The organism is Micromonospora sp. NPDC049081 (genome assembly GCF_040648835.1).
In the GTDB taxonomy this organism is placed as follows: domain Bacteria; phylum Actinomycetota; class Actinomycetes; order Mycobacteriales; family Micromonosporaceae; genus Micromonospora; species Micromonospora antibiotica.
The window spans coordinates 1-57,671 of record NZ_JBEZEK010000022.1 but is presented as its reverse complement, the minus strand read 5'-3'; the positions used below and the strand labels follow the sequence as shown (position 1 = coordinate 57,671).

General features: G+C 71.8%; 46 protein-coding genes and 2 tRNA genes (1 of these 48 running past the window's edge). 16 read left to right on the top strand and 32 right to left on the bottom strand.

Translation table 11 applies throughout. From position 1 onward, the window contains the following. Positions 1-333 carry the 5' portion of a PaaX family transcriptional regulator C-terminal domain-containing protein gene (locus tag AB0B63_RS25555; protein ID WP_208568862.1) on the bottom strand. It extends 690 nt beyond the left edge of the window, so the window shows 333 of its 1,023 coding nt (coding positions 1-333); its start codon is at positions 331-333; its stop codon lies off the left edge, out of view. Between the two features lie 291 nt (positions 334-624). On the opposite strand from AB0B63_RS25555, the gene AB0B63_RS25550 reads away from it, so the two are divergent. From AB0B63_RS25550 to AB0B63_RS25540, 3 genes are all read left to right on the top strand, one after another. Continuing rightward, a complete protein-coding gene (locus AB0B63_RS25550) occupies positions 625-2,028 on the top strand; it encodes a PHB depolymerase family esterase (RefSeq protein ID WP_357023032.1) in 1,404 nt (467 codons plus the stop codon). A 267-nt stretch (positions 2,029-2,295) separates the two neighbouring features. Next, entirely contained in the window at positions 2,296-3,198 is a 903-nt protein-coding gene (locus AB0B63_RS25545; RefSeq protein ID WP_208568860.1) for a hypothetical protein, read from the top strand. 37 nt (positions 3,199-3,235) lie between these two features. Beyond that, positions 3,236-3,430: a hypothetical protein gene (locus tag AB0B63_RS25540; protein ID WP_357023029.1), complete on the top strand. Its 195-nt coding sequence runs from the start codon at positions 3,236-3,238 to the stop codon at positions 3,428-3,430. 137 nt (positions 3,431-3,567) lie between these two features. Here the strand turns inward: AB0B63_RS25540 and AB0B63_RS25535 are convergent, their stop codons facing one another. After that, positions 3,568-5,124, bottom strand: coding sequence for an AMP-binding protein (locus AB0B63_RS25535; protein WP_357023026.1), 1,557 nt, complete (start codon positions 5,122-5,124; stop codon positions 3,568-3,570). A 342-nt stretch (positions 5,125-5,466) separates the two neighbouring features. Here AB0B63_RS25535 and AB0B63_RS25530 point away from each other — a divergent pair, with 342 nt between their 5' ends. From AB0B63_RS25530 to solA, 3 genes are read left to right on the top strand one after another with little or no spacing between them, the layout of a single operon-like run. After that, on the top strand, positions 5,467-6,360 hold the full coding sequence (locus AB0B63_RS25530) for a TauD/TfdA family dioxygenase (protein WP_357023023.1): 894 nt from the start codon (positions 5,467-5,469) through the stop codon (positions 6,358-6,360). Next, entirely contained in the window at positions 6,357-7,184 is an 828-nt protein-coding gene (gene proC / locus AB0B63_RS25525; RefSeq protein WP_357023020.1) for a pyrroline-5-carboxylate reductase, read from the top strand. The genes AB0B63_RS25530 and proC overlap by 4 nt, the downstream gene beginning before the upstream one ends. A gap of 1 nt (position 7,185) precedes the next feature. After that, a complete protein-coding gene (solA, locus tag AB0B63_RS25520; RefSeq protein ID WP_357023017.1) occupies positions 7,186-8,331 on the top strand; it encodes an N-methyl-L-tryptophan oxidase in 1,146 nt (381 codons plus the stop codon). Positions 8,332-8,404: 73 nt separating this feature from the next. On the opposite strand, the gene AB0B63_RS25515 is transcribed toward solA, so the two are convergent. Beyond that, entirely contained in the window at positions 8,405-9,580 is a 1,176-nt protein-coding gene (locus tag AB0B63_RS25515) for a pyridoxal phosphate-dependent aminotransferase (protein WP_208568855.1), read from the bottom strand. Positions 9,581-9,652: 72 nt separating this feature from the next. After that, positions 9,653-11,251, bottom strand: a complete 1,599-nt coding sequence (locus AB0B63_RS25510; RefSeq protein WP_357023013.1) for a thiamine pyrophosphate-dependent enzyme — start codon at positions 11,249-11,251, stop codon at positions 9,653-9,655. Between the two features lie 445 nt (positions 11,252-11,696). On the opposite strand from AB0B63_RS25510, the gene AB0B63_RS25505 reads away from it, so the two are divergent. After that, positions 11,697-12,521: a PIG-L deacetylase family protein gene (locus AB0B63_RS25505; RefSeq protein ID WP_357023010.1), complete on the top strand. Its 825-nt coding sequence runs from the start codon at positions 11,697-11,699 to the stop codon at positions 12,519-12,521. Positions 12,522-12,626: 105 nt separating this feature from the next. Here AB0B63_RS25505 and AB0B63_RS25500 read toward each other — a convergent pair whose 3' ends face one another. The 4 genes from AB0B63_RS25500 to AB0B63_RS25485 all read right to left on the bottom strand — a co-directional run bounded on the left by AB0B63_RS25500 (position 12,627) and on the right by AB0B63_RS25485 (position 17,322). After that, entirely contained in the window at positions 12,627-13,286 is a 660-nt protein-coding gene (locus AB0B63_RS25500) for a hypothetical protein (RefSeq protein WP_208568852.1), read from the bottom strand. Between the two features lie 95 nt (positions 13,287-13,381). Then, positions 13,382-14,146 carry a hypothetical protein gene (locus AB0B63_RS25495; RefSeq protein ID WP_357023006.1) on the bottom strand — a complete coding sequence of 255 codons (765 nt, stop codon included), beginning with the start codon at positions 14,144-14,146 and terminating at the stop codon, positions 13,382-13,384. 149 nt (positions 14,147-14,295) lie between these two features. Beyond that, positions 14,296-15,477, bottom strand: a complete 1,182-nt coding sequence (locus AB0B63_RS25490; RefSeq protein WP_219464207.1) for a M20/M25/M40 family metallo-hydrolase — start codon at positions 15,475-15,477, stop codon at positions 14,296-14,298. A gap of 60 nt (positions 15,478-15,537) precedes the next feature. Next, a complete protein-coding gene (locus AB0B63_RS25485) occupies positions 15,538-17,322 on the bottom strand; it encodes an AMP-binding protein (RefSeq protein WP_357023002.1) in 1,785 nt (594 codons plus the stop codon). 431 nt (positions 17,323-17,753) lie between these two features. Here AB0B63_RS25485 and AB0B63_RS25480 point away from each other — a divergent pair, with 431 nt between their 5' ends. The 4 genes from AB0B63_RS25480 (at position 17,754) to AB0B63_RS25465 (ending at position 23,541) form a co-directional block, all read left to right on the top strand. Further along, positions 17,754-19,085, top strand: coding sequence for a hypothetical protein (locus AB0B63_RS25480; protein WP_357022999.1), 1,332 nt, complete (start codon positions 17,754-17,756; stop codon positions 19,083-19,085). A 1-nt stretch (position 19,086) separates the two neighbouring features. Next, the gene (locus tag AB0B63_RS25475) at positions 19,087-20,139 is read left to right on the top strand and encodes an SDR family oxidoreductase (RefSeq protein WP_357022997.1); all 1,053 of its coding nucleotides are present in this window, start codon (positions 19,087-19,089) and stop codon (positions 20,137-20,139) included. Positions 20,140-20,646: 507 nt separating this feature from the next. Next, positions 20,647-21,660 carry a class I SAM-dependent methyltransferase gene (locus AB0B63_RS25470; RefSeq protein WP_208568846.1) on the top strand — a complete coding sequence of 338 codons (1,014 nt, stop codon included), beginning with the start codon at positions 20,647-20,649 and terminating at the stop codon, positions 21,658-21,660. Positions 21,661-21,930: 270 nt separating this feature from the next. Further along, a complete protein-coding gene (locus AB0B63_RS25465; protein WP_357022993.1) occupies positions 21,931-23,541 on the top strand; it encodes a DHA2 family efflux MFS transporter permease subunit in 1,611 nt (536 codons plus the stop codon). Here AB0B63_RS25465 and rox read toward each other — a convergent pair. Further along, a complete protein-coding gene (gene rox, locus AB0B63_RS25460; protein ID WP_357022990.1) occupies positions 23,529-24,971 on the bottom strand; it encodes a rifampin monooxygenase in 1,443 nt (480 codons plus the stop codon). The two genes, AB0B63_RS25465 and rox, sit on opposite strands and share 13 nt — an antisense overlap. Before the next feature lie 538 nt (positions 24,972-25,509). On the opposite strand from rox, the gene AB0B63_RS25455 reads away from it, so the two are divergent. Next, positions 25,510-26,379 carry a metalloregulator ArsR/SmtB family transcription factor gene (locus tag AB0B63_RS25455; RefSeq protein ID WP_357022986.1) on the top strand — a complete coding sequence of 290 codons (870 nt, stop codon included), beginning with the start codon at positions 25,510-25,512 and terminating at the stop codon, positions 26,377-26,379. Positions 26,380-26,437: 58 nt separating this feature from the next. Here AB0B63_RS25455 and AB0B63_RS25450 read toward each other — a convergent pair. The 4 genes from AB0B63_RS25450 to AB0B63_RS25435 form a co-directional block, all read right to left on the bottom strand. Beyond that, positions 26,438-26,514, bottom strand: a tRNA-Ile gene (locus AB0B63_RS25450). A 155-nt stretch (positions 26,515-26,669) separates the two neighbouring features. Continuing rightward, positions 26,670-27,911, bottom strand: coding sequence for an NAD(P)/FAD-dependent oxidoreductase (locus AB0B63_RS25445; protein WP_357022983.1), 1,242 nt, complete (start codon positions 27,909-27,911; stop codon positions 26,670-26,672). Beyond that, positions 27,901-30,027: an MMPL family transporter gene (locus AB0B63_RS25440; RefSeq protein ID WP_357022979.1), complete on the bottom strand. Its 2,127-nt coding sequence runs from the start codon at positions 30,025-30,027 to the stop codon at positions 27,901-27,903. Before AB0B63_RS25440 ends, AB0B63_RS25445 begins: the two co-directional genes overlap by 11 nt. Before the next feature lie 689 nt (positions 30,028-30,716). Beyond that, positions 30,717-30,789: transfer RNA gene (locus AB0B63_RS25435), tRNA-Asn, on the bottom strand. Positions 30,790-31,081: 292 nt separating this feature from the next. Between AB0B63_RS25435 and AB0B63_RS25430 the strand changes: the two genes are divergently transcribed. Next, a complete protein-coding gene (locus AB0B63_RS25430; protein WP_208568841.1) occupies positions 31,082-31,465 on the top strand; it encodes a hypothetical protein in 384 nt (127 codons plus the stop codon). A gap of 55 nt (positions 31,466-31,520) precedes the next feature. Here the strand turns inward: AB0B63_RS25430 and AB0B63_RS25425 are convergent, their stop codons facing one another. From AB0B63_RS25425 to AB0B63_RS25345, 17 genes are all read right to left on the bottom strand, one after another. After that, positions 31,521-32,531: a sugar phosphate isomerase/epimerase family protein gene (locus AB0B63_RS25425; RefSeq protein WP_208568840.1), complete on the bottom strand. Its 1,011-nt coding sequence runs from the start codon at positions 32,529-32,531 to the stop codon at positions 31,521-31,523. A gap of 387 nt (positions 32,532-32,918) precedes the next feature. After that, entirely contained in the window at positions 32,919-34,631 is a 1,713-nt protein-coding gene (locus AB0B63_RS25420; protein ID WP_357022975.1) for a ThuA domain-containing protein, read from the bottom strand. Positions 34,632-34,691: 60 nt separating this feature from the next. Then, positions 34,692-37,556, bottom strand: a complete 2,865-nt coding sequence (locus AB0B63_RS25415; RefSeq protein ID WP_357022972.1) for a carbohydrate-binding protein — start codon at positions 37,554-37,556, stop codon at positions 34,692-34,694. Positions 37,557-38,119: 563 nt separating this feature from the next. Next, positions 38,120-39,187 (bottom strand): polyprenyl synthetase family protein, encoded by a 1,068-nt coding sequence (locus AB0B63_RS25410; protein ID WP_357022969.1) that lies wholly within the window; start codon positions 39,185-39,187, stop codon positions 38,120-38,122. After that, positions 39,184-40,626 (bottom strand): nucleotide pyrophosphatase/phosphodiesterase family protein, encoded by a 1,443-nt coding sequence (locus AB0B63_RS25405; protein ID WP_357022966.1) that lies wholly within the window; start codon positions 40,624-40,626, stop codon positions 39,184-39,186. Before AB0B63_RS25405 ends, AB0B63_RS25410 begins: the two co-directional genes overlap by 4 nt. Before the next feature lie 64 nt (positions 40,627-40,690). Continuing rightward, complete coding sequence (gene eboE / locus AB0B63_RS25400) at positions 40,691-41,899, bottom strand: metabolite traffic protein EboE (RefSeq protein ID WP_357022963.1); 1,209 nt, start codon at positions 41,897-41,899, stop codon at positions 40,691-40,693. Then, on the bottom strand, positions 41,899-42,753 hold the full coding sequence (locus AB0B63_RS25395; protein ID WP_204926338.1) for a TatD family hydrolase: 855 nt from the start codon (positions 42,751-42,753) through the stop codon (positions 41,899-41,901). The genes eboE and AB0B63_RS25395 overlap by 1 nt, the downstream gene beginning before the upstream one ends. Then, the gene (locus AB0B63_RS25390; protein ID WP_194821097.1) at positions 42,754-43,356 is read right to left on the bottom strand and encodes an EboA domain-containing protein; all 603 of its coding nucleotides are present in this window, start codon (positions 43,354-43,356) and stop codon (positions 42,754-42,756) included. 37 nt (positions 43,357-43,393) lie between these two features. Next, positions 43,394-44,422, bottom strand: a complete 1,029-nt coding sequence (locus tag AB0B63_RS25385) for a sugar phosphate isomerase/epimerase family protein (RefSeq protein ID WP_357022958.1) — start codon at positions 44,420-44,422, stop codon at positions 43,394-43,396. Next, positions 44,419-45,396 (bottom strand): SCO3242 family prenyltransferase, encoded by a 978-nt coding sequence (locus AB0B63_RS25380; RefSeq protein WP_357022955.1) that lies wholly within the window; start codon positions 45,394-45,396, stop codon positions 44,419-44,421. Before AB0B63_RS25380 ends, AB0B63_RS25385 begins: the two co-directional genes overlap by 4 nt. Next, the gene (locus AB0B63_RS25375) at positions 45,393-46,541 is read right to left on the bottom strand and encodes an inositol-3-phosphate synthase (RefSeq protein ID WP_208568830.1); all 1,149 of its coding nucleotides are present in this window, start codon (positions 46,539-46,541) and stop codon (positions 45,393-45,395) included. Before AB0B63_RS25375 ends, AB0B63_RS25380 begins: the two co-directional genes overlap by 4 nt. A 468-nt stretch (positions 46,542-47,009) precedes the next feature. Then, positions 47,010-48,218 (bottom strand): Gfo/Idh/MocA family oxidoreductase, encoded by a 1,209-nt coding sequence (locus AB0B63_RS25370; RefSeq protein ID WP_244252906.1) that lies wholly within the window; start codon positions 48,216-48,218, stop codon positions 47,010-47,012. Positions 48,219-48,238: 20 nt separating this feature from the next. Beyond that, positions 48,239-49,294, bottom strand: a complete 1,056-nt coding sequence (locus tag AB0B63_RS25365) for a substrate-binding domain-containing protein (RefSeq protein WP_357022951.1) — start codon at positions 49,292-49,294, stop codon at positions 48,239-48,241. Between the two features lie 111 nt (positions 49,295-49,405). Further along, complete coding sequence (locus tag AB0B63_RS25360) at positions 49,406-50,527, bottom strand: ABC transporter permease (protein ID WP_208568828.1); 1,122 nt, start codon at positions 50,525-50,527, stop codon at positions 49,406-49,408. A gap of 31 nt (positions 50,528-50,558) precedes the next feature. Continuing rightward, the gene (locus tag AB0B63_RS25355) at positions 50,559-52,145 is read right to left on the bottom strand and encodes a sugar ABC transporter ATP-binding protein (RefSeq protein ID WP_357022948.1); all 1,587 of its coding nucleotides are present in this window, start codon (positions 52,143-52,145) and stop codon (positions 50,559-50,561) included. Positions 52,146-52,260: 115 nt separating this feature from the next. Continuing rightward, the gene (locus AB0B63_RS25350) at positions 52,261-53,439 is read right to left on the bottom strand and encodes an ROK family transcriptional regulator (protein ID WP_208568827.1); all 1,179 of its coding nucleotides are present in this window, start codon (positions 53,437-53,439) and stop codon (positions 52,261-52,263) included. Positions 53,440-53,849: 410 nt separating this feature from the next. Continuing rightward, a complete protein-coding gene (locus AB0B63_RS25345) occupies positions 53,850-55,004 on the bottom strand; it encodes a YihY/virulence factor BrkB family protein (protein WP_357022945.1) in 1,155 nt (384 codons plus the stop codon). A gap of 228 nt (positions 55,005-55,232) precedes the next feature. On the opposite strand from AB0B63_RS25345, the gene AB0B63_RS25340 reads away from it, so the two are divergent. Both AB0B63_RS25340 and AB0B63_RS25335 read left to right on the top strand, forming a co-directional pair. Continuing rightward, positions 55,233-55,565 (top strand): type II toxin-antitoxin system RelE/ParE family toxin, encoded by a 333-nt coding sequence (locus AB0B63_RS25340; protein ID WP_357022942.1) that lies wholly within the window; start codon positions 55,233-55,235, stop codon positions 55,563-55,565. Next, positions 55,565-55,879 carry a helix-turn-helix transcriptional regulator gene (locus AB0B63_RS25335; protein ID WP_357022939.1) on the top strand — a complete coding sequence of 105 codons (315 nt, stop codon included), beginning with the start codon at positions 55,565-55,567 and terminating at the stop codon, positions 55,877-55,879. The genes AB0B63_RS25340 and AB0B63_RS25335 overlap by 1 nt, the downstream gene beginning before the upstream one ends. A gap of 119 nt (positions 55,880-55,998) precedes the next feature. On the opposite strand, the gene AB0B63_RS25330 is transcribed toward AB0B63_RS25335, so the two are convergent. After that, positions 55,999-56,190, bottom strand: coding sequence for a DUF397 domain-containing protein (locus AB0B63_RS25330; protein ID WP_357022936.1), 192 nt, complete (start codon positions 56,188-56,190; stop codon positions 55,999-56,001). Then, a complete protein-coding gene (locus AB0B63_RS25325) occupies positions 56,181-56,969 on the bottom strand; it encodes a helix-turn-helix transcriptional regulator (protein WP_357022934.1) in 789 nt (262 codons plus the stop codon). Before AB0B63_RS25325 ends, AB0B63_RS25330 begins: the two co-directional genes overlap by 10 nt. A 304-nt stretch (positions 56,970-57,273) precedes the next feature. Here AB0B63_RS25325 and AB0B63_RS25320 point away from each other — a divergent pair, with 304 nt between their 5' ends. After that, the gene (locus tag AB0B63_RS25320; protein WP_357022931.1) at positions 57,274-57,519 is read left to right on the top strand and encodes a flavin reductase; all 246 of its coding nucleotides are present in this window, start codon (positions 57,274-57,276) and stop codon (positions 57,517-57,519) included. Positions 57,520-57,671 lie beyond the last annotated feature (152 nt).

Genomic DNA, 57,671 nt, shown 5'->3' with positions numbered 1-57,671 from the left:
GGCCATCACCCAGCTGCCGCCGACGGAGAGGCTGACGGCGGCGGACCGGCTGAGCCGGTACGAGCTGCGCCGCCCCTGCCGGCTGCCCTCCAGGACGCCCCGGCGGGCCAGTCGGCTGATCACGGTCCGCGCGCCGGCGAGGCTGACGTGCGACTCGGCCAGCAGCGCGACGATGGCGGCGGACGGCAACCAGGCACGGGTACGCAGGGTGTAGTCGGCCAGCAGGGTCACCGCGACGCCCTGGGGCGAGTTGCCGGCCTGCCGCCGGGGCAGCCGTACCGGGTGGTCCCCGTCGTCGGGGAATATCTCCTCGATGTCGAACGGGTGTGGCACGGGACGCTCCGGGCTCGGCTCGGCGACGGTGGCACCGACTGTAGACGGCGTACCCGGGCCCGCCTACCGGGCGTGGTTCCACGGTGGACCGGGCGTACGTCGGTGATCGACCAGTGTATCGAGGCCATTCGATTGACACTTGTCGGACCGAAGAGAACACTAAGTGCCATGCAATGCCACCTCGGGCCGGGGCAGGGCATGCCGGACGCCAAGGGCCGGCGCGGACGACACGGGCATCCGGGCGCACCCGTGCCGCGCGGCCGATCTCAACCTGTGAGGGAGTCACGCCCCATGAGAATCAGACGGAAACTGTTACTCGCCCTGGCGGCGCCACTGGTGGCCACTCTGACGGCCGCCGCCCTGGTGGTACCGACGCTCCAACCGGCGTACGCCGCGTCGTTGGTCGAGGTGACCAACTTCGGCGACAACCCCGGCCGGATGCGGATGCACATCTACGTACCGAACACCCGCCCGACCAACCCGGCGGTCGTGGTCGCCATGCACGGTTGCGGCGGCACCGGCCCCGGTTTCTACTCCAGCAGCGAGTTCGCCTCGCTGGCCGACCGGTACGGCTACATCGTGATCTACCCGTCCGCGACCCAGCAGGCCGGCTTCGGCAACTGCTTCGACACCTGGTCGGACGCCGCGAAGCGCCGGGGCGGTGGCAGTGACCCGGTGTCGATCGTCTCGATGATCAACTATGCCCAGCGGCAGTACGGCGGCGACCCCCGCCGGGTGTTCGCCACCGGCAGTTCCTCCGGCGGCATGATGACCAACCACATGCTGGCGCTCTACCCCGACGTGTTCGCCGCCGGGGCCGCCTTCATGGGGGTGCCCTACAACTGCTTCGCCAACGCCGCCGACTACCCGCCCGGCGCCAGCCAGTGCACCGGCGGGAACATGAACCGCACCCCGCAGCAGTGGGGTGACGCGGTCCGCCAGCAGGCGTACCCCGGTTACTCCGGTCCCCGGCCGAAGGTGCAGCTGTGGCACGGCACCGCCGACACCCTGGTGCCGTACTCGCTGCTCCAGGAGACCATCGAGCAGTGGACCAACGTGTTCGGGCTCAGCCAGACACCCACCTCCACCGACACCCCCCAGGCCAACTGGAACCGCCGCCGCTACGCCGACGCCAGCGGCAACGTCCTCGTCGAGGCGTACAGCGTCCAGGGTGCCGGGCACAGCCTGCCCTCCGGTGGGATGGCCGCCGTCGCCCTCGGGTTCTTCGGCCTGACCAACCCGACCCCGACCACCCCGCCGCCGACCACCCCGCCGCCGACGACCCCGCCGCCGACCACCCCGCCTCCTACCACGCCGCCGCCGACCACGCCGCCGCCGACGACCCCGCCGCCGACGACCACCCCGCCGCCCAGCTCCGGGGCCTGCCGGGTCACCGCCAGCGTCAACGCCTGGAACAGCGGCCTGACCGAGAACCTGACCATCACCAACACCGGTTCCAGCGCTGTCAACGGCTGGTCGCTGGTCTTCACGCTGCCCGGCGGTCAGAGCATCACCTCCGGGTGGAACGCCTCCTACTCCCCCTCGTCCGGCCAGGTGACGGCCCGTAACGCCAGCTACAACGCCGCCATCCCGGCCGGCGGGTCGGTCGACATCGGATTCCAGGCCAACCACACCGGCAACACCGCCAAGCCCACCTCGTTCACCCTCAACGGCGCGGCCTGCACGGTCGCCTGACCCCGCCCACGGGTGCGGGGACGGTCCCCGCCCGACCACACCGCCACCACGACTCTCCCCCGCCCGCCGTCGGGCGGGGGAGAGCGCGACGACGGTGTCGCAAGCACGGCAGCGGGTGGGAAGCGCCGAGCGCGGTGGCGGCGGGTCCGGCGGCGACAAGCGCTCCGACATCGACCCCGGCCATTTCGGAAAACGTACGTGGCCGGTGCGACACCCCCGTCGTAGTACCCTGTCGGCCAGCGTTCCGGCAAGGCGGAAGGACCTCCCGTGGCGGCGTTCTACCTCTCCTCCATCGCCCATCTGCACGGGACGAAACACCTCGTCCGGGAGCTGGACGAGGTGGGTGCCGACAATCCACGGCTGCTCGACGACGGGCTGGAGTCGTATGGAGTGACGACAATGTCCTCGATCGAGATGGCCGGCGAGGTCGGTGCGCGTGCGCTCGCCGGCGGGCTGGTGCCGGACGCGATCGTCTACGCGACGGAGACCGCTGACGGGGACGGCGTACGCAGGAACAACGTGCGCCTCGCCCGGGCCGTGGACGCACCCGGCGCCGCGACCCAGACCGTCGCCGGTCACGGGTGCGCCAACCTCGGCCTGCTGCTGGGCACGGTCCAGGGGCTGTTCGCGACGACCGACGTCGACACCGTCCTCGTCGTCACCGCGGACCGTGTCGTCGGTCGCGGCCGGATGATGGACGCGGAGCTGTCGGTCCTCAGTGACGGTGCCGCCGCAGCCCTGGTGACCCGGCACCGGCCGGCGGGTGACGGGCTCGTCCTGCTCGTCAACGGCATGGCGCTGCGCAGCGACTGGCGCGGTGACCTCACCGACAACAGCCCCGCCGCGCAGCGCCGCAACGTGCTGCTCGGCCGGTCGGCCGTCAAGGCCGCCCGGGAGGCCACCGGTCGCGGTCCGCGCGACTTCACCCACGCCCTGTTCAACAACTACCGGCTGCCCGCCCAGCGGTTCCTCACCGGCGCGGCCGGCTACTCCTTCGACCAGCTGCTGCCCGGTCGCCTGGCCGCGCACGCCCACGAGTTCGCCGCGGACCTGCTCGTCAACGCCGACCTGCTGGCCGCCGACGGCGTGCTCACCGCCGGCGACCGGCTGGCGCTCGTGGCCACCGGACCACACTCCTGGGCCGTGATCGACGCCGAGGTCGTCGGCTAGGCCCGGTATCGCAGCAGGTGGTGACTAGACTCGCCGCATGCGGCAGGCGATGAAGGAGCTGACCTTCTCCGAGTGGTACGGCTTGGGCCCGCCGGCGCTTGCCGTCCTGGCGGGCATCCGCGCCGTGGTGGCCGACGAGCCCTTCGCCCGCTGGGCATGGACCAGCATCGTCGTCCTCATGCTGATCCTCTGCGCCGGCTACGTCATCTGGACGAGGAAGCAGCGCTCCTGAGACCTGCGCCACGGCCGTTCGTCGACAGCGGCGACGGTGACGCCGGCTGCGCAGCGCACGGCAAGCCGGTCGGACCGGGTCGCGACGGCGCGGTGGCGTCCGAGCCGGTTGATGCCGCATTCGGCGGTTCCCGCGCCTCAGCGGGACCCGTCGGCGGCGACCGAGGCCAACCGCAGGTAGTCCACCTTGCCGTTCTGGTTGAGGGGCATCGCCTCGAGCCACTCGACCCGGGTGGGCGTCATGTACGGCGGCAGCACCCCGCGCAGCTCCGTGGCCACCCGCGCCGGCTCGGTGTCGCCGGTGCAGAACGCCACCAGCGACTCGGCCGGGGCCTGCCCGAGCAGCACGACGGCAGCGTCGATGACGCCGTCCAGCCCGCGCAGCGCCGCCTCGATCTCGCCGAGTTCGACGCGGTAGCCGCGGATCTTGACCTGCCGGTCGAGGCGGCCCAGATGGACCAGGTGGCCGTTCTCGACCCGGACCCGGTCACCGGTGCGGTACCAGTGCGCCGGGGTGAGCGGTCCGGTCCCGTCGTAGACCCGCGCACGGTCGTCGCCCCCGTCGAAGCTGAGGAAGCGCGCGGTGTTCTCCTCGGGATCGAGGTAGCCCGCGAACCGCTGGACGCCCCGCACGCACAGCTCGCCGTCGCGCCCGGCCCGGCCGTCGCGGTCGACCAGGATCCAGTCGTGCTCGGGCAGCACCAGCCCGATGGGCACCGTCGCGTTGCTCGTCGTCGGCCAGTCGGCCGGTGACCGGGGTAGCCGGTACTCGGCACAGCTCACGGTGAGTTCGGTCGGGCCGTACACGTTCTCGATCACGCTGCGCGGCGCCGCCGCGTGCCACACGGCCGCCTGCTCACGGGTGAACGGCTCCCCGATGAAGATGCTCCAGCCGAGGTCGGGCATGGCGTCGGGGGCGAGCAGCCGCAGCCGGCGCGCGTAGGAGACCTGCGACGGCACCGAGAACCAGTGGGTGATCCGTCGCTCGTTGACGAACGTCGCCGGACGCAGGAGTTCCCTGGCGGTGGCGACCACCAGCGTCGCGCCGCTGCTCCAGGCCGCGAACAGGTCGAACACGGACGGGTCGAAGGTCAGGTCGAAGTTCTGCGTGAGCCGGGAGCCGACGCCGATGTCGTAGCGGCGCACCACGTGCTGCACGTAGGCGGCGGCACTGCGGTGGGCGATCGGCACCCCCTTGGGCACTCCGGTGGAGCCGGAGGTGAACAGGAGGTAGGCGACGTCGTCGCCGGTGACCGTCCGTCCGCCGTCGTCGGGTCCGCCGCCGGCCACCGGCCGGTCGTCGTCCGGGTGGACCAGCCGGACGCCCACGTCGGCCAACGCACCGAGGAGGGCCGGATCGACCTCGTCGACGACGACGGCGGCCAGGCCGGCCCGGCGCGCGATGCCGGCGTTGCGCGTCACGGGAGCGCCGGGGTGCAGGGGCACCACGGTCGCGCCGAGCCGGAGCACCGCCAGATAGGCGAGGTACGAGGTCACGGAGCGGGTCGAGAACAGCCCGACGCGGGTGGCGCCAGGGGCCGTGGCGGCGATCCGCGCCGCGAGGAGGCCCGCGCGTCGCCAGAGTGCCGGGTAGCTCAGGAACTGGTCGCCGACTTCCAGCGCGACCGCCTCCGGATGGTCGGCAACCGATCGCCGCACCAACCCGGCGAGGTCGACGGCGGTCCCCACGCCCATGAACCGACACCCCCATATATCGACCTACATCTACCGGTGCGTCAGGGAAGGTACCCCACGATCCACCCGTCGCCGACCCCTCCCGGCTGGGCGGACGGCCATCCGACAGTCGTCCACACTATCGACGTTCTTACATATAGATTTAGGTCACGATCCGGTAACGCTGCCCCGACTTGGGAGATTTCATCCACTTGAGAGGGTTGCCGGGGCATGGAAAATGGTGTCCAGGAAACCGCCTATTCACATTCGGCGTCGAATGCGTGCCAATGTCGGCCTTCGATGCCTGTGTCCTCCCTGTGATCTGTGCCGACGTCTTCCCTGACCGCTGATAAGGAGACATCCGTGGCGATAACCCTCAAGCCACTCCATCCGCTCTTCGTCGCAGAGGTGACCGGCGTCGACCTGACCACGCCCGTACCGGAGGACGTCTTCGCCGAGATCCACGCGGCCTTTGAGCGCTACGCGGTCCTCGTCTTTCCCGACCAACCGGTCACCGACGAGCAGCAGACCAGCTTCAGCAGGCTGTTCGGGCCGCTGGAGACCGCCCCGAACTTCGCCGGCAAGGCGCTGCGGCTGAGCAACGAGTTCACCGACATCTCCAACCTCGACCACGAGGGCAAGCTCCTCGACCCCGAGGACCGCCTCACCCGCTACAACCTGGGCAACCAGATGTGGCACACCGACAGCTCCTTCAAGGCCGTCCGGGCGAAGTGTTCGCTGCTGTCCGCCCGGGAGATCCCCCCCACCGGAGGCGAGACCCAGTACGCGGACATGCGCGCCGCCTACGACGCACTGCCGCCGGAGCGCAAACGCCAGGTCGAGAACCTCGTCGCCGAACACAGCATCGCCCACTCCCGGGCGAAGTCCGGGTTCGACAGCTTCAACTCCGACATCGCCACCGCGCTGCCGCCGGTGCCGCAGCGGGTCGTCGACCACTACCCGGGTTCCGGCCGCAGCAGCCTCTTCCTCGCCTCACACGCCTCACACATCGTCGGCTGGCCGGTCGAACAGGGGCGGGCCCTGCTCGAAGAGCTGATCGAGTTCGCCACCCAGGACCAGTTCGTCTACACCCACCACTGGCGCGTCGGCGACCTCACGGTATGGGACAACCGCTGCACCATGCACCGCGGCCGCCCGTACGACCTGCGGCAACGGCGGGTCCTGCACCGTACGACGGTGTCCGACGTCGTCACCAACTACCAGGTGACGATGGCGCACGCGGAGTCGCGCGGATGACCGCCACCCGGCGGCTGGTCATCGTCGGCGGTGGTCACATGGGGTTGGCGATCATCCGGGGGCTGCTCGGCGGACCGGCCGGTCCGGAAATCGTCGTGGTCGAGCGCAGTGCCGCCCGACGCGAACTCCTCGCCGAACTCGACGGGCTCACGGTCGTCGCCCACCTGGATCTGGCCGACGGCGACTTCGTCGTGCTGGCCGTCCCGCCGCAGGTCTTCGCCGAGTTCGCCGACGCCGAACGCCACCGGTTCACCCCGGGGACGCCGGTGCTGTCGGTGATGGCCGGCCTCACCGCCGAGACGATCGCCACGACGCTGGGCACCACGCAGGTCGTCCGGTCCATCCCCAACACACCGTCCGAGGTGTTCCAGGGGATGTCGGTCTACCACGCCGGCCCGCAGGTGTCGGCGGAGACCACTGCCCAGGCGGAGGCCCTGCTCGGGGTGATCGGCCGGGTACTGCGGGTCGACCGCGAGGAACTGGTCGACGACGCCACCGCGATCTGCGGCGGCGGACCGGCGTTCGTGAGCTACATCGTCGACGCCTTCTGCCAGTTCGCCGCCGCCCGGGGCTTCAGCGAGGCGGCCGGCCGGGAGATGGCGGTGCAGGTGTTCGGCGGGACCGCGACCCTCATCGCGGAGAGCGGGAAACCGCCGATGCAGCTCTGCCACGAGGTGATGACGCCCAACGGCACCACCGAGCGCGGCATCGCCGCGTTCGACGCCGCCGGGCTGAAGGGCTCCATCCTGACCGCGCTCACCGCCGCCGCGCAGCGCTCACGGGAACTGGCCCGCCCCCACGGGCCCGGATGCGCGGTGGGGTGAGGTGTCCCCCACGTACGACGTGGTGGTCGTCGGGCTCGGGATCATGGGTGCGTCGGCGCTCCACCAGCTCAGCCGGCGGGGAGCGCGGGTGTTGGGCGTCGAGGCCCACGGACCGTTGCACGACCTGGGTTCCTCGCACGGCCAGACCCGCATCTTCCGGCGGGCGTACTGGGAGGGCGAGCAGTACGTCCCGCTGCTGGACAGCTCGTACGAGGGGTGGCGGGAACTCGACGCCGCGACCGACGAGACGATCGCGCTGCGCACCGGCGGCCTGTTCGTCGGCTCCCCCGACTCCAAGCTGGTGCAGGGCTCCCGGGACACCGCGCTCCGGTGCGGGATCAACCACGAGTACCTCGACGCGGGCGAGATCACCAGCCGGTTTCCCGCCTTCCACGTCCAGCCCGACGCGGTCGCCGTCCACGAGCCGGACGCGCTGATGCTCTTCGCCGACAACGCCCGGCTCACCTACCTGACGCGGGCGACCGCCGCCGGCGCCCACCTGGTCCACGGACGTGCCGTGCGTACGCTCTCCCCCGGCTCCGGGGGCACCGTAACGGTCGTCGGCGACGGGTGGGAGGTGAGCTGCGGCGCGGTGGTGCTGACGGTCGGCGGCTGGGTGGGTCGCTTCCTGCCCGGTGAGATCGCCCCCGCCGTCACCCCGATGCGCATTCCCGTCTTCGAGTTCGACGTGGCCGAGGCGCGGGAACGCGACCACCTGCCCGGACGTTTCCCGGTCTTCCTCTACGAGGACGCCGGGGGAGCCCTGGTCTACGGGCTCCCCCGCTGGCGGTCGGTCGACGGCGGGCTGAAGATCGGCTTCCACAACCGGCAACTGTCACCGCAGGACGTCGACGGTGACCGGCGTCCACCCAGCGACGCGGAGCAGCATGAGCTGTGGCGGACGATCAGCCCGGTGCTGCCGGCCGTCCAGCCCACGGGCCGGGGTCGCTCCTGCATCTACACGATGTCGACCGACGAGAGTTTCCTCATCGGCCGCTCCCGGGAATTCGACGGCGTCTGCTACGCCAGCGCCTGCTCCGGCCACGGCTTCAAGTTCGCCCCGGGCATCGGGGAGGTCCTGGCGCAGCTCGCGCTCGACGGACGGTCGACGGTGGACATCGCCGCGTTCAGCCCCGACCGGCTCTGACGCCCCGCCGGGTCGAGCCGCGCCGTGCGCGCCCCGACCCGACCACCCGCAGTGGTGGCCCGTGCGGGACCGGTCAGACCGCGGCGATGAGGCGTTCGAGGGCGAGTTGCAGGCGCTTCGGGTCCTGGGCGAAGCAGATCCGGAAGTAGCCGTCGAATCCGTCGCCGAACGCGGAGCCGGGCGCGATGCCGACCCCGGCACGGGCGACGAGCTCCTTGGCGTACGCCAGGGAGTTGTCGACGCCCTCGATCCGGAAGAACGAGTAGAAGGAGGCCGGGACGTCCGGCGCGAGGATGCGCGGGTGGCCCTGGAAGGCGTCCGCCACGGTCTCCCGGCCCCGCGCGCTGCGCTCCACCATCTCGGCCACGAACGGCTCACCCTCGCGGATCGCCGCGACCCCCGCGTGCTGCACGAAGGTGGCCGACCCGGTGCTGTTGATCGCGCTGAGGTTGCCCACCTGGTGGGCCAGGCCGGCGGGGTGCACCAGCCAACCGAGCCGCCAGCCGGTCATCGACCAGGTCTTGGAGAAGCTCTGCACGACGAAGAGCGCGTCGTTGTCGTCGGCGACCTCCAGCATCGACGGCGTCGCGACGGACCCGTCGAAGACCAGCCGGTTGTAGACCTCGTCGGAGATGATCCAGATGCCCTTGCGCCGGGTCAGCTCCAACAGTTCCCGCTGCTGGGCCGAGGTCATCGTCCAGCCGGTCGGGTTGCCGGGTGAGGCCAGGAACACCGCGCGCGTCCGGTCGTCGCAGTTCGCCTCGACCTGGTCGAGATCCAGCGACCAGCCGTCCGGGTCGGCTTCGAGGTTGACGAACCGTACGGTCGCGCCCATCGACTCGACGGCGATGACGATGTTCGGCCACACCGGCGCCACGACGACGACGTTGTCCCCCGGTTCCACCAGGCACTGCAACGAGATCATGATGGAGGTCATCCCCGACGAGGTCGCCGACAACCGCTCCAGCTCGACCTCCACGCCGTTGGTACGCCGGTGGTACTCCTGGATCGCCTGCCGCAGCGGTGCGATGCCCCGGCGGTCCGCGTAGCGGGTCTTGCCCTGGGCCATGGCGAGTTCGGCGGCCTGCCGTACGACCAGCGGGGTGGGGAGATCCGACTCACCGAAGCAGAGACTGACGGCGTCGGGATAGTCCTGGCACAGGCGCGCGACGGCCACGATCTCCTGCGTCCGCATGTGCGCCAGGGCGGCGCGGAACGGGGGGACGTCGTTGCGCGGGGCGGTCGGCATGGGTGGGTCTCCTTGACGGCTGGGGCGCACGTCCGGCGCGGGGAATGGGCGACGCATCGAAGTCTGGCGTTGTCAGCGCACCCGCGGCAATCGGATCCACGGCCACGGATTGGCCATCTCCCCGACCGGAACCTCGATCACCGTCGGCACCCGCTCCCGGGCGAGGCCCTTCTCGATCTCGGCCCGCAACTCCTGCGGGTCGTGGGCGCGGACACCGACCGCGCCGAACGCCTCCGCGAGCTTGACGAAGTCGGGGTTGTGCAGTTCGGTGCCGATCGTCTGGGTCAGGAACTTGCGCTGGGCGCGCTTCACGTTGGCGTAGGACCCGTCGTCGAAGACGACGGCGACGACCCCGATCCCGTGCTGGACCGCCGTCGCCAGCTCCGTCGCGGTGAACAGGAAACCGCCGTCACCCGAGATGGACAGCACCGCGCGGTCCGGGTAGGCGACCTTGACACCGAGCGCCGCCGCGAACCCGAAACCGAGCGCCCCGACGTACGTCGGCAGCACGTAGGTCGACGGGCGCAGCACCGGGAACATCAGCCGGGCGACGTAACCCACCTGGGTCATCTCGTCGACGAAGAACCCGTCCTCGGGCAACGCGGCCCGCATCGCCCGGACGAGGTCGACCTGGGGGGCGAGCTTGTCGAGCTCGGCGTCCACCGCGTGCCGGGCGTCCTCGACCGCGGCCCGCCACTGCGACCGCCGCCCCACCGGCGGCAGCCCGTCGAGCAGCGCGCGGAGCACCTCGGTGGCGTCCCCCACCAGGGACACCGCCGGCGGGGACACCCGGTGGATCTCCTCCTCGTCGAGGTCGACGCGGATGATCCGCAGACCCTCGGTGCCCCACTCGACCTGGGGCCGCAGCAGCCGGGTCCCGACGGCCAGGACGACGTCGGCGTGCGGCCACAACCGGTGTGCGACGGGCAACGACACCGACAGCTCATGGTCGTCACGCAGCACCCCGCGCCCGCCCAGCTCCGTCGTGACGGGTGCCTGGAGCAGCTCGGCGAGCCGGGCGACCTCCGCCGTCGCGCCGCGCGCCCCGCTGCCGACGAAGATGACGGGCGCGCGGGCGGCGGCCAGCTCCGCGCGGGCCGCCTCGACGGCGCGCGGGTCCGGCGGCGCGGGGGGCGGCGACCCCGGCCACGGTGGGGCGGCGGTGACCTCCGCGGCCAGCACGTCGGTCGGGATCTCGATCGCGACGGGCCGGGGGCGGTGGTGGCCCAACCGGTGGAACGCCTCACCGAGCACGTGGGTGATCGCGGCGGGCTCCTCGACCCGGGCCGCCCACCCCGTCAGCGACCGGAGCACGCCCAACTGGTCGGGGATCTCGTGCGGGACACCCAGGTTCCGCCCGAGCACCGGGGTGGGGATCTGGGTGGCGACGCACAGCACCCGGGCGTCGCCCGCGTAGGCGGTGGCCAGCCCGGTCAACGAGTTGAGCACGCCCGGCCCGGAGATGACGAGGTACACGCCGACCCGGCGGCTGGCCCGGGCGTACCCGTAGGCCATCAGCGCGGCGGCCTGCTCGTGCCGGGTGTGCACCACCCGGATCGTCGTGTCGGCGAGCGCCGCGAAGATGGCGTCGTGCTGCTCACCCGGCACGGTGAAGACGACCTCCACCCCTTCCTCGACGAGTTTCGCGACGAGGTGCTCTCCGACGTTCATGCGGCCTCACCAATCGCTCTCGGCACCGACGGATCTCGGACTTCCCGGCCGGTTGCCGGCGGCGACGGTGTCCACCGCCCGGCCGCGACACCCGGCCGCACCGGCCCGGCCGCCGCCCGGCGCACACCTGTGGACCCGGCACGCCGACGCGTCCCGCACCACGGACTGCCACAATTCGCCGGAATGGACGTGATCGGTACGAAGGGTGGCGACAGTTCCAGCGGGTCGGCCTTCCAGGAGGATTCGTCGCGCAGAAGTGGCACTCAGGGTGGTGTTCGGTGAGGCGAAGTCGGTGCCGTGGTGCGTCATGTCCGATGCTGCGCTGCGCATTGCGGTGTCGTCCGACAGATCAGAGAACACCGCCGTCAAATGCTAAACGTCAATAACCTGGGCCGCAACCAGCACGGCGTCGATCAATGTCGCCCGTAGCGTGTATGTTGCCGCCATGACGCCCGCCTCCCCGGCTGATTCCGGTCGACTCCTGCCGCTGCCCCGCAGCTTCCACCGGGTGCTGGTGATCGCCGCCCACCCGGACGACGCCGAATTCGCCTTCGGCGCCACCGTCGCCCGCCTCACCGGCGAGGGCGCGCAGGTGACCTATCTGGTCGTCACCGACGGCGCGCAGGGTGGCGAGGATCCGACCGTGCCGGCCCCCGAGCTGACCGCCACCCGGTACGCCGAGCAGCGCGACGCGGCCCGGATGCTCGGGGTCACCGACGTGGTCTTCCTGGGGCTGCCCGACGGCCTGCTCGCGGACACCCCCGCGCTCAGACTCGCCCTGACCCGCCAGATCCGGCGACACCGGCCGGAACTCGTCCTCACCCACCAACCGCTGCGGTCGCTGCAGTTCCCGATCGGTGCGTCCCACCCCGACCACCTCGCCGTCGGGCAGGCCGCGCTGAACGCCGTCTACCCCGACGCCCGCAACCCCCGGGCCTTCCCCGAGCTGCTGGCCGAGGATCTGCCCGCGCACCGGGTGGCCGAGGTCTGGGTGCCCGGGCACGAGCACACCGACCTGCTCGTCGACGTCGGGGAGACCGCCGAGCTGAAGGTGTCGGCCATCCTCGCCCACCGCAGCCAGTTCCGCAGCTCACCGGATCCCCGCGCCGACGTCCAGTGGGTGGTGGACCGGATGCGCGGCAACGGCACGGCCATCGGCTGCGAGTACGCCGAGGCGTACAAACGCATCGTCACGGACGCGGCCGGTGCGGCCGGTCCGACCCCGACGGCCCGACGGCCCACCACCGAGGTCCCGACCCGCACGCCGTGAACCGACCTCCCGGCCGCGCCGCCCGACGAACCCGCCCGGGGCCGGTGGGTGGACGGTGGGGACCCACCGTCCACCCGATGCCGCCCCGGCGGCGGGCCCGGACGGTCAGGCCGGGTTGCTCAGCTCGTACAGCCGGGCGGCGAGGTCGAACTGGGCCTGGGTGTCGATGTCGATCGTCAGGTTCGTCGCCTGGTGCCAGATCGGGCGGGCGCCGACCAACCCGATGGTCGTCGCCACGTGCCGGGTCATGATCGAGCAGGAGAACCCGAGCTGGTAATAGGTCGGCAGCTCCTGCGAGGGGCGGTGCCAGGGGCCGAACCCGAACCCCATCGGGTTGAAGTTCGGGTCGAGGAGGTACTCCTTCATCGGGTACACCACCACGATCGAGTCCGCAGCGGCGGTGTCGCGGGCCCGCCAGGTACGCACCACCTCCCCGTGCTCGTCGAAGAACGGGTCGGTGGCGTGGCACCACATCACGTCGTCGTCGCCGGGCACCTGCTTGCAGACCTCGTTGACCACGGACTGGAACGGGTACGAGTTCTCCGTGAGGTGCCGGGGCCGGGGCAGATAGGTGGCGCCGTACCGGTCGGCCAACTCCCGGGTCGACGCGTCCTCGGAGGACAGGCAGACGTCGCCCGGATCGTCGGCCAGCCGGGCGAGTTTCTCGACGAGAATGTCGAGCAACGACTTCCCCCCGGCGAACGGACGGTAGTTCTTGTCGGGCACCCTCGTCGATGAACGCTTGGCGGGGATGACGAACTTCATGACGGTCTCCTGTCTCCAGCCGGATGGGTCGTCGCCGGCCGACGGGTCACGGGGACTCGGCGGGCCGGCGACGCGGCCGACCCCCACCCGGTCACCTAGACGGCCAGGTGGCCGACGGTCTCGACGAGTTCACCGAACCGGGCGAGTTCCGCCGCGTCGAGCGTGGAGAAGTACGGGACCATGATCGCCGCGGTCAACCGTTCGGCTTCCAGCCGCTGCTCGCGTACCTCGGCCGGGTCCCGGAACGGCCCCCGGTAGCCCATCCGCTCGGCGTAGGCGGGCCCGGTGCGGGGCGGCGGATGGGGGGCGGCGAGGATCGCGTCGAGCGGCGTGAGGCCACAGGCCAGGATCGCGGCGATGTGGGCGGCGCCGCGCAGTTCGCGGATCAGGTGGATCGTCAACGCGGCCCGGCCGGGCAACGCCACCGGGGGCGGGAGTCCCCGCCAGCCGGTGAAGAGGGCACCCACCGCGGCAGGTGCCGCATCGACGACGCGGCGGCCCAGGGTGTCGATGACGCCGAGCGTGTCGGGGTCGACGTCCGCGAAGACCCGCTCGCCCCAGCCGGTGATCCGGTCCCGGTAGTGCAGCGCCACGTCGTGGTGGGTCAGGCCCGCCGGCACCGCGAGCCACGCCCGGCGTACCTCCTCGACCGGCTCGAACGCGATCGCCGCCGCCGCCACCTCGACCGGGCAACTGCCGAGCACGCCGGCCCGACCGACGATCCAGAACTGAACCCCGGTCGCGAATCCCAGCTCCACCCCGTGCGCGTTGGTGGACTTCGCCATGATCCAGCTGCGACTCAACTGCTGCACCGGCTCACACACCCGGTCGATGGTCTCCGCAGCCGTGGCTGTCGCCATCTGTCCTCCCTCCCTGGCCACCCGCCTGGCAGGGCCGGGGATGGCGTACCGCGTCGGCTCTGCCGCGTGGCCGGACGACCGCCGACGCGCCCGGAATGCGGCAGCGCGGGTCGCGACGCCGGGCAGGCCCGCCGATCCCGCCGGCCCGGTCAGCCGGGCGAGAGCCACGACGTCAGGACGTCGGCGAGCCGTCGCAGGTCCGGGATGTCGATCCGCTCGGTGGCCTGATGAGCGTCCTCGATGGATCCAGGGCCGAAGACTACCAATTCCTCGGCCAGACCGGAGTACCGCAACGCGTTGGCACCGAAGGGTGCGACCGTGGGTCGGGTGCCGCAGGTCCGCGCCAGGAACTGCACGAGTCCGCTGTCGGGCCGCTGGTAGAACGCGGGCGAGGCGGGCCTGCCGTCGGGCGTACGCGGCAGCAGCGACACCACGTCGCAGGGCACGGGGCAGGCGGCCCGGGCGATGGCGGTCAGCTCGGCCAGCACCTCGACCGGGTCCTCGCCGGGGACGATGCGCCGACCCACGGTGATCGAGCAGCGGTCGGGGATCACGTTGCTGCCGGAGCCGCCCGTGATCTGGGTGACCGACAGCGTGCCGCCGCCCAGCTCGGTGCGCCCCGGGGTCGCGCTCAGCCGCTCGTGGGCGGCGGCGAAGGCGGCGAGCACCGGCACCATCGCGTCGATGGCGTTCACCCCGAGGTCGGGTCGCGCCGAGTGCGCCGCCACCCCGTGCGTCGTCACCTCGATCAGGACGAGCCCCTTCAGCCCGTGCACGGGCCGGAACTCGGTCGGCTCGGCCACCAGGAGCTGGTCGATCCGCAGGCCCTGCTGTCTCGCCCAGGGGGCGAACCGGGTCGCCCCGAGCAGGCCGCCGGCCTCCTCGCCGATCGAGCCGACCAGCAGCAGGGTGGGGTCGGGGCGGCGGCCGTCGCGGTGCATCGCGGCGAGCAGCGCGAGGACCACCCCCATGGTCGCCTTGGTGTCCAGGGCGCCCCGGCCCCAGACGGCGTCGTGCTCGATGCGTCCGTCGAAGGGCGGGTCGGTCATGTGCTCGACGGCGACGGTGTCGGTGTGCACGTCCAGCACCACGAGCCGGTCGGACCGGCCCGGAAAGCGGCCGTAGACGTTGGGTCGGTCCGGCCGGACCTCGTCCAGCACGACCTCGGCGGCACCGCAGCGGTCGAAGCGGTCCGCGAGGTGCCGGGCGATCGCCCCCTCACCGACCGGACCGTGCTCCTCGGCTCTCGGCCCGGTGTGCAGCGGGTTGACGCTGGGGATGCGGACGAGCTCGGCGACCGCCTCCGCCAGCACCCGGCCGTCGAGATCCATTGCAGGATTATCGATGCGTGACCCCGGGATGACAATCTCCGCCATCGATGCCTGGCGCGGTCACCCGCCCGGCACCGGATCGGCGTCCGCGCTGTCGAGCAGCTGCCGCAGGCTGCCGTCGACGAAGAACTCCCCCAGGTCGACCGGGACACCGAGGGCGTTCATCCGGGTCACGATCTCCACCGCCAGCTGGGAGGTGCCGCCCGACTCCAGGAACGGCACGTCGGGGTCGACGGTGTCGAGGTCCAGGACCGACTTCCAGGTCTCGACGATCCGGGCGCGGACGTCGTCGCCGTCCGCCCGTTGGCGGGTGACCGTGCCGCCGCCCTCCAGCGCGGACCGGACGGTACGCCGGTCGGCCTTGCCCGGCCCGAGCGTCGCGATCGCGGGCACGAGCTCGATCCGGTGCGGCACGCAGTGCACCGGGGCGTGCCGGCGCACGTGGTCCACGAGGTCGACCGCGCTCGCCGTCGCCCCCGGCCGCAGGACGACGTGCGCGCCGGCGACCGCGCCCAGGGCCGGGTCGGGCAGGCCGACGACGCACGCGTCGAGGACGTCCGGATGGGCGACGAGGATCTGCTCGACCTGCAACGGGAAGACGTTCTCGCCGCCGCAGACGAACATGTCGTCGATGCGGCCGACGAAGAAGTACCAGCCGTCGACCACCCGGAAGATGTCCTTGGTCCGCAGCCAGCCGTCGAGGTAACGCTCGCGCGTCGTCACCGGGTCGAGGATGGTGCCCTCGGAGATGAGGTCGCTGCGCAGCCACAGCTCCCCCTCGGCGCTGTCGCGGCCGGCGTCGTCCAGGACCCGGGCGGTGACCCCGACCCAGGGCCGCCCGCAGCTCTCCAACGGCTGCTGCTCCCCCGGCGGTTGCCCGAGGCACGGCGCGCACTCGGTGAGCGCGTAGACGTTGAGGATCTCGGTGCTGCCGAAGGCCGACCGCAGGCGCTGGAGCAGCTCGGGGGTGGACGGGCCGCTGGCCACCCGGACCGAGCGCAGGTGGCGCAGGTCGAGGTCGCGTAGCAGGGCCACCTCCCGCAGCAGCACGGCCGCCTGCGAGGGGGTGAACAACACGGTCGAGCAGCGGTGGCGGGCCAGCTGACGCAGCACGTGCGCCGGGTGGAAGGCACCGGCGAGCACCCCCGTCCAGCCCCGCAGCAGACCGAGCATGACGCCCGCGTTCATGCCTCCCGTGTGGTAGAGCGACGTGGCCACCAGGTAGCGCGTCGGCGTGCCGGGCTCCCCCGGCGACGAGGCGGTGTAGGCGCCGCTGCGGTAGCGGGACAGCAGGTGGAAGTGCTCGTGGGTCTTGATGATCATCTTTGGTCGTCCGGTGCTGCCCGACGTCGAGAAGGCGACCGCCGGATGCCGGGGCGGCACCTGCTCCGGCAGCGCCACCGGTTCGGCACGCAGGAGTTCCGCGAACGGTCGCCCCCAACGCCCGCTGACCGTGAACCGGTGCGGCACGGCGGAGTCGGCGACCGCGTCGTCCACCCCCGATCCGACGCCCTCGACGATCGCCGCCACGCACCCCACGTCCGCGAGGTACGCCTCAGCCGTCGGCCTCGGCAGCGCCGGGTCGCACAACACGGCGGTCAGGCCGGCCCGGATGGTGCCGTAGACCGCCTGGAGCAGCCCCGGTCCCGGCCGGGTCGAGATCAGCACCCGGTCGGCCGGGGCGAGTCCGAGCGCGGACAGCCCGGCCGCGACCCGGTGCACGGCCTCGTCGAACTCGGCGTAGGTCACCCGGGTCTCGGTGCCGTCGGACTCGGCGATGAAGGCGATCCGATCCGGAGTCGCCACCACGTGCTCACGAAACAGCAGTGCCCCGTTTGTCTGCATCGGACCTCCACAACCATGGACGTCAATGTTCGGACAGAAAGTTACACGACCATTCGGCGGCGGTGGGCCGGCCACCCGGCGCGGCGGGCGCCCCAGCACCGTCCATGTCGGATTCCAGATACTTGTGATCTTGGATGGAGCGTGAAACCTTCTGTGCCATTACCTGGGACGCGACCTGTCGCAGCCGGTCCGTCCCGGGCGGATCGACCCGGCCGTGCCGAGGCGCGACGCAGCACCGAATTGTGGAAACGACCAGGCTCCTGCGACGCCTCGACACCGACGGGACGCCGGACCCGGCGGGCGACCAGCCGAACCCGGGTGCAGCCAGCTCCGTACCGCCCGTCCCCATCCGAAACCCTTCACAGAGAGAGTCCCGACACGTGGATACCGCCCCGTGGGTTGACTTCATGGAACGATGGAACGAGGGACGCGTGAGCGCGGCGGAGCTCACCGACTGGCAGACGACGGCGCTGCGGACGGTGCTCGGCCACGTTCACGACAGATCGCCCTTCTACCGACGGCACCTGGCGGGCGCGAACCTCGACATCGAGGAGCTCGCGGACCTGGCGCACCTGCCCTACACGACCAAGGACGACCTGCGCGAAGCCATGCACGACATGCTCAGCGGGCCGGTCGGCGACGCGCAGTTCTACTTCGAGACCACGGGGACGACCGGCCGACCCACCCCGTGCCCCCGGGCGGCGATCGACTTCGACCTCAACGTGCTGCCGCTGGCGCACGCGCTCGACCGCATCGTGCGCAAGCACTTCCCGGACGGCGGCGAGCGCCCCATCCTGGCCGTGGTGGCCCCCAACGACGTCCACGCGGCCTGCCTGAGCCTGTCCTTCGCCGCGAAGCAGATCGGCATCGCCAAGCTGGACCTGTTTCCGATCACCCCGACCCTCGGGTTCGCCCGGTTCTTCGAGGTGCTCGTCGAGCTGCGGGTCAACATGATCCTCTGCTCGCCGGGGCTGCTGATGGCGCTGGCCGAGATGAGTTCCTCCTACGGTGTGGAGGTGCCGGACGACCTGGCGGTCAAGGTGCTGCTCACCACCGGCGAGATGTGCTCGGACGGCATGGGCCGGTTGCTCGCCCAGACGTGGAACGCCGAGACCTACAACTTCATGTACGGCTCCCAGGAGGCGGGGTGTCCGGCGGTGACCCGCCCGGACGGCACGGTGGTGGCGATCGAGCCCACCTACCTGCTGGAGGTGCTGGACCTGGAGACCGAGCAGACGCTGGGGCTGGAGGGCTACGGCGAACTCTGCCTCACCACCCTGGTGCCCGGCCTCAAGCCCCTCATCCGCTACCGGACCGGCGACCTGGTCTCGATCGTGCCGGACGACTCCGGCCGGCGGACCGTCAAGGTGCTCGGCCGGGTCAAGGACATGACCGAACTCGGTGGCCGCAGGCGTAGCGCCGCCGAGATCGACGACACCATCCTGGCCGATCCGGAGCTCAAGTACGGGTACGAGCTGGAGGTCGACTCGGTCGACGGCCAGGACCGGGTGCAGGTCCGGATCAAGGCCAAGGAGGGCGCCGACCACGACCACCTCAAGACGCTCGTCGCGGACCGGGTCACCGCCGCGTTCGGCGTCCCCACCGAGGTCACCATCCATCCGTTGCTGGATCTGAAGAGCGCCACCGGTGGCTGGGTGAGCTGGAAGACCGCCCGGATCAAGGACCGTCGGGTGCCGCAGTCCGACGACATCGAGTCCCGCTCCGCAGCCGATCTGGCGCGGGCCGTCGAGCGGGCGATCTGAGATGACCGACCATGTGCTGACCGGTGCGACCGGGTTCGTCGGCAGCCACCTGCTGACCGACCTTCTCCTGGACGACACCGCCCTTAACGTGTCCGCGCTGGCCCGGGGGAACTCGCGGCAACCGGCGAGCGACCGGGTCCACGCGGCGTTGGACGAGGCGGGGGGTGACCTGCCACCGGCCCGCCGCCGGATGGTCGTGGTGGAGTCGGAACTGACCGAACCGCGCTGCGGGGTCGCCCCCGACGCCGTCCGGCGCGGTGCCGGGCCGCTGGTCTTCTGGCACCTCGCGGCGTCGTTGCAGTGGCGGCGGGGACAGCGCGAACAGGTGTTCCGCACCAACGTCGAGGGCACCCGGCACGCGTTGGAGCTGGCGACGGAGCTCGGTGCCGACCTGTTCGTCTACGTGTCGACGGCGTTCACCTGCGGCACGCTGCACGGCGAGGTGCCCGAGGCGCTGCACCGGCCGCCCCGGTTCAGCAACGTCTACGAGGAGAGCAAGTGCGCGGCCGAGCACCTGGTGGCCGGCTTCGACGGGCCACGGCGGCTGGTCCTGCGTCCCTCGATCATCACCGGCACCTCGCACGACTACCGGCCCAGCGGCAGCTACACGGGCCTCTACGGCTTCCTCAGTGAACTGCGCAAGTTCCGGGAGATGCTCGGCGACTCCGACGAGTCGGTCCGCTTCACCGCCGACCGCAGCACCCGGCTGTCCTTCATTCCGGTGGATCACGTCGTGGCGGACCTGCGGGCGATCGTGGCGGCCGAGATGGCGTCGCCGCGGCAGGACATCTACCACGTCAGCGGGCGTTCCGAGGCCGCGACCGGCGACATCCTCGACTACATGCTGAAACTGCTCGGGCTGGAGGACCGCCTGTTCGTCATCAACGAGAGCTTCGACGACCCCTCCACCCTGGAGCGCTTCTTCGCCAAGCGGATCGACTTCTTCTCCGAGTACCTGCGCAGAGAAAAGCGGTTCGTCCGTACCGCCGCGCCGGAGCGCGCCGTTCCGCTCGCGGAACTCGTGAGGTTCATCGATGCCGAGAATGCGCTCTGACCGAACGGGTACCGCCACTCGCGGCGGGCCCGGTCCGGACGGTGTGCCGTCGCCCCGGGGGGCGGGTGCCGGTTCCCCGGCCACGGTGGACCCGGTCGGGAATCCGTCGGTCGCCGTCCGTACGGACGGCGACCCCACACCTGCCCGCCCGACATCACGTCATTGGGGGCAATAATTGCAGACATTCATCTGCTTGTGATCATGAATGTCTATGTGACACCGTTCGTTGCCGTGACCGGGGGGTACGGCTCGTCGCAAATACCATTGCCCACCGGTCGAGTCACCATCGGTCCACGGGCGCGATCCGCTGAACCACAGACCGCGCACCTCGGCCCGGCAGTCGCACCAGGATCGCCACACACATCGGGGAAATGGCCATGACCAATGCCGGGTGTCTGTTCATCGTCAGTGCTGGCCCCACGGGACGGATGACCGTCCGAGGATCCCTCGGCGTGACCGCGTCCACCGACGGAGTCCCGCAGGGCGGCGCACGCCCCGGTGGGTCCGATGGCTGAGGCACCGCCCACCGGCACCGACGTCCCCCCGGTGGGCGGCACCGACGGTGACACCTACGAGGCCGAGTTCGGGTGCGGGCACCACTTCCGCCTGTTCGACCGGCCGGGGACCTTCCACGTCAGCCGCGCCGGTATCGCCCTCGGCGACTACCTGGTCCGCAGCCTGCGCGGACGGGACATCACCGGCCGCATCCTGGAGATCGGCACCGGAAGTGGCGCGATCGCGCTGCTGCTGCGCCACCTGGGCGCCACCTCGGTAACCGCCACCGACATCTCCGCCTCGGCCGTCGCCACCGCCCGACAGAACGAACTCGCCAATTTCGGTGTCCCGACCATCGACTTCTGGCACAGCGACCTCTTTCCGCCCGCCGTGGACGGGGAGCCGGCCCTGTTCGACCTCATCGTGTTCAACCCGCCCGGCTGGCGTACCCCGTCGGACAATCTCATCGCGGAACTCGACGAGAAGCACCATTCGCTCGGCCTGGAGGCGATGTTCTACGGCGACAGCGTCCTGCTGCGCTTTCTGCAACAACTGCCGAACCACCTGACCGCGAACGGACGCGCCATCATCGGGCTGAACTCGCTGATCGGCATCGCCGACATCTTCACCCGTTCCCGGTCGACGCATCCGCCCCAGGACGGCAGCGTCATCCGGTCCCGGCTGCTCGAACGCATCGAGATCCCGCTGCTGTTCTACACCGACGAGTGGTTGCAGGTGAAGAACTCGCTGCTGGCCCAGTTCGAGAAAGGGCGGCAGGAGTACGCCGCCAGCTACGTGACGAAGGGCGACACCATCCACTGGTTCTACGAGATCACCGAGGTCACCGTGCAGGGGCAGCCGACAGCCCCGGTCCTGCCGGGGCGGGAGAACACCCGGCAGCCCGCCGGCCGGGCAGTCCGCGACCTGCCCGGTGGCAACGCGTGCCTGCTCCCGTACGCGGGTGGTCCGGCGCAGTTGGCCCCGGTCGCGCGGCACTCGGGTGAGCCCGAGCCACTGGTCAGCTAGCCATGACCGACCGCACCGGCCCGCACCGACACACGGCGTCGTGGTCGTGGTCGCGGGGCCACCGGCTGTGGGAGCCTGCGGTGGCGGACGTGCCGTGCGGCGGGGGCGACCGGCCGGGCCGGCCCCCAACGTGCTGCGGAAACGGCCGGCCCGGGCGGCTCCGGCCGACCGTCGGTCGGCGGCACCCGGCGGCCCGCCGGTTGCCGTCATCGGGCCCGGCCGCGGCAGCCGACCTCCCGGCAGCGATGACAGTCACCACTGGAGGCCCACATGGACCACGATCAGGTAGCCGGACGGCAGGCGCGGCCGGACGTCGCCGGCGGGGCACCGGTCGGCCGGCAACCCGACCGGGCAGCCGACCCCGGGCCGACCACCGGGCCGACGCCCACGCCGGACGACACGTCGGGGCTGCCCCCCGGCTACCGCCCCTGGCCGGCGCTGTGGGCGATGCTGGCGGGCATCTTCATGATCCTGCTGGACTCCACCATCGTCTCGGTGGCCGCCGACGCCATCTGGGTGGACCTCGAGACCGACCTCAACGCGGTCGTCTGGGTCACCAGCGGCTACCTGCTGGCCTACGTGGTGCCGCTGCTGCTGGCCGGCCAACTCGGTGACATGTTCGGCCCCAAGCGCCCGTACCTGCTCGGTCTGCTGCTGTTCACCGCCGCCTCGGTGTGGTGCGGGCTGTCACCCACCGCGGAGGTGCTGATCGCCGCGCGGGTGGTCCAGGGCCTCGGCGCGGCGCTGATGGCGCCGCAGACGATGGCCGTGATCACCCGCACCTTCCCCCGGCAGCAGCGCGGCACCGCCATGGCGGTGTGGGGTTCGGTGGCGGGGGTGGCGATCCTGGTCGGGCCGTTGGCGGGTGGCCTCCTCGTCGACGGGCTCGGCTGGCAGTGGGTGTTCTTCATCAACCTTCCGCTGGGCGTGGCCGCCTTCGTCGCCGCGACGGTGCTGGTGCCGACGCTGCCGACCCACCGGCAGCGGGTCGACTACCCGGGCATCGCGCTGAGCGGGGTCGGGCTGTTCCTGGTGGCGTTCGGGCTCCAGCAGGGGCAACGGTACGACTGGGGGCTCGTTCGTGAGGTGGGTCCGGTGCCGATCACGGTGTGGAGCCTGATCGGCACCGGCGTCGCCACCCTGCTGCTGTTCGTGTGGTGGCAGACCCGGGCGGCCCACCCGCTGATGACGCTGGCGCTGTTCCGGGACCGCAACTTCGCCCTGTCCAACGTGGCCGTCGCCTGCATGGGTTTCTCGATCACCGGCATGGCCGTCCCGCTGATGCTGTTCGCGCAGAAGTCGATGGGCCTGAGCCCCACCGGGTCGGCGGCGCTCCTGATCCCCCTGGCCGTCCTCGCCGGGGCGCTGGCGCTGCCGGCGGGCAAGCTGGCCGACCGGGTGCACCCCCGCTACCTGACCGGGTTCGGTTTCGCCACCAACGCCGGCGCCCTCTTCTGGCTGGGTCTGGTGACCGGGGACGACACCCGGGTGGGCACCGTCCTGGCACCGCTCGCCCTGGTCGGTGTCGGCAACGCGTTCATCTGGGGGCCGTTGACGGCGACGGCGAACCGCAACATTCCGCTGCGGCTGGCCGGCGCCGGTTCCGGTGTCTACAACACCACCCGTCAGGTCGGTGCCGTGTTGGGCAGCGCCGCCGTCGGCGTACTCATGCAGCACCAGGTCGAGAGCAGGTTCGGGCAGTCCGGCGGCACGGTGTCGGCGGGGGCCGCCGCCCAGTCCACCGGGCCGCTGCCCGAGGTGCTGCGCGGGTCATTCGCCGAGGCGATGGGCACGAGCATCTTCCTGCCGGCCGCCGCGTTGGTGCTCGGCTTCGTGGTGGTGCAGTTCTTCACCCACACCGAGCCGACTCACGATGTGTGAGCGGTGGCGGACCCGAACCACCGGGCCAGTTCGGCACGCAGTTCCTGCTGGTCGTCGCCGACCCACGCCACGTGTCCGTCCGGGCGCAGCAGCAGCGCGGGCACATCCAGTTCCTCGCTGACGTCGACGACCCGGTCGACCCGGTCCGCCCAGCCCGCCACCGAGAGCCCGCCGGTCTGATCCAGCAGCAGCCCCCGCCCCTGGTGCATCAGCCCGTAGAGGCGTCCCCGCTTCAGGCCCACGTCGCGCAGCCGCCGGCCGAGCAGGTCGTGGCCCGCACCGAGGTCGTACCGGACCGAGATCGCGGTGATCTTCTCGATCAGGTACCGGTTGACCTCCTCGAAGTCCATCAGCTCCGCCACCAGCTTCCGCACCGCCTGCGGGCCCGCCTCCAGCGCCATCAGCTCGGTCTGCGCGCGGGTGTTGTCCAGCACGTCCGCCGCCACCGGCCGGCGCTCGGCCTGGTACGTGTCCAGCAGCGCGTCCGGTGCCCAGCCGGCGACCTGTGCGGCCAGCTTCCAGCCCAGGTTGAACGCGTCCTGGATACCGAGGTTGAGCCCCTGTCCGCCCAGCGGCGGGTGCACGTGCGCCGCGTCGCCGGCCAGCAGCACCCGGTCGACCCGGTACCGGTCGGCCAGCCGGGTGGCGTCGCCGAAGCGGGACAGCCAGCGGGGCGAGTGCACCCCGAAGTCGGTGCCGGCGGTCGCCTGCAACTGCTGCCGGAAGTCCTCGATGGTCGGGGGGACCGCCCGGTCCTCGCTCACCCCCGCGGCGGGTACGACGACGCGGTACAGCCCCTCGCCGTCCCCGACCGGGCCGACCCCGAACCGCAGCTGCGTCCTGCGTACCCGGGTCATCACCGCGACGACCTCGTCGTGCGGCGCGGTCAGCTCCATCACGCCCAGCAGCGTCTCGTTCCGGGTGGGCTCACCGGGAAAGCCGACACCCAGCAGCTTGCGAACGGTGCTGCGACCGCCGTCGCAGCCGACGAGATAGCGGGTACGCAGGCGGGTGCCGTCGGCCAGCTCGGCGGTCACCGCGTCGGCGTCCTGGCTCAGCCCGACCAGTTCGGTGCCCCGCCGGATCTCGACGCCGACCCCGGTGGCGTGCTCGGTCAGCAGCCGCTCGGTGACCGGCTGCGGGATGCCGAGGATGTAGCCGTGCGCGGTGTCCATCCGCGACGGCCACTCCTTGGCGATGCCGGCGAAGTAGCCGCCGAACTGGAACTGTTTGCCGTGGGCGAGGAACCGCTCCAGCAGGCCCCGCTGGTCGAGGACCTCGATGCTGCGTACGTGCATGCCGAGCGAGCGCACCACGCTTGTCGGTTCGGCGTCGCGCTCCAGCACCACCACCCATACGTCGTGCAGCCGCAGCTCCGTGGCCAGCATCAGGCCGGTCGGTCCGCCGCCCACGACGATGACGTCGATCATGGAATCCCCGTTCGGTTGTTCGCGCCGCCCGCTGCGTCGATACCGACACATGCTTCGCGAATCACAGATTTCGCCAGGTTCTGGCGTCGAGTGGAGATTCTGCACCAGCACCGGGGTCTTGCCACAAGCCCCGGGGTGCGATATACGTTAGAAGTGGCAGGGAGGCGTGTACTCCCTGCCTTTGCTTTTGCCCGCTCCCGGCCTTCGCCGACCCCCCGGCCTTCGCCGACCCCCCGGCCTTCGCCGACCCCCCGGCCTTCGCCGACCCCCCGGCCTTCGCCGACCCCCCGGCCTTCGCCGACCCCCCGCCTTCGCCGACCCCCCGCCTTCGCCGACCCCCCGCCTTCGCCGGCCTCAGTGCCTCCACAGCGCGCGCGGCGGCCCTCCGGAAGCCATTTCGGAGGGCCGCTGTGGCTGCTGGCCAAGGCCCGGCCGGGCAGGGTGCGAAATCGCAGCCGAACGATCACGATCATCCGCCAGTACACCCCCGGGCAGAGCGCTTGACATTAGGCAGGCAGATGCCTGCATAATCCTGGTCATGGCCGGTGACATGGACAAGGTGTTCAAGGCGCTCGCCGACCCGACCCGCCGCCGCCTGCTCGACAGCCTTCGCCGGGAAGACGGTCAGACCCTGGGCCAACTCTGCGCCCAGCTGGCCATGACCCGGCAGTCGGTGACGCAGCACCTCGGCGTGTTGCAGGAGGCCAACCTGGTCAACGCCGTCCGGCGAGGCCGGGAGAAGTGGCACTATCTCAACCCCGTCCCCATCCACGAATTGCCGCAACGCTGGATCGCCGCCTTCGAGGAACCTCGACTGCGGGTGCTCGACGGGATCCGCCGACAGGCAGAGGAGCCGCAGATGAACGTCACCAGACCCACCTTCGTTTACGTGACCTACATCCACGCCACCCCGGAACGGGTCTGGGAGGCGTTGACCGATGCCGACCTGACCGGCACCTACTGGGGCCACCGCAACGTCTCCGACTGGCGGCCCGGCTCCCGGTGGGAACACCAACGCACCGACGGCTCGGGCATCGCCGACGGCGGCGGCATGATCCTCGAAGCGACCCCGCCGACCCGGCTGGTGATGACCTTCGGCGACGTCGACGCCGAAGCCGGGCCGGACGCCTCCACGGTCACCTTCCTCATCGAACCGCACCGGGACATCGTCCGGCTGACTGTCACGCACGTGAACCTGCCGTCCGACGACGACTTCGAGGCCGTCTCCGCCGGCTGGCCCGCGGTCATGGCCAACCTGAAGTCACTGCTCGAAACCGGCCGCGTGCTGCCCCAGGCGCCCTGGGAGATGCACGCCGCACAGCGTGCCGCCCAGCAGAACGGCCACGACGGCACAGAACGGACCGACCCGACGCGCCCCGACGCCGGCCCTGCCGCCCGTAACGGATGAACCTGGACAACCCCGGGTACGCGGGCACCGGCAGAGCACCGACTGACCATGTCTGCGCTGGTGGGGCGGGCGGGGCTCGAACCCGCGACCGAGGGATTATGAGTCCCCTGCTCTAACCCGCTGAGCTACCGCCCCGATACCGCGCCGGATCGTAACCTGCCCGCCAGACCACCTGCCAGCACCCGAACCGGTAGGACGAGAAGTCACCGCCCGGCACGATGGGCAACGCGAGAATAACAGTCAGCAGTCGATCCGGACGCACCCGAACCGGTGTTGCGCGAGCCTGCGGATCAGCCCGCCGCGCGCAGTTCCGTGAGCACCGCCCCGGCCGTACGCCAGCCGCTGGCCAGGGCACCCTGGATGGACGGACTGTCCCGGTGGTCACCGGCCACGAAGATCCCCCCGCCGAGCGCCACCGGCTTACGCAGCCGTCCCTGCGGCGGTGGTGCGGCGGGCAGGGCGTGCGGCACCGACACGGTGGTCAGGTGGTCCCAGTCCGCTGTGGAGCATCCGTAGAGCCGGTCCAGTTCGGCCCGGACCGTCGGCTCGGGCGGGGCGTCGGGGCCGACCACGGAGGTCGCCACCAGGTGCCGCCCGGCCGGGGCGTACGACGGGACGGCCCGGCTGACCACCACCGTGTTGGCGACGAGTTCCCGCCGGTCGCCGTCGACGAGCAGGATCGGTTCGTCGAGCGGCGCCTCGGGGGCGCTGTGGTAGTAGGTGGTGTAGCTGTGGGTGCGTACCCGGGGCAGGGTGGGTAGCAGCGTGGTCGCGGCCGTCGGGTCGGCGGCGACCACGACGGCGCGGCAGGCGATCTCACCGTCCGGGGTGCGGACCCGGCCGGGGGCGACCGAGGTGACCGGGGTGTCGCAGGTGATCAGGTCGGCGGGCAGCGGGGCGGCGACGGCCTGTGGCAGCGCGGCCATCCCCCGGGCGGGGAGGCCGATGCGGCCCCGGACGAAGGACCGCAGGATCATCGCCAGCACGCGGCTGGAGGTTTCCAGTTCCCGGTCGATGAGCACGCCGGACAGGAACGGCCGGATCAGCTCCTCGATGATGGTGTCGGACAGGCCGGCCCGGCGCAGCGCCGCCTCGCTGGTGGTCTCCGGCGCGGTCAGCAGCCGGTGCGCCGGCAGGGTGGCGCAACCGGTGGCGAGGGCGGCGAAGCGCAGCCGGTCGGCCAGCGAACCGATGCCGGCGAGCGCGGTGGCGGGTGCGCCGCCGGGTTCGCGCAGCGGGTGGACCAGCCGGTCGAGCCGGTCGCCGCGGCGGACCAGCACCCCGGAGGTGAACCACCCGAGGTCGAGGGCGCCCAGGTCGAGCAGGGTGCCGAGCCTCGGGTACGCGGTGTTGAGCACCTGGAAGCCCCGGTCGAGCAGGTAGCCGTCGACGGTGTCGGTGGCGACCCGGCCGCCGATCCGGTCGCCGGCCTCCAGCAGCCGCCAGGGCACCCCGGCCCGGTGCAGCCGGCGGGCGACCGCCAGCCCGGCGAGTCCACCGCCGACGATCACCACGTCCGTCTCAGCGGGCACGTTGCACCTCCGTGTCGTTGCGCGCCGACCGGGACAGCCGGCTCGGCCACCACACCTTCGGCCCGATGTCGTACGACAGTGCGGGCACCAGCAGCGAGCGGACCACGATGGTGTCCAGCAGTACCCCGACGGCCACCGCCACACCCAATTCGACCAGTACCACCAACGGGAGTACGGCCAGCGCGGAGAAGGTGGCGGCGAGCACGATGCCGGCGGAGGTGATCACCCCGCCGGTGACGGTCAGCCCGGCCAGCACCCCCGCCCGGGTGCCCCGGCGGACCGACTCCTCGCGGACCCGGCTCATCAGGAAGATGTTGTAGTCGATGCCCAGGGCGACCAGGAAGACGAAGGCGAACAGCGGGAACGACGCGTCGACGCCGGGAAAGTCCAGCAGGTAGCGGAAGATCACCGCGCAGAGGCCGAGGGTGGCCAGGAACGACAGCACCACCGTCGCGATCAGCAGCACCGGCGCGACCAGGGCCCGCAGCAGCAGCGCCAGGATGACCGCGATCACCGCCAGGACGACCGGGATGATGACGTTGCGGTCCCGGGTGGACGCGTCGGAGGTGTCCACGTCGATCGCGGTGAACCCGCCGACGACGGCGTCGGCGGCCGGCACCCGGTGCACCGCCTCACGCAGGTCGCGGATGGTCCGCTCGGCCGCGTCGCTGTCCGGCGGGTCGGTGAGGGTCGCCTCCAGCTGCACCCGCCCGTCGACCACCAGGGGCGGGGCGTTCGGGTCCGGCGGACCGGTCTGGTCACGCCGGGTCACCGGGCGGACGGCGGCCACCCCGGGCACGCCCTGCGCGACCTGGGCGACCTGCCCGGCGCTCTGCTGGCGGGTGAAGATGGTCGCCGGGCTGCCGGTGCCGGCCGGGTAGTGCCGGGCGATCACCTCCTGCCCGGCGACCGAGTCGGTGCGGTCGGTGAACAGCTCCGACTGGCCGAGGGTGGTCGCACCGAGCTGGGTGAGACCGAGGGTGAGCAGGGCCAGCACCACGGCGGTGGTCAGCCAGACCACCCGGGCCCGCCGGGCGACGAAGCCGGCGATCCGGGCCCACAGCCCGTGTTCGGCCTGTGGGTCCGCCCGGTCCACCCTGGGGGTACGCGGCCAGAACGCCCGCCGGCCGCCGAGCACCAGCAGGGCGGGCAGGAACGTCAGCATCACCAGCAGGGTGGCGGCGATACCGATGGCGGCGACCGGGCCGAGCGCCCGGTTGGAGTTCAGGCTGGACAACAGCAGGCAGAGCAGGCTGACGATGACGGTCGCGCCGGAGGCGGCGATGGCCGGGGCGGCACCCCGCCAGGCGGCGCGCATGGCGTCCCAGGGGCGCTCGTGCCGGTGCAGCTCCTCCCGGTAACGGGCGATCAGCAGCAATGCGTAGTCGGTGCCGGCGCCGAAGACGAGCACGGTGAGGATGCCCTGGGCCTGCCCGTTCAGCTTGATCACGTCGTTCTTGGCCAGGGAGTAGACGAAGACCGACGCCAACGCGTACGACATCCCCGCCGCCAGCAGCGGAAAGACCCAGAGCACCGGGCTGCGGTAGACGATCAGCAGGATGATCAGCACCACCACCAGGGTGACCAGCAGCAGTGGCCCGTCGATGGCGGAGAAGACCTCGATCAGGTCGGCGAGCAGACCGGCCGGGCCGGCGACGTCCACGGTGAGCCCGTCGCGGTCGCCCCCCGCGATGCTCCGCAGTTCGTCGACCACCTGGCCGATCCGCTCCCCCTCGGAGTCGTCGATCGGCACCACCACCTGCAGGGCCTGCCCGTCCTGGCTGGCGATCGGTGGGGGCAGCGGCCCGACGACCCCGTCGACCTGGGCGAACCGGGCGCTGTCGGCGACCGCCCGCCGGGTGTCGGCGGGGGTGATGCCGGTGCTGCGGGCATAGACCACCAGGGCGGGGGTGGTCGGCTCCGCGACGAAGCCGGCGGCCAGGTCCTGCGCCTGGGTCGCCTCGGCGTCGGCAGGCAGGAAGGAGGCGTTGTCGTTGGTCGCGACGTCGCCCAACTTTCCCGCGTACGGCCCGGCGATCCCACCGACGACCAGCCAGGCCAGCACGACCGCCACGGCGATCAGCGTGGCCGCGCCCCGGCTCCGCCCACCGGCCATTCCCGGTCCACCCCTCAATCGACGCAGCAATCGACGCAACGGGAGTCTAGGTCGACAGTTGTCATCCTGCCGTCCGAATACGCCGCCCGGGGCCGAAACCGCCCATCCGCACCACTCAGCCGTGCACGATCGGCTGGATCGACCGGGAGCAGCCGACGCCGCAGCGCGACGCACTGCCCCGTCGCCCGACTGCGCCGCAGCGCCGGGCTTTCGCGGTCGGCGGGACCCGCACCGAGCTGCGCCACCCCGGACCTCTGACCACCCCGACCCGCGTACCCACGATCCGAACCTGAGGATTGTGGAGACTTCTTGTCGCCCCAGCGACAACAAGTCTCCCCAGACACGGCCCGGCGGCACCGGCGACAGCAACCGGACGTCACGCGACCGAACGGAAGCGGCACGGCAGCAGAGCGGCGGCACCGGGCGGGCGGAACAACGGCGACGTGGCGACCCGGGGGCAGCAGAGCGGCAACGCATCGGGCGGAACAACGGCAACGCGGTCACCCGGGGGCAGCAGAGCGGGGGCGCTGGTGGCGGTAGCGCGAGTGCGGTGGTGACCGCGCGGGGTCGCGCGGCGGCGCGGGGGTCGCGAGGCGGCGCGGGGGTCGCAGGGGGACGGGCGGGCGGCGGGGCCGGGCGCATGGAAAAGCCCGTCGGCAGGGGCCGACGGGCTTGTGGTGGGGATTGCGCTCCCCCGTTTGGACTCGAACCAAAAACCTGCCGGTTAACAGCCGGCTGCTCTGCCAATTGAGCTACGGGGGACTGCCGTGTCGCAGTGAACCGGATCTCTCCGGCGCTCGGCGACGGCACAAGAGTACAGGACTTCGGGGGGGTTCGGTCCAAGGGGTTGCCGCTTTCGACCACGCCGCCACGGGGTGGGACGATCAGCCCCAACAATAAGGACAAATCGCCATCCCCACCCAAGCAGGTATGACTGCGGAGCAGGATGGGTAGTTAGCTGTCGACCGAGAAATTGTGGGGCGCGACGATGGTCGTTCCCGACCGGCACCACCGGGCGGGAACGACGGGAGCGTCAGGTACGGAAGGAGCCGCCATGCGCGGAAAGATCATGTTTCTTGGCGGGCTGGCTGCGGGCTTCGTCCTGGGCGCCCGTGCCGGCCGGGAGAAGTACGAGGAGCTGGTGGTGCGGGGCCGCAAGGTGCTCGACCACCCGACCGTCCAGGAGGCGGCCGGGGTCGCGCAGGCCCAGGCCAACCGCCTCTACAGCGAGGGCAAGGACAAGCTCGGCCAGTCCAAGCTCGGCGAGAAGCTGCACACCGGCAACGGTGGCAAGCCGGAGCTGACCCCGGCGGACGACGCCTTCGCGGGCACCCCCGCCACCGTCGGCGCCAAGTCGGGCGTCAGCCCGACCAGCTCGTCGGTGACCACCCCGAAGCCGAAGGCGCCGGGCACCGGCACCAACGGCAGCACCCTCTGATCGTCCGTACGTCGTTCGGGCCGGTCGCCACGTGGCGACCGGCCCGAAGTACGTCTCAGTCCTTGCCGCTGCTGAACGCCGCGTCGAACGCCGCCGTCGGAGCGTCGAAGGCGAGCCGGCGGACGAACTCCAGCGCCTCCGGCGCACCGACCAGCCGGTCCATCCCGGCGTCCTCCCACTCCACGGAGATCGGCCCGGTGTAGCCGATCGCGTTCAACGCCCGGAAGCAGTCCTCCCAGGGGACGTCACCGTGGCCGGTGGAGACGAAGTCCCAGCCGCGTCGCAGGTCGGCCCAGGGCAGGTGGGAGGCGAGCCGACCCCGCCGACCGTCCCCGGTGCGTACCTTCGCGTCCTTGCAGTCGACGTGGTAGATCCGGTCGGCGAAGTCGAAGATGAAGTTCACCGGGTCCAGCTCCTGCCACACGAAGTGCGACGGGTCCCAGTTGAGGCCGAACGCGGGCCGGTGGTCGATCGCCTCCAGGGTCCGCTTGGTGGTGTAGTAGTCGTACGCGATCTCGCTGGGGTGCACCTCGTGGGCGAACCGCACCCCCACCTCGTCGAAGACGTCGAGGATCGGGTTCCAGCGGTCGGCGAAGTCCTGGTAGCCGCGTTCGATCATGGCCGGCGGCACCGGCGGGAACATCGCCAGGGTGTGCCAGATGGACGACCCGGTGAAGCCGACCACCGTGTCCACCCCGAGCTTCGCCGCCGCGCGGGCGGTGTCCTTGATCTCCTCGGCGGCCCGCTGGCGTACCCCCTCGGGTTCGCCGTCGCCCCAGATTCGGGCGGGCAGGATGTCCTGGTGCCGCTCGTCGATCGGGTGGTCGCAGACGGCCTGGCCCACCAGGTGGTTGGAGATCGTGAAGACCTTCAGGTTGTGCTTGGCCAGCGTCTCCCGCTTGCGCTCGACGTACGAGTCGTCGGCGAGTGCCTTGTCGACCTCGAAGTGGTCGCCCCAGCAGGCGATCTCCAGTCCGTCGTAGCCCCATTCGGAGGCGAGCCGACATACCTCCTCGAACGGCAGGTCGGCCCACTGGCCGGTGAAGAGCGTGATCGGTCGCGCCATCGTCTGTCTCTCCCCTGTTGTGGTGGGGATTCCTGGGCGGGACCGGGGCGAGGGTGACCGGGCCGGGCCGGTACGTCGGCGGCCGTGCCGGATCACCGGTGGGTGCACGTGCACCTGGGCCCAACGGGTTGCGCCTCCCGTCGGGTCACCGGCCACCCGCAGGTCGCCGCCCACCACTCTAGGCCCGCCCCGCCCCTCACGAAACCCCTCCCGCCCGGCCCGGCGGGACCCGTCAACCCCGGCCCCGCCGGACCAAGCCGGCCGGACCGAGCCGGTAACGATCAAGAGGTTTGCGTCACGACGGGCGACCCGCGTGACGCAAACCTCTTGATCACCGATGCGAACCCACGGACGGGAGCCGGGGGCGGAGTGGGTGGGTGGGTGGGGTTACTGGGGGAGGGTCCACTTCTGGTTGGGGGCGGAGGAACTGCACGTCCAGAGCAGGACCACGGTGTTGTCGGCCGAGTTGTTGCCGTTGACGTCCAGGCACTTGCCCGAGGCGGGGTTGCGCAGGGTGCCGTCGGACTGCGCCGACCAGACCTGCGGGCTGCCACCGGTGCAGGTCCAGAGCTGGATCTTCGTGCCGTTGGCGGTGCCGCCGCCCGAGACGTCCAGGCACTTGCCCAGCGCCTTGATCGGGCCGTTCGGGGTCACCGTCCAGGTCTGGCGGGCGCTGCCGTTGCAGGTGAAGATCTGGATCTGGGTACCGTCGGCGGTGGCACCGTTGCGCACGTCCAGGCACTTGCCGCCCAGGCCCTTGATCGGGCCGGTGCCGTTGGTCGGCGTGGTGCCGCCCAGCTCCTTGATCCGGATGTTGCGGAACGAGGCGTCGTCACCGGTGCCGTGGTTCTGGATGCCGATGTGGCCGGCGAGCGAGCGCACCGGGTTGGTGTTGGTGAAGTCGTTGATCTTCGCTCCGTTGAGGAAGACCTGGAGCCGTTCCCCCTCGACCAGCAGCTCGTAGGTGTTCCACTCCCCCGGCGGGTTCAGCGCCGCGTCCCGGGCGGCCTGGTCGGCGGCCTGGAACGAGTAGACCGAGCCGGTGGTCCGGTCGACGGTGTCGGTGGCGTCGATCTGCACCTCGTAGCCGTTGTCCATCGCCGAGTTCGGGTCGCTCGACGGCGGGAAACCGATCAGGACGCCGGAGTTGTCGTCCCCGTCCACCTTCCAGTCCAGCTTGAGCGAGTAGTTGGTGAACTGCTTCGCGCTGTACCAGAGCATGCCCAGCCCGCCGACCGAGCTGAGGGTGGCGTTGGAGTTGGTGAAGCTACCCGGCCCGGCCTGCGACCAGCCGTTGGTGGAGCCGTTGTAGAGGGCGGTGTAACCGGTCTCGGGCCGGCAGTCGGCCTTCGTCCGGCCGGCCGCGTACCGGATGCCGCCGAGCAGGTGGGCCCGGAACGCCGGCTCGGAGTACGCCGACTGGTTGTGCCCGGCGCCGGTGTAGAACGACCGGCCGCCGTTGTACGTCTTGCACCACACGTGCGGGTGGTCGGCCCCCATCCCACCCCCCGAGTACGACGACTCGTCGAGGTTGGCCAGCACGTGCGCGGTGGAGCGGGCGTTGGTGCGGAAGTTGTACCACTCGTCGGTGCGCTGCCAGGTCGGGCCGAGGTGGGCGGTGGCCGCGTGCGCGCGGTCCTCCACCCGTACGGTGGCCTGCTGGATGGCCGGGTGGGAGGCGAACCACGCCCCGACCAGGTTGCCGTAGAACGGCCAGTCGTACTCGGTGTCGGCGGCGGAGTGCACGCCCATGTACCCGCCACCGGCGGCGATGTACGACTCGAAGGCGCTCTGCTGGCTGGCGTTGAGCACGTCGCCTGTGGTGTTGAGGAAGATCACCGCCTCGAACCGGGCGAGGTTGGCGCTGGTGAACTGGCCACCGTCCTCGGTGGCGGTGACGGTGAAGTTGTTGGCCGCGCCCAGGTCACGGATGGCCTGGGTGCCGACCGCGATGGAGTCGTGCCGGAAGCCGGCGGTCTTGGAGAAGACCAGCACGTCGTAGGCGACGTCGGCGGCCGACGCGGGGGTGGCCGGGGCGGTGCAGGCGATGGCGGCGAGGACGGCGGTGGCCGCGCCGAGGATGGGCCGGAAAAGTCTCATGTCGTGCTCCAGTACGCCGGGGGCGCGGGACCGGACACTGCCGGTCCCGCGCCCGTCAGGTCAGGGCAGGGTCCACTTCTGGTTTGCGGCGGCGCTACAGGTCCACAGCAGGACCACGGTGCTGTCGGCCGAGGTGTTGCCGGAGACGTCCAGGCACTTGCCCGAGGCGGGGTTACGCAGGGTCCCGTCGGACTGCGCCGACCAGACCTGCGGACTGCCGCCGGTGCAGGTCCACAGCTGGATCTTGGTGCCGTTTGCGGTGCCGCCGCCGTTGACGTCGAGGCACTTGCCCAGCGCCTTGATCGGGCCGTTCGGGGTGACCGTCCAGGTCTGCCCGGCCCCACCGTTGCAGGTGAAGATCTGCACCTGGGTGCCGTCGGCGGTGGCCGCGTTACGCACGTCCAGGCACTTGCCGCCCAGCCCCTTGATCGGCCCGGTGCCGTTGGTCGGCGGCGGGACGGTGCCGGTGTTCAGGGTGAAGGCGTCCAGGTCGTAGAGCAGCCCGGTGCCACCGGCGAAGGTCAGGTAGAGCGTGGTGGTGCCGGTGGGTGCGCCGGACACCGTGCCGGTGACCGTGGTGAAGGTTTCCCAGCCGCCGGTGACCGGCACGCTGGCCTGCCCGAGCACGGTGCCGGTGGGTGAGCCGGCGCGGATCTGGAGGGTGCCGCCGGAACCGGCCGAGGAGACCCGCGCGGTGAACGAGGTGACGTTGCCGATCTGGTACGGGGAGAACCCGATCCACTCCCCGTTCTCGATGTTGCCGACGGTCTTGCCGCCCTCGGCGGGGGTCTTGTCGTAGAGGGTCACGCCGGACGAGGTCTTGAAGTGCTCGGCCTGCCGGTGCCGGGGCTGCAGGGTGTGCTGGGTGTGCGTGGTGAGCCCACCGGCGTCGGTGTACTCGGCGTCGAAGATCGCGAAGATGTTCGCCGCGTCGTCGTGCTCGCCGTCGACCGGGATGGTGATCGTGCCGGAGCAGCCGTCGACCGAGGAGATCTGGTGACCGTGCTGGTCGTGGCCGAGCACGTAGGTCATCTTGACCTTGGTGCAGTCGACCGTGCCGTCCTCCGGGTCGGTGACGGTGATGCTGAACGGCACCGTGTCACCGAAGGAGAACAGCGAGCCGTCGACCGGACCGGTGATGGTGACCGTCGGGGCGGTGTTGCCGACGCTGACCGTCACGCTGTTCGTGCCGGTCGCCCCCTGCGGGTCCCGCACGGTGAGCGTCGCGGTGTACGAGCCGTCCGTGGTGTACGTCTTCGTCGGGTTGGCCGCCGTGGAGGTGGTGCCGTCGCCGAACGCCCACGAGTAGGTCAACGCCCCACCCTCGGGGTCGGCGGAGCCGGCCGAGGAGAAGTTCACGGTCAGCGGTGCGGGTCCGGAGGTCCGGTCGGCGCTCGCCCGGGCGGCCGGCGCCCGGTTGCCGACGCCGACGTAGTCGAAGCGGTACAGGGCCGAGTTGGCGTCACCGTTGTAGTAGCCGGTGCCGTAGTCGAGCAGGTAGTACGCCCCGTCGGGGCCGAACGCGGAGTCCATCACCTGCTTGCCCACCCAGGGGAAGCTGTCGATGGTGCCGGGCGACCCGTCGGCGTTGACGTGGATCGGCTTGACCCAGCCCCGGCCGAACTCGGTGGCGAAGAACTGCCCGTCGAAGGCCTGCGGGAACTTCGTCGCCGAGGGGTTGTTCGGGTCGTACCGGTAGACCGGGCCGGCCGCCGGGGATTCGGAGCCGCCGCCGAACGCGGCCGGGCTGCCGGCGTCGCCGCCGTACCGGATCCAGGAGGGCTTGGCCGGCGGGAGGGTGGTCAGGCCGGTGTTGCGGAACGAGTTGTTGGTCGGCCCGCCGGTGCAGTTGTACTTGGGGCCGGTGGAGTTGGTGGCGAAGTTCCACTCGTTGTACGTCTCGGACGTGGTGTTGGTGCCGGTGCAGTACGGCCAGCCGTAGTTGCCGGGGCCGGTGACCCGGTTGAACTCGACCTGGCCGGAGGGGCCCCGGTTGGCGTTGGTGCTGCCGGCGTCCGGCCCGTAGTCGCCGACGTAGACGACGCCGGTGGCCTTGTCGACGCTGATCCGGAACGGGTTGCGGAAGCCCATCGCGTAGATCTCGGGGCGGGTCTTCGCGGTGCCCGGGGGGAACAGGTTCCCACTCGGGATCGAGTACGTCCCGTCGGCGTTCATCTTGATCCGCAGGAGCTTGCCCCGCAGGTCGTTGGTGTTGCCGGCGCCGCGCTGGGAGTCGTACGCCGGGTTGCGGTTGGTCCGCTCGTCCAGCGGCGAGTAGCCGGCGGAGTCGAAGGGGTTGCTGTCGTCGCCGGTGGACAGGTAGAGGTTTCCGGCGGCGTCGAAGTCCATGTCGCTGCCGACGTGGCAGCAGATGCCCCGGTCGGTCGCCACGTCCAGCACGTCGACCTTGCTGGTCTGGTTGATGGTGAAGTCGCTGTTGAGGGTGAACCGGGAGAGCCGGTTGACGCCCTGCCAGGCGGACCAGTTGCTGCCGGTGGCGGGCGCGTCGCCGCCGGGGGTGGACAGCGGCGGCGCGTAGTAGAGGTAGATGAACCGGTTGGTGGCGAAGTTCGGGTCGACCCCGAGGCTCTGCAACCCCTCCTCGTCGTGGGTGTAGACGGGGAGGGTGCCGATCACCCGGGTCACCCCGGCGGAGTCGGTGCGCCGCACGGTGCCGTTGCGGGCGGTGTGCAGCACGGACCGGTCCGGCAGCACGGCCAGCGACATGGGCTCGCCCATCTCGTTGACGCCCCGGGCCAGCTCGACCTGCTGGAAGTCGCTGGCGTTGATGGTGTGCGCGGCGGCCGGGGCGGTCGGGCCGGTGGTGGTGGCGGCGACCGCACCGGCGGTGACGGCCAGCAGCAGTGCTGCTGCGGAGGGTAGCCACCGTCGGGAACGGTGACCGGTGTAGTCCTTTGTGGACATTGGAGGGCTGTCCCTTCCTGACGGATCACGGCCAGGGCGGGACGCGTGCCGCCGCGCCGGATGCCGGGGTGGTGGGGTGGAGTGGTGGGGTGTGGCAGGGCAGGCCGGGCGGCCGGGGTGCCCCGGTCGGCCGGTCAGAACCCTCGGCCGGGGCGCGAACCGCCGGCGGAAGGTCGCTCGCCGAGGGGTTACCGCGCCGCCGGTTCACCTTGACGAAACATGCCCGTGATGCCACAAACATTAATGGTGACCTATGTCAATGTCCATACCCTCTGCCCACCGGTGTGGGTTTTCATCAGATGAAGCCCGCCTACCGGTCGGGCATCCCCGGTCCCGCGCCGAGCAGCGGCGGGCCGGTCGACCCGTGGGTCACCGAACGGTGACGAGCAGTTCCACCCCGGGTAGCCCCGACCTGCCGCAGCCCGGCGGCACCGGCCGGCAGGCGGGGACGACCCGGCCGTACGGGAATCCACATTCATCTGATGAAAGACCGGGCGCCTACCGGTCGGAGCACCGCGCCCACCGCGCCGGACCCACAGCCCAGACCGTCGGAGCGGCCCGGCTCAGTGCTGCCGGTGCACGGCCTGGTCGGCCAGGCCCGCCAGGGCGGCACGGGCCGGCTCCGCCAGCGGCACCTGGGCCAGCGCGACCCGGGCCGCGTCGGCCCGGACCCGGATCAGCCGCTCGATCTTCTCCCGCGCGCCGGTCGCCTCGATGATGGCCCGCAGATCGGCGGCCCCCGCCGCGTCCAGCTCAGGATTGCCGAACAACTCCCGCAGCCGGGCGGCCTGCGCCCGGTCGGCGGCGTCGCGGGCCATCGCCATCATCACCGTCGGCTTGCCCTCCCGCAGGTCGTCCAGGATCGACTTCCCGGTCACCGCCGGATCACCGAAGACACCCAGCACGTCGTCGCGGAGCTGGAAGGCGTCCCCCAGCGGGTCACCGAAGTCGACGAGCGCGGTGACCAGCTCCGCCGGGGCACCGGCCAACGCCGCACCGATCTGCAACGGCCGGGTCACCGTGTAGCGGGCCGCCTTCATCCGGATCACGGTGAGCGCGCTGGCCACCGAGCCGTCCCCGACCCCGGAGACCAGATCCAGGTACTCCCCCGCGATCACCTCGGTACGCATCCGGGCGAAGACCCGGTACCCCTGCCAGATCTGCGCGGAGGTCATCCCGCACTCGTGGAACATCTGGTCCGACCAGGCCGCGCAGAGGTCCCCGCAGAGCAGGGCGGTGTTGCGGCCGTAGGTCTCCGGGTCGCCCCGCCACGCCGAACGGGTGTGCAGCTCGGCGAAGACCCGGTGCACCGACGGCGCACCCCGACGGTGGTCACTGCCGTCGAGGATGTCGTCGTGGATCAGCGCGAACGCGTGGAACAGCTCCAACGCCGCCGCGGCCACCACGATCGGGCGGTCGTCCGCTCCCCCGGCACCCCGCCAACCCCAGTAGCAGAACAGCGGACGCAGCCGCTTCCCGCCGGCCAGCACGAACCGGTGCAGGGCGGTGAAGATGCCCCGTGGGGCACCGTCCGGCCAGTCCGGGCCCTGCCGGTCGAGAAACGCCACCAGCTCGGCGTCGAAGCGGGTCCGCAGCTCACTGGCGTCGGTCGGGGCGGCGGTGAGGGTCACCGCCGGTCCCCCGTGCCCGGCGGGCCGGTCGGGGCCGTCGACGCCCCGTCGGCACCCGCTCCCAGCCCGGCGAGGTCCAGCAGCAGCGCCTTGACCTCCGTCGCGGCGATGGAGTCCCGGGCCAGCGACGGGTCGGAACAGAGCAGCACCGGGCCGTCCGCCGGGTCGGCCGGCAACCGGCCGTGCGAACCCCGGACTGCCCGCGCCCCCGCGTCCAGACCCACCACGCTCATCAGGTAACGCATGCCGAGCTTCTTGCGGGCCAGCGCCACCCCCGCCCGCCGCTTCGCCGCACCCGGCGCGGCCGGGTCGAAGAACAGCTCCGCCGGGTCGTACCCGGGCTTGCGGTGGATCTCCACGTTCCGGGCGAAATCCGGGGCACGGGCGTCGTCGAGCCAGTAGTAGTAGGTGAACCAGGAGTCCGGCTCGGCCACCAGCACCAGTTCACCGGCCCGCTCGTGGTCCAACCCGGCCGCCGCCTTGCCCTCGGCGTCGAGCACCTCGGCCACCCCGGGCAGCCCGGCGCAGAGCTTCGCCACCGCCGCCACGTCCGCCGGGTCCTTCACGTAGACGTGGGCGATCTGGTGGTCGGCGACGGCGAACGCCCGGGACGTCCACGGGTCCAGGTACTCCATGCCGTCCTGGGTGTAGACCCGCAGCAGCCCCTCGGCGCGCAGCAGCCGGTTGACGTCCACCGGGCGGGAGACGTCGGTGATGCCGTACTCCGACAGCGCCACCACCGTCGCGTCGGCGGCCCGTGCGGCGTCCAGCAGCGGCGCGAGCACCGCGTCCAGCTCCGCCGCCGCGGCGGCGGCCCGCGGCGAGGACGGCCCGAAGCGTTGCAGGTCGTAGTCGAGGTGCGGGACGTAGACCAGGGTCAGGTCGGGGGCCTGGTCGGCGAGGATCCGCTCAGCCGCCTGACAGATCCAGCGGGACGAGGGCAGCCCCGCCCCCGGCCCCCAGTAGGTGAACAGCGGGAAGGTGCCCAGCGCGGCGGTGAGCGTGTCGTGCAGCTCCGGCGGGTCGGTCCAGCAGTCCGGTTCCTTGCGCCCGTCGGCGTAGTAGATCGGGCGGGGGGTGACGGTCCAGTCGACGTCCGCGCCCATCGCGTACCACCAGCAGACGTTGGCCACCGTGTAGCCGGGCTCGACCCGGCGGGCCGCCTGCCACACCTTCTCCCCGCCGACCAGCGCGTGGTGCTGCCGCCACAGCAGCACCTCACCGAGGTCACGGAAGTACCAGCCGTTGCCGACGATGCCGTGCCCGGACGGCTGCTCACCGGTCAGCAGGGTGGCCTGCGCCGAGCAGGTGACCGCCGGCAGCACGGTACCCAGTTCGGCGGAGAACCCCTGCTCGGCGACGGCACGCAACCGGGGCATGTGGGCCAGCAGCCGGGGGGTCAGCCCGACCACGTCCAGCACCACCAACCGGCGGCTCATGCCGACATCCCGCTGCGCCCGGCACGGCGGTGGCACCGCACGGTGCCCGGTCGGTGACGCTCGCTCATCGTCGTACCCCCAGGGTCGTCGGGACGGCTCGCTCGGCCGGGGTGAGGCCGAGGGTGACCAGTTCGTCGCGGGCGAAGGCCAGCTCGGCGGCGATCCCGAGGGCCAGCTCCGCATCGGTGCGCGGACGCCGCGCCGCCGGCAGCACCCCCCACGTGTACGTCTCGACGTCCAGGTGGTCGCAGCCGGCCGTCGGGCCGGCCAGCAGCGCGGCCAGCGCGGTGCGCAGCACCGGCAGGGTGGAGGTCAGCGGCGGCTCGGGCGGGGCGTGCAGCGGCACGTGGTAGTGCACCCGCCACGCCCCGGGCAGCCGCGCGGCCAGCGCCTCGTCCAGGTCGTCGGCCGCGTACGCCGGGTCGGCCGGGTCGGCGGCGTGGGCGCAACCGGCGGTGCGGGTCTGGTGCAGGAACCGGGGCTCCACCCAGCGGCCCAACGCCTCGGCGTCGGCGACCGGGTCGGCCGACTCCAGCGCGGCGGAGACCTGCACCTTGACCACCGGCAGCCCGGCGGAGCGCAGCCGGGCCAGCGCTTCGACGGGCTCCTCCCAGGCGCAGGCGAGGTGGGCCAGGTCGAGACAGATCCCGAGGCGTTGCGGGTCGAGGTCGGCCAGCAGCGCGGCGGCCTGCCCGCTGCTCTCCACCACGCACCCCGGTTCCGGTTCGAAACCGACCCGCACCGGGCGGCCGGTGTCGCGTTCCACCTCGGCCAGGCCGGCGGTGAGCGCGTCGAGCCGGCGGCGGGCCGCCCCGGCGTGCGTCGGGTCCCAGGGCTGCCGCCAGGCCAGCGGCAGGGTGGAGATCGAGCCCCTGGCGGCGTCGTCGGGAAGCAGGTCGGCCAGCACCCGGGCCAGGTCCAGGGTGTAGCGCAGCCGCTGCCCGGTGGTCCAGTCCGGGTGGTACACCGCGCCCTTGACCACCGGGGCCTGGAAGGCCGCGTACGGGAAGCCGTTGAGGGTGACCACCTCCAACCCCCGGTGGGTCAGCTCGGCGCGCAGCCGGCGACGGGCGGCCGGGTCGGCGGCCAGCTCGGCGGCGACCGGGGCGGCCAGCCACAGCCCCAGGCCGAGCAGGTCCGAGCCGAGCGCCTCGCGCACCGGCAGGGCGTACGTGTCGAGTTGGGCGAGGATGCCGGCGGTGTCCTCGGCGGGGTGCACGTTGGTGCAGTAGCCGAGGTGGACGGTGCTGCCGTCGGCGTGCCGCAGCCGCATCAGTCGCCGCCGCGCAGGATGGAGTTGCCCTCGAAGGTGCCGCTGGTCGGGGTGTCCAGGTCGGTCAGGTCGAGCCGGCCGGACTGCCCGTAGAACTCCACCGGGTTGCGCCAGAGCACCAGGTCGACGTCGTCGTCGGTGAATCCGGCGGCCAGCATCGCCTCACCGGTGGCCCGGGTCAGCAGCGGGTCGGAGCGGCCCCAGTCGGCGGCCGAGTTGACCAGCATCCGCTCGGTGCCGTACGTGCGCAGCAGCTCCACCATCCGCGGCGGCGACATCTTGGTGTCCGGGTAGATGGAGAAACCCAGCCAGCAGCCGCTGTCGCGGGCCAGCTTCACGGTCACCTCGTTGAGGTGGTCCAGCGCCACCCGGCCCGGCGCGATGCCGCTCTCGGCGACCACCGCGAGGCTGCGTTCGACGCCGCGTGCCTTGTCCCGGTGCGGAGTGTGCACCAGGGCCGGCAGGTCGTGGTCGACGGCCAGCGCGAGCTGGGTGGCGAACGCCTCGTCCTCGGCCGGGGTCATGTCGTCGTAGCCGATCTCGCCGACCGCGACCACGGCGTCCTTCTCCAGGTAGCGGGGCAGCAGGTCGAGCACCGGGCGGCAACGCGGGTCGTTGGCCTCCTTGGGGTTCAGCGCCACGGTGGCGTGGTGCCGGACCCCGAACTGGCCGGCCCGGAACGGCTCCCAGCCGATCAGCGAGTCGAAGTAGTCGGCGAAGGAGGCGGCGCTGGTGCGCGGCTGCCCCAGCCAGAAGGCCGGCTCGACCACGGCACGGACCCCGGCGGCGGCCATCCGCTCGTAGTCGTCGGTGGTCCGCGACGTCATGTGGATGTGCGGGTCGAAGATGCGCATTCACGCCTCCCTGATGGTGAGCCGGTCGAGCAGTGCGGTGGCGTCGGCGGGGAGCTGCCGACCGGCGGCGTGCCGTTCCGCCGCGAGCGCGGCGAGCATGGTGGCCAGTTCCCCGTCGGCCCGGTCGTCGAGGTCGGCGACGACGGCCAGCGGCACCCCGATGAAGACGCACTTGAGCACCGCCTGCCGCCAGGCATCCGCCGCCAGGTGCCGGGCGTACGGGCCGAGCGCGGCGGCGACCAGCCGGGTGTCGTTGGTGCGGATCGCGTCGTGCAGCAGCGGCACCCCGGCGTCGCCGATCGGCAGCAGCGGAAGGGCCTTGAGTACGGCCCGCTTCTCGGCGGCGTCGCCGTACCGGTAGACCTCCTCGGCCTGCGCGGCGGCCTGGTCGGCGGGGAGCGCGGCCAGCAGCAGCGCCCGCGCCGCCTCATCGGCGGTCCAGCCGGGGGCGCCGGGCAGGTCGTGCCGGCCGCACCGCCGGGCGGCGGCGGGAAAGTACCGTCCGACCGCGCCGGGCTCGGCCGCGACGCGGCGCAGTGCGGTCTCCAGCCAGTCGGGATCGGGTGCGCCCTCCAGCGCGGCCCGCAGTCGATCCGGTGTCATCCGTCTCCCCTCCCCAGGTGTGTGCGTCCGGCGGTGGTCAGTCCGCCCCGGTGGTGCCGGCGGGGGCGGGTGCCGCGCCCGCCGCGAGGCCGGCGTCCCGGGCGGCGGTACGCAGGAAGTCCAGCGACCGGGCCGCCACGGTGGGTGCGGCGTGCGAGTGCCGGGGCAGCTCCACGGCGACCAGCCCCCGGTAGCCGGCGTCGGCCAGGGCGCGCAGCACCGGCGGGAAGTCGATCTCGCCGGTGCCGAACTCCAGGTGCTCGTGCACCCCCCGGCGCATGTCGTCGATCTGCACGTTGACCAGGTGCCCGGCGACCTGGCGCACACAGTCCGCCACGGTCGACGACTCCAGGCAGCGGCAGTGTCCGATGTCGAGGGTGATGCCGAAGCGGGCCGGCTCGCCGAGGGCCCGGTGCAGCCGACGCCAGCCGGCGATGTCCTCGACCAGCATTCCGGGCTCCGGTTCGAAGCCCAGGGTCACCCCGGCCCGGTCGGCGGCGGCGGTCACCGTCGCGCAGCCGGCGACCAGCCGGTCCCACGCGACCTCGGGGGCGACGTGACCGGGTCGGATGCCGGCCCAGAAGGAGACCGCCTCGGCACCGAGGTCCGCGCCGACGCGGACGGCCCGGTCCAGGAAGTCGATCCGGCCGGCCGGGTCGTCGTGCAGCAGCGTCGGGGCATGCTTGCGCCACGGGTCGAGCAGGTAGCGGGCACCGGTCTCGACCACCACGCCGAGACCGAGCGCGGCCAGCCGGTGCGCCACGGCGTCGACCCGGCGGGCCAGTCCCGGCGCGTACGGGTCGAGGTGGTCGTGGTCGAGGGTGAGCGCGACCCCCTCGTAGCCGAGGTCGGCCAGCACCGTCAGGGCGTCGTCGAGCCGGTGGCTGGCGAAGCCGTTGGTGCCGTAGCCGAACCGCAACCGGTCCACCTCACCGGCCGGCGGGCCGGCGGGGTCGGCCGGGCGGTCCGGGGCCGGGCTGCGGCGGGACGTGCCGGCAGCGGCCGGCGGGACGGCAGCGGCCGGCGGGACGGCAGCGGCCGGCGGGACGGCGTCCGGGGCGGTCATGTCGGGGAGAGTTTCCGGGCCAGCCGGCCGCCCAGCGGCGCGGCGAGCGCGACCAGCGCGCCGACCAGCCCGGCACCGGCGCGGGCGGTGAGCGCACCCTGCAACGAGGGCAGCCCGGTGATGCCGGCCCCGACGGCGGCCCGGACCCGGCCAGCGGTGGGGTCGGCGGCCACCCGGGCCTGCGCGCCGCCGTACCGGGCGACGTACCAGCCGGCCAACGCCACCGGCAGCGCGCCGGCGAGCGACCGGCCGACCCCGGCGGCACCGGTGCGGACGCCCGGTGCGGTACGACGGCCGGGCGCGTCGGTCGCCGCCGGCGCATCGTCCACCGGGGACGGCCGGCCGGCGGGACGGGGCGGGGTGGTGGCGCGGGGCAGGGTGGTGGCGGCCAGCGCGACCAGGGCGGTGCCGGCGAGGGTACGCCGGGGCAGCGCCGCGTCGGCCCCGGTCACCTCACGCCGGGACAGGGCGGTCACCGTCCAGGTGTGCGCGGCGACGGTCAGCGCCGCCGGCAGCGCCCGGACCGGTCGGCCGGACGACGCGCCGAGCAGCACGTCCAGCCCCCGGCAGGCGGCCATCACGGCGGGACCGGCGGCGGTGTTCTTGGCCACCAGGTCGTACCCCCAGATGGTGGCGGCGAGCGGAAGCGCGACGGCGGTGGCCCGTCGGCCGCCCACGGCGGCGGCCAGGCCCAGGCCGGCGGCGGTGAGCCCGATGGCGACCCCGGCGGCGGCGGCCGGGGTGATCCGGCCGCTCGGGATCGGCCGTTCCGGGCGTTCCTCGGCGTCCAACCCCCGGTCGGCCCAGTCGTTGGCGGCCATCCCGGCCCAGTAGAGCAGCACCGACGCGCCGGCCAGCCCGGCGGTACGCGGGCCGAGCACCCCGGCCGCCGCCGCCCCGGCCACCAGGTCCCCCGGTACGGACAGCGCGGCCGGTGCCCGGACCAGCTCGGCCAGGTCGGCCACGCTGGTCACCCGGCACCCCCGGCGTGCAGCTCCCGGGTGAAGTCGACCAGCCGCTGCCACTGCTCGCTCAGCGAGTGGGTGGGTGCGTCGATCGGGTCCTTGAAGAAGAAGGCCAGCTCGGGCAGGGGGCCGACCCGCCCGGCGGCGTGCGCGGCGGCGGTGAGCCGGGCCAGGTCCAGCACCAGCGGGGCGGCCAGCGCGGAGTCGCAGCCGTGCCAGGTGAACTCCATCCGCATCCCGGTGCCGAGGAACCCGGCGAAGGTGATCAGATCCCAGGCGGTCTTGAAATCGCCGAGGTCCTCGACGTAGTCGATCCGGGTGCCGCCCTGCGGCACGTAGCCCAGCGTCTCGCCGAGGACCCGCTGCTTGCTGTCCACCTTGGCGGCGTTGGCGCCCGGCTCGGCCAGGGTCGCCCCGTCGCCGCCACCGAGCAGGTTGACCCCGGACCAGGAGCGCACCGCGAGGTGACGCATCGCGAACATCGGGGCGAGCACCGACTTGACCAGGGTCTCCCCGGTCTTGCCGTCATGCCCGGCATACGGCAGGCCACGCTGCGCGGCGAGCGCGGCGAGCGCCGGCAGGCGCAGCCCGGTGGACGGGGTGAAGTCGACGTACGGGCAGCCCGCCTCGACGGCCGCGTACGCGTACAGCGAGCTGGGCGGCAGCACCTCGTCGCCGCCGGCGAGGGCGGCCCGCAGGGCGTCCGGGTCGGCGTGGCCGGGGTGCGGTGACGGGGCCGGTTCGGTGGCCGAGACGTTGACCACCACCACCCGGTCGAGCCGGTGCCGGTCGCGGAACGCGGTCAGGTCGGCGGTGACCGCGGCGGCCCGGTCGGCCTGGCTGCCGCCGGTCGGCGCGGGCCGCAGGTCCTCCTCGACGGCGGCCAGGTCGGCGGCGAGCGCGGCGGCCAGCCGGCCGGGCAGCACCCCGGCGGCGGCGAGCGCCTCGGCCCGTTTGGTCAGCGGCGTGGTGGCCACGTCGTGACCGCCGAAGACCAGGTCGGCGAAGGGGGGCAGGGCGGGTCCCCGCAGGTCGGGCAGTTCGGTGACGCAGCCGGTGGGGGCGGTGAGGCCGGCCCGTAGGGCGAGCCCACCGACGATGCCGGTGGTCGCGACGGAACCGCGCGCTCCCACCAGCCAGACACCCGTACGCATGGTGCTCCTTCCGGATGGAACGTGCTCGGTTCGGTCGTGCCGGCGGGGCGCGGGGTGGCCCCGCCCGCCCGGTCGTGCGGGATGGCACCGGTGACGGCGTAGACGTCGGCGGCGTCGACGCCGTACCCGGTCCCGCACGGCGTGCGGGCGGGGCTGGCAGGCAGGGCCGGTTCGGCGTCTCGGCCCTGCCTCCCCGCATCCGGCCAACGGCGGCGGCGCGCCCTCGGCCGGACGAATGGGTGGTGATGAACCGGATTCCCCAGGGAACCCGAATCATACTTATCTATATTCCTGCTGGCGGCCCTCCGGTGCGACCGGGGAATCCCGGTCCGGCCGCACCGGACGGCCATCGTGCGCGTGTCCCCGGGCCGGGTGGCCCGGGTGCGCGCCCTCCACTGCCGACCCCGGCCCGGCCGCGGGGCGCAACCGCGGCCGGTCCCTCGCCGGTCGACGGCGGAGGTGCCTGGGTCAGACGGCGAGCGCGGCCAGGGCCGGCTCGACGTCGGTCCACCGTGAACCGAGATCCGCCGAGCGGGTCACCGCGTCCAGCACCAGCTGGACCTGCAACGCGTCGGCGAACGACGGGGTCGGGTCGACACCGTTGGCGACCGCCTCGACGAAGTCGCGCATCTCGTGGGTGAAGGAGTGCTCGTAGCCGATGATGTGGCCCGGCGGCCACCACGCGGCCATGTACGGGTGTTCGGCCTCGGTGACCAGGATCCGGGTGAATCCCTGCTCGGTCGCCGGCCGGGAGGCGTCGTAGAACTCCAACTCGTTGAGGCGTTCCAGGTCGAACACCACCGAGCCGAGCGAACCGTTGATCTCCACCCGGAGGGCGTTCTTACGGCCCGTGGCGAACCGGGTCGCCTCGTACGTGGCCAGTGCCCCGTCGTCGAGCCGGGCCACGAAGATCGCGGCGTCGTCGACGGTGACCGTGCCGGTCGCCGTCGCGGTGCCGTCGACCTCGGCGGCCAGGCCGCTCGACGCACCCGGCAGCGGGCGCTCCTTGACGAACGTCTCGGTCACCGCACTGACCCCGGTGATCCGTTGGCCGGTCACGAACTGGGTCAGGTCGATGATGTGCGCCCCGATGTCACCGAGGGCACCGGAGCCCGCCTTGTCCTTCTGCAGCCTCCAGACCAGGGGGAACTGCGGATCGACGATCCAGTCCTGGAGGTACGTCGCGCGGACGTGCCGGATCGTGCCGAGCCGGCCTTCGGCGACCAGTTGTCGCATCAGCGCGACGGCCGGCACCCGGCGGTAGTTGAACCCGCACATGGACCGGACCCCGGAGGCCCCGGCGGTGGCGGCGGCAGCGGTCATCGCCCGCGCCTCCTCCACCGTGTTGGCCAACGGTTTCTCGCAGATCACGTGCTTGCCGGCGGCGAGCGCGGCAAGGGCGATCTCGGCGTGGCTGTCACCTGGGGTGCAGATGTCGACCACGTCGATGTCGTCCGAGGCGACCAGGGCACGCCAGTCTGTGGTGTGCGTGTCCCAGCCCAGCCGGTCGGCTGCCTCGGCGACCTTCGCGGCGTCCCGGCCGCAGATCTGCGCCATCCGAACCCGGGCAGGCAGTTCGTACACCCGGTTCACGGTGCGCCACGCCTGTGAGTGCGCGGCGCCCATGAACGAGTATCCGATCATGCCGACCCGGAGTTCGCGGTGATGAGTGGACAAGGTGGGTCTCCCCCCGTGTATCAGAACCCGAGCTTGAGGTAGTTGCTCGCGTTCTCCTTGGTGATCGTCTCCGAGGCGAGGACGATCTCCTTGGGCACCTGGAGTTCCACCAGGTCGGACATGCCCTTGCCCTGGCCGATCAGGCGGGCCAGGGAGATGGCCGAGGAGGCCATCGACGGGCTGTAGGTCACGGTCGCCTTGAGCACCGTGTTGTCGGCCTGGATGTCCTCCATGGCCTTCTTCGAGCCGGCGCCGCCGACCATGAAGAACTCCTTGCGGTTGGCCTGGTTGACGGCGGCCAGGACACCGATGCCCTGGTCGTCGTCGTGGTTCCAGATCGCGTCGATCTTGGGCAGCGCCTGGAACAGACCGGTGGCGGCCTGCTGGCCGGAGTCGGCGGTGAACTCCGCCGGCCGCCGGTTGGCCACCTTGAAGCCGGCCGTGGCGAGGGTGTCGGCGAAACCCTTGGACCGCTGCTGGGTCAGCTCCAGCGAGTCGATGCCGGGGATCTCGCCGATGACCGGGGCGCTGACACCCTTGGCCTTGAGCTGCGCCACGATGTAGTTCGCGGCGGCCACACCCATGCCGTAGTTGTCGCCCATGATCTGGAGCCGGTAGGCCAGTGCGTCCGGGAAGGCACGGTCCAGGTTGACCACCGGGATACCGGCCTTCATCGCCTCCAGGCCGAAGGCGTTGAGCTCCTTGCCGTCGTGCGGCAGCACCACGATGACGTCCGGCTTCTGGGCGACCAGGGTGGACAGCGCGGCCCGCTGGGCAGCTGCGTCCGCACCCGCCTCGACGGTCTTGAAGTCCACGTCGGAGTACGCCCCGGCCTGCGCCTTGGCGTTGTTGGTGATGGCGGCGATCCAGCCGTGGTCGGCGGCGGGGGCGGAGAAGCCGATGGTGACCTTCTTGCCGGGGGCGGCGTTGCCACCACCGGCGTTGTCGGCCGCCTTGGTCTGCGCCGCGGTCGGTGTGGACTCGTTGCTGGTGCAACCGGCGAGGAGCACACCGGCGCCGACCGCCGCACCGCCGAAGAGCAACCGGCGACGGGACAGGTCACGGGGCTGGGTCATGACGACCTCCTGAAATGACGGATGGTGGGGGTGAAAAAGGTTGTGCTGATCCCGGCCACCGTCGGTGGCCGCCGGAATTGCGCTGGTGCGAAGGGGTAGGGACGTGCCCGGTCAGGCGGAGGTGGTGGCCTTGTTGCGGCCGAGGAACTGGGTGACGCTGCGGAACTGCACCTGCTGGATCAGGACGGCGCCGACGATGATGCCGCCCTTGACCATGTTCTGCGCCTCGGTGGACAGGCCGTTGATGGCGAAGAGGTTGGTGATGGTGGAGAAGATCAGCACCCCGAGCAGGGAGCCGACGATGGTGCCCCGGCCGCCGCTGAGCAGCGTGCCGCCGATGATGGCCGCGGCGATCGCGTCCAGCTCGTACAGGTTGGCCATGGCCGCCTGGGCGGAGTTGGCCTGCGCGGTCAGCATGATCGCGGCGATGCCGCAGCAGAGCCCGGACAGCGCGTACAGCAGCAGGGTGTGCCGCCGCACGTTGATCCCGGCGAGCCGGGCCGCCTCGGGGTTGCCGCCGACGGCGACCGTACGCCGGCCGAAGGTGGTCCGGTTGAGCAGCACCCAGCCGGCGGCGACCACGGCGGCCAGGATGTAGACCAGCAGCGGGATGCCGAACAGCTCGGTGCTGGCGATGCCGTTGATGAAGGAGTTGTTCGACACCTGGGTCTGCTTGCCGGAGATCTGTGCGGCCAGGCCCCGGGCGGCGACCATCATGGCCAGCGTGGCGATGAACGCCACCAGCCGGCCGTAGGAGATGAGTATCCCGTTGACCACCCCGACCGCGGTGCCGACCACGATCGCGGTGAAGATCATGCCGCCGGCGCCGTAGCTCTGGGTGGCGAGCGTGGTCGCCCACACCCCGGCGAGGGCGACGATCGCGCCGACCGACAGGTCGATGCCACCACCGATGATCACGAAGGTCATCCCGACGGTGACCACCCCGACCACCGAGGCGAGCTTGAGGATGGTCAGCGTGTTGCCCCACACCCAGTCCGGGTTGGAGTAGAGGTCCCAGCGGGTCGCGGCGCCGATCACGACCAGCACCACCAGCACGCCGATCAGGCCGAGGTTACGCTTCGCGCCCTCACCCCCGTCGCCCTGCCAGAAGGACAACCCGCCCGTCCGCGGCTTCTCCTTGAGCGACGCCGTCACCGCCGGGTCGACCGGCGGGGACTGCGCCGGCAGGTCCGCCGGCCGGTCCGGTGTCGCGGTCCCGGTCGACTCACTCATGCCGTCACCTCGTTATGTCCACTGCGCTCGCTCATGCCGGCGCGCCTTCCATCAGAGACCCCGCCATGACGAGGTCGAGCACGGTGTTCTCGTCCAGTTCGCCGGCGGGCGCCTCGCGCACCATCCGGCCCTCGCGCATCACCAGCACCCGGTCGGCCAGACCGAGCACCTCGGGTACCTCGCTGGAGACCAGCAGCACGCCGACCCCCTGGGCGGCCAGGCCACGGATCACCCGGTACAGCTCGGCCCGGGCCCCCACGTCCACCCCCCGGGTCGGCTCGTCGAGCAGCAGCAGCCGGGTGTCGCCGAGCAGCCAGCGCCCGACCACCACCTTCTGCTGGTTGCCGCCGGACAGGGTGCGTACCGCCCGGCGCACGTCGTTGGGCCGGAGCTGGAGTTCGTCGGCGATCCGTTCCGCCTCGGCCCGCTCCCGCCCGGCGTTGGTGAAGCCGAGGCGGGCGTACCGGGAGAAGGTCGCCAGGGTGACGTTGCGGTGGATCGGCTCGCCGAGCAGCAACGCCTGGCTCTTCCGCTCCTCCGGGGCCATGCCCATGCCGGCCCGTACCGCCGCGCCGACGCTGCCCGGCCGCAGGGTCCGGCCGCCCATCCGGACGGTGCCGGACTCGGCGCGGCGGGCCCCGTAGATCGTCTCCAGCAGCTCCGAGCGCCCGGAGCCGACCAGGCCGGCGATGCCGACGATCTCACCGGGACGGACGCTGAGCGAGACGTCGGCGAACTCACCGGTGCGGCTCAGCCTCTCGACCCGCAGCAGCTCGTCACCGGCGGTCGGCGCGGTCGGGCGGTCCGGGAAGACGTACTCGATGTTCCGGCCGGTCATCCGGGCGACCAGGTCGCGGGTCGGGGTGTCGCGGGCCGGCAGGTTCGCCGCCGTGGTCCGGCCGTCCTTGAGTACGGTGACCCGGTCGCCGATCTCGCGGATCTCCTCCATCCGGTGCGAGATGTAGATGACCGCGATGCCCTGGGCGGTGAGTTCCCGGATGATCCGGAACAGGTTGTCGACCTCGTCGTGGGCCAGCACCGCGCTCGGCTCGTCCATGATGATCAGTCGGGCTTCGTGGGACAGCGCGCGGGCCATGCTGACCACCTGCTTGCCGGCGGCCGGCAGCGCGCGCACCATCCGGCCGGGCGGGATCTCGCCGTGGCCGAGCCGGCTCAGGATCTCCCGGGTACGCCGGGCCATGTGGCCGCGCCGGACGAACCCGGCGACCTTGGGCTCGTGGCCGAGGAAGGCGTTCTCCGCGACCGAGAGGTCCTCGACCAGGTCGAGTTCCTGGTAGATGGTGGCGATGCCGGCGCGCATGGCGGCCTGCGGGTTGGCGAAGTGCACCGGCTCACCGCGCCACTGCACCTGGCCGGAGTCCGGCCGGTGCACCCCGGCGAGCACCTTGATCAGGGTCGACTTGCCGGCGCCGTTCTGCCCGAGCAGGCAGTGCACCTCACCGGCCCGCACCTCCAACTGCACGCCGTCGAGGGCGCGCACCCCGGGGAAGGTCTTGACCACGTCGGTCAGCCGGAGCACCACCTCACCGGCGACGGTGTCGGCGGGCGCGTCGACCAGCGGGGCCTTGTCCCCGGCGGCGGTCGGTTCGGTACTCATCGCGCGTCCTCCGTTCGCGACTGCGGGGCTCGCAAAACCGGCTCACTCCTCGCGCTCACCCGCGTCTCCTTCGTTCGCGACTGCGGGGCTCGCAAAACCGGCTCACTCCTCGCGCTCACGATGCCTCCCCGAAGGCGACGTCGCTGGCGAGGACGGCCGCGCCGGCCACTCCGGCGCGCGGTCCCAGCTCGGACAGGACGACCGGCAGGTTGCCGGTGGCCAGCGGCAGCGATCGGCGGTAGACCACGCTGCGGATCTCGGCGAGCAGGATGTGCCCAAGGTGGGCCAGCCCGCCGCCGATGACGATCATCGACGGGTTGGTGAAGCTGACCAGCCCGGCCAACACCTGCCCGACCCGACGACCCCCGTCGCGGATCAGCTGGATGCAGGTGACGTCCCCCTCGATCGCCGCCTCGGCGACGTCGCGGGCGGAGACGGCACCCCGGGCGGCGAGCCGCTCGGCCAGCGCGGGCGAGGCGCCGGTACGCGCGGCGACGCCGGCCTCCCGGGCCAGGGCCGCTCCGCTGAAGAGCGCCTCCAGGCAACCGGCGTTGCCGCAGGAGCAGGTCGGCCCCCCGGCGTCGACCTGGATGTGCCCGATGTCCCCCGCGCACCCGTCGGTGCCCCGGTAGACGTCGCCGCTGAGGTAGATCCCACACCCTATTCCGGTGCCGATCTTGATGAAGAGGAAGTCGTCGACCGAGTGCGCCACCCCCCCGTGCCGCTCCCCGATCGCCATGATGTTGACGTCGTTGTCGACCACCGCCGGGCAGCCGTGCTCCCGGCTGAGCAGCTCACGCACGGGGTAGCGGTCCCAGCCGGGCATGATCGGCGGCGACACCGGCAACCCGTCGCGGAAGCTCACCGGCCCGGGGACCCCGACGCCGACGCCGTTGAGCCGCTCGTACGCCCCGTCCACCCGGGCCTTGTGCAGCAGGTCGTTGACCCGGTGCAGGATGGCCTTCGGGCCGGAGCGGATGTCGGCGACCTCGGCGTACGCGGCGACCGGCTCCAGCCGCCCGTTGACCACCTCGACGTCGATCGAGCTGGCGCCCATGTCCACGGCGGCGAACCGGAGGTCGGGGTTCAGCTCGACCAGGGTGGAGCGACGACCGCCGCGGGAGGCGGCCAGTCCGGCCTCGGCCACCAGGCCCAGCCCGACCAGGCGCTCCAACTCGGCGAGGAGCCGGGGACGGGGCATCTGCAACCGGTCGCCCAGCTCTGCCCGGGACGCGGGCCCCTCGTCGCGGAGCAGCCGCAACAGCTGCACATGCAGGGGATCTGCCGCCCGCACGGGACTCACCTCCGTCTCAGGGTTCACATTGACGTCACGCCGATGTGTTGTGGTCGACACAGTAGGAGAGTTCCGAGGCGCATGTCCATACCTTCAGTCGTTCCGCCGGCAACTTTTGTCCGAAAGAACAAAAGCTAATAGTGGATCAAGAAAAGGTTGACAGACTGAGAAACATCCGCAACGACCTGCTACCACCACCGGGTGACCCTCGCACATCGGCCCCGCTCCGCGCGGCCGAAGCACTACCGGATCAGGCCGGCCGTGACAAGTGGCCGCCCCGCCACGGAGACGCGGCGGGGCGGTGCAGGCGGGGCGGGGCGCGGCAGGCGCGGGTGGGCGGGGCGGTGCAGGGCAGGCGGGGCAGGCGGGGCGGCGTGGGGCAGGCGGGGCGGCGTGGGGTCGCCGGTGGGTCAGCGGCCGGGGGCGGCGTTGCGCTTCTTACGCAGCTTGCGGTCGTCGCGCAGCTCGACGTACGGCTCCTCGTCGGGGTCGTGGCCGGCGGAGATGGCCCGGCCCCGCTCCAGCTCGGCGTCGAACTCCGCACCGAGCAGGATCGCGATGTTGCTCAGCCAGAGCCAGACCAGGAAGATGATCACGCCGGCCAGCGCTCCGTAGGTCTTGTTGTAGGACCCGAAGTTGCTCACGTACAGGGCGAACAGGCCGGAGACGAGCAGCCAGAGCAGCACCGCCAGCACGCCACCCGGGCTGACCCAGCGGAACCCGCCGTGGCGGGCGTTCGGCGACGCCCAGTAGAGGATCGCGAACATCAGGCTGACCAGCACCAGCAGCACCGGCCACTTGGCGATGTTCCACACCGTCAGCGCCGTGGAGCCGAGCCCGATGGCGTTGCCGACCTGCTCGGCGAGGCCGCCGGTGAAGACCACGATCACCGCGGCGGCGAGCAGCAGCACCCCTACCAGGGCGGTCACCCCGAGCCGGATGGGCAGGGTCTTCCACACCGGCCGCCCCTCCGGCACGTCGTAGATGCTGTTCGAGGCGCGCATGAACGCGCCCACGTAACCGGAGGCCGACCAGAACGCGGCGACCAGACCGATGATCGCGGCGACGCTGGCCAGCCCACCGGACTGGCCGGCCTGGTCGATCGCGGTCTCGATGATGGTGCGGATGTTCTCCTCCGGCACCACCTGGCCGACCGTGTCCCGGACCCCACTGGTGGCCCGCTCGCCGAGCAGACCGAGGATCGAGATCAGCACCAGCATCCCGGGGAAGATCGACAGCACCCCGTAGTAGGTCAGCGCGGCGGCCCAGTCGGTCAGGCTGTCCTCCTGGAACTCCCGCCCGGTGCGCTTGAGCGCCGCCTTCCAGTCCGCCCGGTGCAGGTCCGTGGGGCTGTCCGGGCCGTCGTCGGGACCCACCGGCCGGGTACGAAGGTCCGCGTCCCGCCGGTCACCTCGCCGTCGGTCATCGGCCACGGACTCGCCGGACACACGCTCGCCCGACGGGCGGTCACCGGCCGTTCGGTCACCCGACCGGCCCCGGCCGCGCCGGGCTGCGGGCACGGTGGCCGCGTCGTCGCGGTCGGCGTGGGTCTCGTCGGAGGCCATCGCCCCTCCTCGGGGATCTGCGGATGTCGCCCTCCGACATGCCCCACCGACCCCGCGGACTAAACCGGCAGCACAGACCCGTCACCTCCCCGGCAGACGACGACCAATCCCAGACGGGGGCCCCTCGACCAGCCGCTCCGGCGAGGGTTCATGATCATGGGATCGAACCCAGCCGCGTTGATCTGTGCGCAACCTGTTTCAACATCGCAAGTTTGCTATACTTAGCAAGTGTCCTGGCCAGTCTTCTACCACCCTGAGGCCGAAACCGAGCTTCACGCCCTCCCCACCACCGAACAAGCAGCAATCGGTCACGCGGTCGAGAAGTTGGAAAGCCAGGGCGTGAACCTCGGCTACCCCCACTCAAGCTCCATCAAGACTGCGAACGGCCTGCGGGAACTGCGCCCACGTGGTGGACGCAGCCGATGGCGAGCCATCTACGGACAGGCCGGCGCCGCGTTCATCGTCGGAGCAATCGGCCCTGAAGCCAGCGTCAACCAGCGAAGATTCAACCGAGCAGTGACAGCCGCAGAACAGAGGATCAAAGACATCGAGGACGCGTGATGAAGCTCTCCGACCTGAAAACCTCGCAGCAAGTCATCGACGAACGCCGCAAGGATCCGGCGTTCCGCGCCGAGTGGGACCGGACAGCATTCGCCCGCGACGTGGCTCTCCGCATCGTGAAGTACCGCGAAGACAACGGTCTCACCCAGACTGCCCTGGCGCGCATGGTGGGCATGACCCAGTCCGTCATTGCCCGCTTGGAGTCCGGCGACCAACCACCCTCCATCGCCACCCTGGCAAAGCTCTCCAGGGGAACCGACATGAGCTTCGACGTCAAGATTACCCATGGTGAGGTCGAGTTCATAGCCGCGTAGAGTCTCGACCCCGGGGCGAGACTCTGTGTCGACCTTCCCTGCGTGGCAGGCGACACATCGACGTTTCGATCAAATCCACGAGGCGCCGCTACGGAGCACTGCGCCACGGATCGCCGCCGTTAAGGTCGGCCGCCCACCTGTGCCACGAAGGCACACCAGGCGCGCGGTCCGAAGGCCAGCACCGGCCCGTCCGGGTCCTTGGAATCACGTACGGCCACCACGCCGGACAGGTTGTCGGCCACTTCGACGCAGGCCCCACCCTGGCCGTTGCTGCGGCTACTCTTACGCCATTGGGCACCACTCAGATCCATGTCTCCGCCATTTCCGCCATCAACTCAAGAGACTGCTGCTGCGATAGGGCCTCGCCCCGGATCGATTCCCATACCTCGACCATCTGCCGCAGGAAGTCGGAACGGTCAATCACCTGCCCGTGGAGCTGGCCCTCCTGATAGACGACATCCTCCCCTTGCGGCGAGGTGGCGATCACGAAGGGGCCATTGATCCCAGGGTACGCGCCGGCAGTAATCGGCACGACCTGGATGCGGACCCGGGGCAGCGTCGAGCCGAGCTTCACCAGGTGACGCAACTGTTCACGCATCACCTCGGACTCGCCGATGCGGCGGCGCAGCACATACTCGTCGATCACGGCAGTGAGCAGCGGTGGCCGGTCGCGGGAGAGAACCGCCTGACGATCCAGCCGAGCCATCACCTGCTGCTCGATCTCGTCAGAGGCGAACAGCCCACCGCCGGACAGCAGCGCATGAGCGTAAGCCTCGGTCTGCAATAGGCCCGGCACGCAGATCGGCTCGAACCAGCGCACCGCGGTCGCCTCGTACTCGATGCCGGTCCAGTCCCGCACCCAGGGCACCACGGTTTCCCGGCTGATCCGGCGTTGGATGCGCTCGAAGCGGCCGTCGGTGGTGAACACCGTGTCGCAGCGGCGCGCGAAGTCCAGGCTCGGCCGGCGTTCGCAGGTCTCCACCTTGGCCACCAGCGCGCCCGAATAGCTCAGCGCCTCGGCCAGCGCCGCCTGGGACATGCCGTTGGCGGCCCGCACGAGCCGCAACTCCTCCGCGAAGTGGTCCAGCATGGACGAACGTTCCACCAGACAGCCTCCGTACATCCTCGTACCGTTCCGGGTCGACCGGTCCACGCCTGGACCGTCGGCAGGTCGGACCTCCCACCGTAGTCGGATCATCAACAGACTGTCACCCAGCGGGACCGCTCCCGGGATCGGACGGTGGGCGGAACCAGGCCGGGAGCGTCCGTCGGTGTCGTCGGCGGGCGCTCCCCTCCACCAGTGACGGAGGCTCGACCATGCGCCAGACCAGCCGGCCCCGCTGCGGATTCCCGCGTCACCCCCACCCCCGCAGCGGCCAGCCAGGGGTGCGCTGATGCCCCGGTACCGCCCACATGTCGCGGCCCGTCCCTCCTGGCGTTGCCGGGTGTGCGGGGCGGCCTGGCCGTGCTCGCCGGCCCGGTTGGCGCTGCTCGGCGAGTACCGCGAGGATCGCACCGCCCTGCTGTTCTATCTGGGCACCCTGTTGGGCGAGGCGATGAGCGATCTCGCCACCCTGCCCGACGGTGTCGCCCCACCCGACCTGACCGCACGCTTCGTGACCTGGGCAAGAGCCCGCTGACCCGGTCGGCATCGGTCCGCCTCGGTCGGTATCGGTCCGCCTGGTCGGCCTCGGTCGGCCTAGGGCGTGTCCTGCCGATCTTGTAGCGGTTGGTCGTTGACGATGTGCCGGTGGTGCGTCGTGGTGAACTGACCGATGAGGCGTGGGCGGTG

Bases quoted from the DNA above. Each gene is read 5' to 3' on its own strand.
- AB0B63_RS25550 (WP_357023032.1), top strand. From the start codon at position 625: ATGAGAATCAGACGGAAACTGTTACTCGCCCTGGCGGCGCCACTGGTG.
- AB0B63_RS25540 (WP_357023029.1), top strand. From the start codon at position 3,236: ATGCGGCAGGCGATGAAGGAGCTGACCTTCTCCGAGTGGTACGGCTTG.
- AB0B63_RS25535 (WP_357023026.1), bottom strand. From the start codon at position 5,124: ATGGGCGTGGGGACCGCCGTCGACCTCGCCGGGTTGGTGCGGCGATCG.
- proC (WP_357023020.1), top strand. From the start codon at position 6,357: ATGACCGCCACCCGGCGGCTGGTCATCGTCGGCGGTGGTCACATGGGG.
- AB0B63_RS25515 (WP_208568855.1), bottom strand. From the start codon at position 9,580: ATGCCGACCGCCCCGCGCAACGACGTCCCCCCGTTCCGCGCCGCCCTG.
- AB0B63_RS25510 (WP_357023013.1), bottom strand. From the start codon at position 11,251: ATGAACGTCGGAGAGCACCTCGTCGCGAAACTCGTCGAGGAAGGGGTG.
- AB0B63_RS25505 (WP_357023010.1), top strand. From the start codon at position 11,697: ATGACGCCCGCCTCCCCGGCTGATTCCGGTCGACTCCTGCCGCTGCCC.
- AB0B63_RS25500 (WP_208568852.1), bottom strand. From the start codon at position 13,286: ATGAAGTTCGTCATCCCCGCCAAGCGTTCATCGACGAGGGTGCCCGAC.
- AB0B63_RS25495 (WP_357023006.1), bottom strand. From the start codon at position 14,146: ATGGCGACAGCCACGGCTGCGGAGACCATCGACCGGGTGTGTGAGCCG.
- AB0B63_RS25490 (WP_219464207.1), bottom strand. From the start codon at position 15,477: ATGGATCTCGACGGCCGGGTGCTGGCGGAGGCGGTCGCCGAGCTCGTC.
- AB0B63_RS25485 (WP_357023002.1), bottom strand. From the start codon at position 17,322: ATGCAGACAAACGGGGCACTGCTGTTTCGTGAGCACGTGGTGGCGACT.
- AB0B63_RS25475 (WP_357022997.1), top strand. From the start codon at position 19,087: ATGACCGACCATGTGCTGACCGGTGCGACCGGGTTCGTCGGCAGCCAC.
- AB0B63_RS25470 (WP_208568846.1), top strand. From the start codon at position 20,647: ATGGCTGAGGCACCGCCCACCGGCACCGACGTCCCCCCGGTGGGCGGC.
- AB0B63_RS25465 (WP_357022993.1), top strand. From the start codon at position 21,931: ATGGACCACGATCAGGTAGCCGGACGGCAGGCGCGGCCGGACGTCGCC.
- rox (WP_357022990.1), bottom strand. From the start codon at position 24,971: ATGATCGACGTCATCGTCGTGGGCGGCGGACCGACCGGCCTGATGCTG.
- AB0B63_RS25455 (WP_357022986.1), top strand. From the start codon at position 25,510: ATGGCCGGTGACATGGACAAGGTGTTCAAGGCGCTCGCCGACCCGACC.
- AB0B63_RS25440 (WP_357022979.1), bottom strand. From the start codon at position 30,027: ATGGCCGGTGGGCGGAGCCGGGGCGCGGCCACGCTGATCGCCGTGGCG.
- AB0B63_RS25430 (WP_208568841.1), top strand. From the start codon at position 31,082: ATGCGCGGAAAGATCATGTTTCTTGGCGGGCTGGCTGCGGGCTTCGTC.
- AB0B63_RS25425 (WP_208568840.1), bottom strand. From the start codon at position 32,531: ATGGCGCGACCGATCACGCTCTTCACCGGCCAGTGGGCCGACCTGCCG.
- AB0B63_RS25420 (WP_357022975.1), bottom strand. From the start codon at position 34,631: ATGAGACTTTTCCGGCCCATCCTCGGCGCGGCCACCGCCGTCCTCGCC.
- AB0B63_RS25415 (WP_357022972.1), bottom strand. From the start codon at position 37,556: ATGTCCACAAAGGACTACACCGGTCACCGTTCCCGACGGTGGCTACCC.
- AB0B63_RS25405 (WP_357022966.1), bottom strand. From the start codon at position 40,626: ATGAGCCGCCGGTTGGTGGTGCTGGACGTGGTCGGGCTGACCCCCCGG.
- eboE (WP_357022963.1), bottom strand. From the start codon at position 41,899: ATGCGGCTGCGGCACGCCGACGGCAGCACCGTCCACCTCGGCTACTGC.
- AB0B63_RS25395 (WP_204926338.1), bottom strand. From the start codon at position 42,753: ATGCGCATCTTCGACCCGCACATCCACATGACGTCGCGGACCACCGAC.
- AB0B63_RS25390 (WP_194821097.1), bottom strand. From the start codon at position 43,356: ATGACACCGGATCGACTGCGGGCCGCGCTGGAGGGCGCACCCGATCCC.
- AB0B63_RS25385 (WP_357022958.1), bottom strand. From the start codon at position 44,422: ATGACCGCCCCGGACGCCGTCCCGCCGGCCGCTGCCGTCCCGCCGGCC.
- AB0B63_RS25375 (WP_208568830.1), bottom strand. From the start codon at position 46,541: ATGCGTACGGGTGTCTGGCTGGTGGGAGCGCGCGGTTCCGTCGCGACC.
- AB0B63_RS25365 (WP_357022951.1), bottom strand. From the start codon at position 49,294: ATGACCCAGCCCCGTGACCTGTCCCGTCGCCGGTTGCTCTTCGGCGGT.
- AB0B63_RS25360 (WP_208568828.1), bottom strand. From the start codon at position 50,527: ATGAGTGAGTCGACCGGGACCGCGACACCGGACCGGCCGGCGGACCTG.
- AB0B63_RS25355 (WP_357022948.1), bottom strand. From the start codon at position 52,145: ATGAGTACCGAACCGACCGCCGCCGGGGACAAGGCCCCGCTGGTCGAC.
- AB0B63_RS25345 (WP_357022945.1), bottom strand. From the start codon at position 55,004: ATGGCCTCCGACGAGACCCACGCCGACCGCGACGACGCGGCCACCGTG.
- AB0B63_RS25335 (WP_357022939.1), top strand. From the start codon at position 55,565: ATGAAGCTCTCCGACCTGAAAACCTCGCAGCAAGTCATCGACGAACGC.
- AB0B63_RS25330 (WP_357022936.1), bottom strand. From the start codon at position 56,190: ATGGATCTGAGTGGTGCCCAATGGCGTAAGAGTAGCCGCAGCAACGGC.
- AB0B63_RS25325 (WP_357022934.1), bottom strand. From the start codon at position 56,969: ATGCTGGACCACTTCGCGGAGGAGTTGCGGCTCGTGCGGGCCGCCAAC.
- AB0B63_RS25320 (WP_357022931.1), top strand. From the start codon at position 57,274: ATGCCCCGGTACCGCCCACATGTCGCGGCCCGTCCCTCCTGGCGTTGC.